Source organism: Clostridium sp. DFI.1.208 (genome assembly GCF_024463855.1).
In the GTDB taxonomy this organism is placed as follows: Bacteria; Bacillota_I; Bacilli_A; order Erysipelotrichales; family Erysipelotrichaceae; genus Clostridium_AQ.
The window spans coordinates 1-50,799 of record NZ_JANGCA010000036.1; the positions used below are offsets into that span (position 1 = coordinate 1).

At 45.2% G+C, this 50,799-nt stretch carries 45 protein-coding genes, 2 tRNA genes and 1 CRISPR repeat array; of the genes, 27 read left to right on the forward strand and 20 right to left on the reverse strand.

The genetic code is table 11. The annotated features are described in order from the left end of the window. The first annotated feature begins 521 nt into the window (after positions 1-521). From NE665_RS16425 to NE665_RS16450, 6 genes are all read left to right on the forward strand, one after another. Complete coding sequence (locus NE665_RS16425) at positions 522-2,222, forward strand: hypothetical protein (RefSeq protein WP_117442753.1); 1,701 nt, start codon at positions 522-524, stop codon at positions 2,220-2,222. Between the two features lie 302 nt (positions 2,223-2,524). Beyond that, complete coding sequence (ilvA, locus tag NE665_RS16430) at positions 2,525-3,724, forward strand: threonine ammonia-lyase (RefSeq protein WP_117442752.1); 1,200 nt, start codon at positions 2,525-2,527, stop codon at positions 3,722-3,724. After that, entirely contained in the window at positions 3,717-4,163 is a 447-nt protein-coding gene (locus NE665_RS16435; protein WP_117442751.1) for a DUF188 domain-containing protein, read from the forward strand. The genes ilvA and NE665_RS16435 overlap by 8 nt, the downstream gene beginning before the upstream one ends. Positions 4,164-4,609: 446 nt before the next feature. Then, positions 4,610-5,437 (forward strand): hypothetical protein, encoded by an 828-nt coding sequence (locus tag NE665_RS16440; protein WP_117442809.1) that lies wholly within the window; start codon positions 4,610-4,612, stop codon positions 5,435-5,437. Positions 5,438-5,460: 23 nt separating this feature from the next. Next, positions 5,461-6,213 (forward strand): N-acetylmuramoyl-L-alanine amidase, encoded by a 753-nt coding sequence (locus NE665_RS16445; RefSeq protein ID WP_117442750.1) that lies wholly within the window; start codon positions 5,461-5,463, stop codon positions 6,211-6,213. A gap of 76 nt (positions 6,214-6,289) precedes the next feature. Further along, on the forward strand, positions 6,290-6,991 hold the full coding sequence (locus tag NE665_RS16450; protein ID WP_117442749.1) for a Bax inhibitor-1/YccA family protein: 702 nt from the start codon (positions 6,290-6,292) through the stop codon (positions 6,989-6,991). A gap of 284 nt (positions 6,992-7,275) precedes the next feature. Here the strand turns inward: NE665_RS16450 and NE665_RS16455 are convergent, their stop codons facing one another. Further along, positions 7,276-8,136 carry a DUF4438 domain-containing protein gene (locus NE665_RS16455; RefSeq protein ID WP_117442748.1) on the reverse strand — a complete coding sequence of 287 codons (861 nt, stop codon included), beginning with the start codon at positions 8,134-8,136 and terminating at the stop codon, positions 7,276-7,278. A 292-nt stretch (positions 8,137-8,428) separates the two neighbouring features. On the opposite strand from NE665_RS16455, the gene NE665_RS16460 reads away from it, so the two are divergent. The 5 genes from NE665_RS16460 (at position 8,429) to NE665_RS16480 (ending at position 11,416) form a co-directional block, all read left to right on the forward strand. After that, on the forward strand, positions 8,429-9,394 hold the full coding sequence (locus NE665_RS16460) for a retropepsin-like aspartic protease (protein WP_117442747.1): 966 nt from the start codon (positions 8,429-8,431) through the stop codon (positions 9,392-9,394). Between the two features lie 165 nt (positions 9,395-9,559). Then, the gene (locus NE665_RS16465; protein WP_117442746.1) at positions 9,560-9,997 is read left to right on the forward strand and encodes a peptidylprolyl isomerase; all 438 of its coding nucleotides are present in this window, start codon (positions 9,560-9,562) and stop codon (positions 9,995-9,997) included. Between the two features lies 1 nt (position 9,998). Then, the gene (locus NE665_RS16470) at positions 9,999-10,343 is read left to right on the forward strand and encodes a hypothetical protein (protein WP_002608347.1); all 345 of its coding nucleotides are present in this window, start codon (positions 9,999-10,001) and stop codon (positions 10,341-10,343) included. Between the two features lie 9 nt (positions 10,344-10,352). Next, complete coding sequence (locus NE665_RS16475; RefSeq protein ID WP_117442745.1) at positions 10,353-10,679, forward strand: rhodanese-like domain-containing protein; 327 nt, start codon at positions 10,353-10,355, stop codon at positions 10,677-10,679. Then, positions 10,676-11,416, forward strand: a complete 741-nt coding sequence (locus tag NE665_RS16480) for a tyrosine-protein phosphatase (RefSeq protein ID WP_117442744.1) — start codon at positions 10,676-10,678, stop codon at positions 11,414-11,416. The genes NE665_RS16475 and NE665_RS16480 overlap by 4 nt, the downstream gene beginning before the upstream one ends. Before the next feature lie 168 nt (positions 11,417-11,584). Here NE665_RS16480 and NE665_RS16485 read toward each other — a convergent pair whose 3' ends face one another. After that, positions 11,585-12,316: an RNA methyltransferase gene (locus NE665_RS16485; protein ID WP_117442743.1), complete on the reverse strand. Its 732-nt coding sequence runs from the start codon at positions 12,314-12,316 to the stop codon at positions 11,585-11,587. A 122-nt stretch (positions 12,317-12,438) separates the two neighbouring features. Here NE665_RS16485 and nadE point away from each other — a divergent pair, with 122 nt between their 5' ends. The 3 genes from nadE (at position 12,439) to NE665_RS16500 (ending at position 15,936) form a co-directional block, all read left to right on the forward strand. Then, entirely contained in the window at positions 12,439-14,088 is a 1,650-nt protein-coding gene (gene nadE / locus NE665_RS16490) for an NAD(+) synthase (RefSeq protein ID WP_118654562.1), read from the forward strand. 69 nt (positions 14,089-14,157) lie between these two features. Continuing rightward, positions 14,158-15,360: an AI-2E family transporter gene (locus tag NE665_RS16495; RefSeq protein WP_117442741.1), complete on the forward strand. Its 1,203-nt coding sequence runs from the start codon at positions 14,158-14,160 to the stop codon at positions 15,358-15,360. A 57-nt stretch (positions 15,361-15,417) separates the two neighbouring features. Beyond that, entirely contained in the window at positions 15,418-15,936 is a 519-nt protein-coding gene (locus NE665_RS16500) for a GNAT family N-acetyltransferase (RefSeq protein ID WP_117442740.1), read from the forward strand. A gap of 187 nt (positions 15,937-16,123) precedes the next feature. On the opposite strand, the gene NE665_RS16505 is transcribed toward NE665_RS16500, so the two are convergent. The 4 genes from NE665_RS16505 to NE665_RS16520 form a co-directional block, all read right to left on the reverse strand. Further along, on the reverse strand, positions 16,124-17,026 hold the full coding sequence (locus tag NE665_RS16505) for an ARMT1-like domain-containing protein (RefSeq protein WP_117442739.1): 903 nt from the start codon (positions 17,024-17,026) through the stop codon (positions 16,124-16,126). 262 nt (positions 17,027-17,288) lie between these two features. Further along, positions 17,289-18,956: a Na/Pi cotransporter family protein gene (locus NE665_RS16510; RefSeq protein WP_117442738.1), complete on the reverse strand. Its 1,668-nt coding sequence runs from the start codon at positions 18,954-18,956 to the stop codon at positions 17,289-17,291. A gap of 681 nt (positions 18,957-19,637) precedes the next feature. Continuing rightward, the gene (locus NE665_RS16515) at positions 19,638-21,311 is read right to left on the reverse strand and encodes a Na/Pi cotransporter family protein (RefSeq protein WP_117442736.1); all 1,674 of its coding nucleotides are present in this window, start codon (positions 21,309-21,311) and stop codon (positions 19,638-19,640) included. Positions 21,312-21,535: 224 nt separating this feature from the next. After that, complete coding sequence (locus NE665_RS16520; protein WP_117442735.1) at positions 21,536-23,629, reverse strand: glutamine synthetase III; 2,094 nt, start codon at positions 23,627-23,629, stop codon at positions 21,536-21,538. A gap of 336 nt (positions 23,630-23,965) precedes the next feature. On the opposite strand from NE665_RS16520, the gene rbr reads away from it, so the two are divergent. The 4 genes from rbr (at position 23,966) to NE665_RS16540 (ending at position 27,634) form a co-directional block, all read left to right on the forward strand. After that, positions 23,966-24,502 (forward strand): rubrerythrin, encoded by a 537-nt coding sequence (gene rbr, locus NE665_RS16525; RefSeq protein WP_002608358.1) that lies wholly within the window; start codon positions 23,966-23,968, stop codon positions 24,500-24,502. Between the two features lie 245 nt (positions 24,503-24,747). Continuing rightward, positions 24,748-26,145, forward strand: a complete 1,398-nt coding sequence (locus NE665_RS16530) for a potassium transporter TrkG (RefSeq protein WP_117442733.1) — start codon at positions 24,748-24,750, stop codon at positions 26,143-26,145. Between the two features lie 13 nt (positions 26,146-26,158). After that, positions 26,159-26,836, forward strand: coding sequence for a TrkA family potassium uptake protein (locus tag NE665_RS16535; RefSeq protein WP_002608360.1), 678 nt, complete (start codon positions 26,159-26,161; stop codon positions 26,834-26,836). A gap of 114 nt (positions 26,837-26,950) precedes the next feature. After that, the gene (locus NE665_RS16540; RefSeq protein WP_117442732.1) at positions 26,951-27,634 is read left to right on the forward strand and encodes a sporulation protein YunB; all 684 of its coding nucleotides are present in this window, start codon (positions 26,951-26,953) and stop codon (positions 27,632-27,634) included. A gap of 21 nt (positions 27,635-27,655) precedes the next feature. Then, a CRISPR array of direct repeats spans positions 27,656-28,632; the repeat unit is 33 nt; unit sequence ATTTAGATCCACTAGTCTCAGGAGAGACTAGAC. Positions 28,633-28,885: 253 nt separating this feature from the next. On the opposite strand, the gene NE665_RS16545 is transcribed toward NE665_RS16540, so the two are convergent. Together NE665_RS16545 and NE665_RS24780 are read right to left on the reverse strand one after the other, a co-directional pair. Further along, positions 28,886-31,264, reverse strand: a complete 2,379-nt coding sequence (locus NE665_RS16545; protein ID WP_117442731.1) for a ribonucleoside triphosphate reductase — start codon at positions 31,262-31,264, stop codon at positions 28,886-28,888. Positions 31,265-31,286: 22 nt separating this feature from the next. After that, positions 31,287-32,423, reverse strand: coding sequence for an anaerobic ribonucleoside-triphosphate reductase activating protein (locus NE665_RS24780; protein WP_117442730.1), 1,137 nt, complete (start codon positions 32,421-32,423; stop codon positions 31,287-31,289). 235 nt (positions 32,424-32,658) lie between these two features. On the opposite strand from NE665_RS24780, the gene NE665_RS16560 reads away from it, so the two are divergent. Next, complete coding sequence (locus NE665_RS16560) at positions 32,659-33,735, forward strand: metallophosphoesterase (RefSeq protein WP_117442729.1); 1,077 nt, start codon at positions 32,659-32,661, stop codon at positions 33,733-33,735. A gap of 95 nt (positions 33,736-33,830) precedes the next feature. Here the strand turns inward: NE665_RS16560 and NE665_RS16565 are convergent, their stop codons facing one another. The 3 genes from NE665_RS16565 to NE665_RS16575 form a co-directional block, all read right to left on the reverse strand. Beyond that, positions 33,831-34,934, reverse strand: coding sequence for a DUF2974 domain-containing protein (locus NE665_RS16565; protein WP_117442728.1), 1,104 nt, complete (start codon positions 34,932-34,934; stop codon positions 33,831-33,833). A 317-nt stretch (positions 34,935-35,251) separates the two neighbouring features. Beyond that, a tRNA-Leu gene (locus NE665_RS16570) sits at positions 35,252-35,339 on the reverse strand. A gap of 8 nt (positions 35,340-35,347) precedes the next feature. Next, positions 35,348-35,421, reverse strand: a tRNA-Cys gene (locus tag NE665_RS16575). Between the two features lie 475 nt (positions 35,422-35,896). On the opposite strand from NE665_RS16575, the gene NE665_RS16580 reads away from it, so the two are divergent. Both NE665_RS16580 and NE665_RS16585 read left to right on the forward strand, forming a co-directional pair. Beyond that, positions 35,897-36,952 carry an aminotransferase class V-fold PLP-dependent enzyme gene (locus NE665_RS16580; protein WP_117442726.1) on the forward strand — a complete coding sequence of 352 codons (1,056 nt, stop codon included), beginning with the start codon at positions 35,897-35,899 and terminating at the stop codon, positions 36,950-36,952. Further along, a complete protein-coding gene (locus NE665_RS16585; protein ID WP_117442725.1) occupies positions 36,949-37,662 on the forward strand; it encodes a phosphocholine cytidylyltransferase family protein in 714 nt (237 codons plus the stop codon). Before NE665_RS16580 ends, NE665_RS16585 begins: the two co-directional genes overlap by 4 nt. A 158-nt stretch (positions 37,663-37,820) precedes the next feature. On the opposite strand, the gene NE665_RS16590 is transcribed toward NE665_RS16585, so the two are convergent. Further along, entirely contained in the window at positions 37,821-38,420 is a 600-nt protein-coding gene (locus NE665_RS16590; RefSeq protein ID WP_117442724.1) for a hypothetical protein, read from the reverse strand. A gap of 184 nt (positions 38,421-38,604) precedes the next feature. On the opposite strand from NE665_RS16590, the gene NE665_RS16595 reads away from it, so the two are divergent. The 5 genes from NE665_RS16595 (at position 38,605) to NE665_RS16615 (ending at position 43,429) form a co-directional block, all read left to right on the forward strand. Continuing rightward, positions 38,605-39,582, forward strand: coding sequence for an extracellular solute-binding protein (locus tag NE665_RS16595; RefSeq protein ID WP_009269436.1), 978 nt, complete (start codon positions 38,605-38,607; stop codon positions 39,580-39,582). Next, positions 39,570-40,355, forward strand: coding sequence for an ABC transporter ATP-binding protein (locus NE665_RS16600; protein WP_008819009.1), 786 nt, complete (start codon positions 39,570-39,572; stop codon positions 40,353-40,355). Before NE665_RS16595 ends, NE665_RS16600 begins: the two co-directional genes overlap by 13 nt. Continuing rightward, complete coding sequence (locus NE665_RS16605; protein ID WP_117442723.1) at positions 40,345-41,931, forward strand: ABC transporter permease subunit; 1,587 nt, start codon at positions 40,345-40,347, stop codon at positions 41,929-41,931. Before NE665_RS16600 ends, NE665_RS16605 begins: the two co-directional genes overlap by 11 nt. An 87-nt stretch (positions 41,932-42,018) precedes the next feature. Continuing rightward, complete coding sequence (locus NE665_RS16610) at positions 42,019-42,927, forward strand: phosphocholine cytidylyltransferase family protein (protein ID WP_117442722.1); 909 nt, start codon at positions 42,019-42,021, stop codon at positions 42,925-42,927. A 205-nt stretch (positions 42,928-43,132) separates the two neighbouring features. Further along, positions 43,133-43,429: a DUF1905 domain-containing protein gene (locus NE665_RS16615; RefSeq protein WP_347285931.1), complete on the forward strand. Its 297-nt coding sequence runs from the start codon at positions 43,133-43,135 to the stop codon at positions 43,427-43,429. Positions 43,430-43,683: 254 nt separating this feature from the next. Here NE665_RS16615 and NE665_RS16620 read toward each other — a convergent pair whose 3' ends face one another. From NE665_RS16620 to NE665_RS16635, 4 genes are all read right to left on the reverse strand, one after another. Further along, positions 43,684-44,385 (reverse strand): M23 family metallopeptidase, encoded by a 702-nt coding sequence (locus NE665_RS16620; protein WP_233104725.1) that lies wholly within the window; start codon positions 44,383-44,385, stop codon positions 43,684-43,686. Next, the gene (locus NE665_RS16625) at positions 44,369-45,028 is read right to left on the reverse strand and encodes a TetR/AcrR family transcriptional regulator (protein WP_117442721.1); all 660 of its coding nucleotides are present in this window, start codon (positions 45,026-45,028) and stop codon (positions 44,369-44,371) included. Before NE665_RS16625 ends, NE665_RS16620 begins: the two co-directional genes overlap by 17 nt. 183 nt (positions 45,029-45,211) lie before the next feature. Beyond that, positions 45,212-45,427, reverse strand: coding sequence for a helix-turn-helix transcriptional regulator (locus NE665_RS16630; RefSeq protein ID WP_178759871.1), 216 nt, complete (start codon positions 45,425-45,427; stop codon positions 45,212-45,214). Beyond that, positions 45,424-45,744, reverse strand: coding sequence for a DUF6442 family protein (locus NE665_RS16635; RefSeq protein WP_117442719.1), 321 nt, complete (start codon positions 45,742-45,744; stop codon positions 45,424-45,426). Before NE665_RS16635 ends, NE665_RS16630 begins: the two co-directional genes overlap by 4 nt. Positions 45,745-46,106: 362 nt before the next feature. Between NE665_RS16635 and NE665_RS16640 the strand changes: the two genes are divergently transcribed. Next, a complete protein-coding gene (locus NE665_RS16640) occupies positions 46,107-46,889 on the forward strand; it encodes a PHP domain-containing protein (RefSeq protein WP_117442718.1) in 783 nt (260 codons plus the stop codon). A 366-nt stretch (positions 46,890-47,255) separates the two neighbouring features. Here NE665_RS16640 and NE665_RS16645 read toward each other — a convergent pair whose 3' ends face one another. The 4 genes from NE665_RS16645 to trxA form a co-directional block, all read right to left on the reverse strand. Then, positions 47,256-47,750: a flavodoxin gene (locus NE665_RS16645; protein WP_117442717.1), complete on the reverse strand. Its 495-nt coding sequence runs from the start codon at positions 47,748-47,750 to the stop codon at positions 47,256-47,258. A gap of 385 nt (positions 47,751-48,135) precedes the next feature. After that, on the reverse strand, positions 48,136-49,821 hold the full coding sequence (locus NE665_RS16650) for an FAD-dependent oxidoreductase (RefSeq protein WP_117442716.1): 1,686 nt from the start codon (positions 49,819-49,821) through the stop codon (positions 48,136-48,138). A 2-nt stretch (positions 49,822-49,823) separates the two neighbouring features. Continuing rightward, positions 49,824-50,153, reverse strand: a complete 330-nt coding sequence (locus NE665_RS16655) for a rhodanese-like domain-containing protein (RefSeq protein WP_178759870.1) — start codon at positions 50,151-50,153, stop codon at positions 49,824-49,826. A 1-nt stretch (position 50,154) separates the two neighbouring features. Then, positions 50,155-50,463: a thioredoxin gene (gene trxA / locus NE665_RS16660; RefSeq protein WP_117442714.1), complete on the reverse strand. Its 309-nt coding sequence runs from the start codon at positions 50,461-50,463 to the stop codon at positions 50,155-50,157. Positions 50,464-50,799: the final 336 nt, after the last annotated feature.

A 50,799-nucleotide genomic window follows, 5' to 3' on the forward strand; every position in this document is an offset into this window, starting at 1 on the left:
TATATCATTTTTGGCATAATAAATGGCAGAAACGTCGACTATTTTTGGGTTTATGAAGTACGTTTCTGCCACAGATATTCTATCAGATTTTAAAAAGACTGTCGACAGTCACTTTGTCAACAGTCTGGCATATACAGAGTATATGTGAATAGCGTTGGAAAAGAGTAGCAGATTGGAATATCGGATAGCGTCTTGTAATGTGAAAGCAGTGCTGGATACCAGTGTGCAAAGCAAAGGACCGTTTGGATGCATATCCTTTGGATGAACAGATATTTTCGCAGTATTTGCAAAAAAGCGGTATCCTTTCTTTGATTGCTGCATATCATGTAATCGTTACCACTTTATGCTGTCGTCTATGCTGTACAGCCGTGAAACAGAAAATGAAATTGAAAATATTTTCATAAAATGAAAATATTACAAAAACTACTTTCTTATTTTTTCTTTTTATTGTATAATATAACCCGATAGGGTTATTTAACTTTATTTTCCAACTTCATTTTTGAATTTGAAAGGAGCAGATTATGAAAGAGACATTGTATTTAACAAAAGAACTTGCAATACTGAACTACAGCGCAGGCTATGCACATTCCGGTGACCAGCTGCTGAATTCTTCCACGTTCAGTAATTATGTTCATAACTACCTGGATTACTTAAAAGCTGATAACGAGGCTTTATACTTCTACGCATTGAACGGCAAAACGACCAGAGAGGCAACGTTTGAAATTCTGAAGCTGTTCCGTATGCTTCGTGTTTTCAAGGCAGAGGAGGTAGATTCTCCATACCTGAATGACAAGGCGAAGCTGCTGGAGTTTGTAGAGGAGATGTACAACTTCTGGAAAAAGCATCAGCGTTTCTCCGTGATGTCCATCGGGCAGGGAAATGCCTTGCAGGATTTGACCTTTGTAGGCGCGGATTCCAGCTTTACCAGTCTGATTCTTGGCCTGTATCGTAACATCGAGGAACAGATCATGGGTAGAAAAAACCGTGTATACCGTCAGCTGCAGGCAGGTACCAATGCCTCCATCGCAGTAAAAAATATTGATAATCCAAAGCTGAGTGCGAAATATGATGCATTGAAGGATATCGAATTCATTCAGTCCGTTATGCTGAGAACACCGATGATCCTCCATCCGAAATCCAATAAACGTACCGGTATGTTCACAGAGCGCGATACCAACCCGATTACGGAATTTACAGGAACACCGGATGAATGGTTCTGTTATCCATGCAAGGTCGGAAGTCTGCTTGCCTTCATTTACTTCCACCGTGACTTTATTTCCTCTGCTGTGTCACTGGCCAACCTGTTTGAGCTGGCAAACGAAGATGAGTGCCGCAAAAAGCCGGATCTGATCTGTCTGTTTGGTAATCAGGATGATAAGGAACAGACAACCTTCCACTATGATGCAGAGGATGATGTATGGATCGGCTGTGTAAGCTATCATGAACGCATCGAATATTTTGGTTATCTGAAGAAGATGACACTGACGCTGCACAACGTAAGAAAGATGCAGAAGGGCTGGCTGCCGATTCACGGTGCTTTCGTCAACATCACGTTAAAGAGTGGAAAGCGCAAGGGAATCATGCTGATGGGAGACTCCGGTGCCGGTAAGTCCGAATCCATTGAAGCATTGAAAATCGCTGGCGCAGATGTTATCAAGGATATTGAGGTTGTCTTTGATGATATGGGTACCATTCATCTGGAGGACGGAGTTCCTTATGGACAGGGTACGGAAATCGGTGCCTTCATTCGTCTGGATGATTTGGATCCGGGTACACCATACCGTGATATGGACCGTTCCATTTTCATGAATCCGGAATCCAGCAACAATGCCCGTGTTATCACACCGGCTGCACCATATGAAATTGTAGCTATGAATCATAGAATTGATTTATTTGCTTATGCGAATAACTACGATGATAAGCTGGGGCTGCATCGTTTTGATGAGCTTGAGGCGGCGAAGGCTACCTGCAAGGAAGGAAAACGTATGGCAAAGGGAACAACGCAGGAGGTTGGTATTTCCACGACCTACTTTGCGAACCCGTTTGGTCCTATGCAGCAGCAGGAGGTGTGTGAGCCTTTGATCGATCAGATGTTTGTCGCACTGCGCGACAGCGGCTGCTTCGTCGGAGAAATCTATACGCACCTGGGGCTTGATAAAGAAAACCGTGACGGTATCAATATCGCAGCCAAGGAGCTGCTGGACTTCATCGAAAAAGACTAAGTAGCAAATTGCTGTCCTCTACAATGGGGACAGCTTTTCTTATGTCTTCAACACGTTGACAGGATGGCTGTGCTGAAGACTCTGTGGGAATAACGAGAAAGATGGTGGGGAATACTAGAACGGATATGGCATACAGGATTCCACGATATGTGTACGATGGAATCAGCGTGTATATAGAATAAGAATATTTGTATCTGAATTGCGAACATTAAATATAATGTGTATGCAATTTGTAGAAAAAGACTCTTTCCGAAACTGTACATTCATAGTACAATACAGATAAGGATACAGGAGGAAAATGTATGGATATTTCAAATATTTATGATGCCAAGGAAGTATTGAAGGATGTCATATCCAAAACACCGCTGGTGCATGCGGATAAGCTGCATGAAAATCTGTGGATCAAGGCGGAGAATTTGCAGGGAACCGGTGCCTTTAAGCTGCGGGGAGCCTATCATAAGCTGCATGCTCTGACACCGCAGGAGCGTGAGAAGGGGGTAATTGCCGCAAGTGCCGGAAACCATGCACAGGGAGTGGCGTATTCCTGCATGAAAATGGGAATCAAGGGAACGATTGTTATGCCGAAAACCGCTCCGCTGTCTAAAATCGAGGCAACGCGAAGCTATGGTGTTGAGGTGGAGTTGCAGGGAGATACCTTCAATGATGCTTATGAGTATGCAAAGAATCTGCAGGAAATCACCGGGGCGGTATTCGTTGAGCCCTTTAATGATGAATATGTCATCGCCGGACAGGGAACGATCGGGTTGGAAATTCTGGATAAGCTGAGCGATGTGGATACCGTAATCGTACCGATTGGCGGTGGTGGTCTGATCAGTGGAATCGCTGTTGCGATTAAGGCGATGCGTCCAAGCTGCCGCATTATCGGTGTACAGTCCGAGCATGCGCCGAGCATGAAGCAGTCTTTGGAAAAGAAGGAGATTATTAAGCTGCAGGATGTGAGTACGATTGCGGATGGAATCGCCGTAAAGACTCCGGGAACACTGACCTATGAGCTATGCCGTCAGTATGTGGATGAGGTCGTGACCGTCAGTGAGGAAGAAATTGCGGCTGCCATATTGACACTGCTTGAGAAAATGAAGATGGTTGCTGAGGGGGCCGGAGCCACCAGTGTTGCGGCAGCGATGTTTGGGAAGGTGGATCTGGAGCATCACAAATGCGTTGCAGTTCTTTCCGGAGGAAATATCGATGTCAATCTGTTGTCTAAAATTATTGATCTTGGTCTGATGAAGACCGGACGCAAGGCGGTCATCAATATGAATGTAATGGATAAGCCGGGGAATCTGTCGCGGATGATTGAGCTGATATCCAGAACCGGAGCCAATATCATTTCTGTAAACCATAACCGTATTCAGAATGCGATGCTGTTCAATCAGTGCAGAGTTGGTGTCATCATTGAAACCAACGATGCAAAGCATATTGCGGATGTGCTTGCGATTTTGAAAAATAACGGCTATGATCCGCATCTGGTTGAGCATGTCTGATATATATGTTGATGCTGACGGCTGTCCGGTCATTGAGGAAACATTGCAGGCAGGGGAGGATTTCGGCTTTCCTGTAACGCTGGTATGCGACACATCTCATACGTTCCATTATGAAAACGTCGTTGTCCTCATGGCCGATCAGGGAAGGGACAGTACGGATTTCCTGTTGCTGTCACATGTGAAAAAGGGAGATATCGTCGTTACACAGGATTACGGTCTGGCTGCACTTGTTCTCAGCAAGGAGGGATATCCGATTTCCTGCAGCGGGATTCCCTATACAACGGAAAACATCAACCGCCTTCTGACAATGCGTCATGTCGGCAGTGTAGAGCGTAAGCATGGCAATTACGGCAGGCATGCGAAAAAGCGGACACAGCAGGACGATGATGCGTTTCTGGATGGTCTGTACGCATTGTGTGAACGGGCGCAAAGCAGATAAGCGCAGGAAAGTAAGGGATTCTCAGCAGTTTTTGGATGCTATTTCATAACAGAATACACAGAATCATTCCATCGTGGAAGCGATTCTGTTTTTTTGTTTCAATAGCTTTGGCAGCTTTCTTTTTTGTGATAGCATGATACCTATCAAAGAGTCTGTACAGTAGTCTATTTAAGGAAGCCATACACTGCATGCATAAAGCATCATCGGTAAACGGAAAAAACCTTTCCAAAAAAATACAATCTGCGCTATTTCAGGCTGTCGAAGGTATCCGTTAATTGAATCAAGGCCTTTCAAGAGCTGGCGGCGAGGACATGGGTTGCAAATTTGTAAAAAAAATGATATCGTTATGACTCGGGATTTGAAAATTTCAGAAGGAATGGGCGTCTGTGCTTCAAGCTGGCGCTGATTCCTGTGAAGCAGCAGGAGCGCGAAACGGAGTGAATCGAATGAAAGAGCTATATCTGCAAAAGGACAAGACGCAGGACATGGTGAACAAAATCAGAGGTATGCGCAGGGAAGAGATTGATATGCATCTTACCAAGCTTGGGTGTACGCTTACCTGTGAGGATATTCGTAAGCGTCTGCAGACTACCTATAACGATCTTGCGGTTGCGGATGCTATCTTTGAAACACAGACGATTGACGATACACATGCACTGTTCCCCAAAACCTTTATTGATGAAGCTGTACTGGAAATTGCAAGGAGAGAGGACTTTGACTTTACACATTACGGTCTGATATCCGATGCGATTCTGGATGTGATGGAGCAGGGGAGTGAGCAGGTTGCGGCAGATTTGCTGGAACAGCTTCGACTGCTGTTTAAAACGGCGAAAAAATTCAAAATCGACAGTCTGGAAGCCATGATGTATCAGGTCAATGACGGTCTGGATATGATTGGTGTGGTGACTCTTCTGCTCGATCTGTTGATGGAACAGGGACGCAGGGATAAGGAACAATACCGGGTGCTCATCGCATTTGTCGATAAGTTTCTGACCGTGTTTTCCAAAACGAGCGATTTCTTCCGTGTCGGAATGCAGTATGAGCAGGCACAGGCATATATTGCATTAAAATCCAAAAAGGGAGAACAGATGTTCCAAAAGCTTTTAGCTACACACAGCGATGTCACTGATGTGGTCTTGCATTATGCACTGGCATATCTGGATGATGATGAGAAACGAGCACGTAGGATTCTGGAGCGTTATGCCTCACGGCTGGATAAGGAAAGTCCGGCATATGAGGAGATTCAGGAGCTGAAAAAGGATTTATATAACTAATATAACTAACATGAGGTGATTTCATGCAAAAGAATTTTGTACAGCGACATGCTTTATTCTTTTCTGTCATTGTATTCTGTTTCGTAATCGTACCCTTTATACGAAATGCTTACGCACAGGAAAAAGAAGATAAAAAGCAACAGGCGGAAACGATGATTATCCGTACACAAAAGCAGGCAGAGGAAAAAAAGGTCACAAAGCGGCGGGTCGTTCTGGATGCCGGTCATGGCGGCTATGACGACGGCAGTGTTGCGGCGGATGGCACAAAGGAGAAGACGATCACTTTGCAGCTGACGAAAAAAATCGGGAAGCTGCTGGAGACGCAGGATGTGGAGGTTGTGTATACGCGTTTACAAGACAAGGTATCCTGGCCGGCAGATAATGAAAAGGATTTGCTGGAGCGTTCCCGGATCGCCAACACATCCAACGCCGATTATTTTGTATCTATTCATATGAACTTTGCGGATACAGCACAGGCCTCGGCAAGAGGTACGGAAATCTGGGTGAGAGAGCGTGATGCGAAAAGCAGAGCGCTGGCAAAGCAGGTAAATCAGCGGCTGGAGAATCTGCAGGGAATCAAAAGCAGAGGGTTAAAGGATGAGGCAGCTGCCCCGCTTTCCCTGATTGAATATACCGATATTCCTACGATCCTTGTGGAAGCCGGCTTTTTATCCAATGACAGTGACCTGTCCTATCTGAAATCAGAGAAGAAGCAGGATGCAATGGCGAAGGCGATTGCGGATGGAATTCTGCAGGCATTTGATAAAGAAACATAAAATCTTGCAAAATCTTTCTATTTTACTGTAAAAATGATACAATATGACTTATACTATAGGAAAAGGAGGAATGTTTATGTTTGAACGCAACGAAGATTATTTTGAGCCGCAATATGCAGCAACCAGCCTGCAGAAGCATGCTGTACGTACATTTGGATGGATGACATTGGGTCTTCTGGTTACTACGGCTACTGCATTTGCTGTATACTCCACAGATTTGATTTACTATATTTATAGAAGCAGCTTTACACCGCTGATTCTGATCGCCGCACAGTTCGGTGTGGTCATCGCTCTGGGAGCACGTCTGATGAAGATGTCCGCAACGAGTGCCAAGCTTTTATTCCTTGTGTACTCCATGCTGACCGGCGTTACCTTCTCAACACTCGCTCTTGTGTATCTGCCGGGCACACTGGTTATGGCGTTCCTGATGACAACGGTGTATTTCGGAAGTCTGGCTGTAATCGGGTATACGACAAAAATGAATCTGCTCCGTTTTGGACCGATTCTGTTTGGCAGTCTGCTTGCTTTGATTATCACTGAGGTTATCATGATGTTCATGGGTGCTGATACAAGCACAATGCTGATCAGTGCGATCGGTCTGTTGATTTTTACCGGATTGACTGCTTATGATGCACAGAAGATGAAGGCACTGTATGCAAGCTATGAAGGGGATGAGGAAATGCTGAAAAAGCTTTCCATCTACTCTGCCTTTGAGCTGTATCTGGACTTTATCAATATCTTCCTGTACATTCTGCGTTTTGTTGGAAACAGAGATTAGCTGTTGATATAAAAACTGTACTACAGAAAAAGTGCTGCTATGCCGTTGCTTGACGGTCACAGAAGCACTTTTTTTATTTGCATTGTGTTACTAGCATACAGCCGCTTTGCTGAGGGCAGGGATTTCAAGCAGACTGAACAAAGACAGCACTGCTTTTTTAGGCTAAGCCCTACGCCTAGAAATACCATACAGCTGTTCTGCTTCATAAACCGATTCCTTATAAACAAGCGCGACTGTATAAAACCAGCTGCCATGCACGAGCTCGGGATGGCAGCTGGTTTCTGTTATTTTATATGCAGATAGTTTGCGATATTTGCTTCAGAGTCCAGAATCGGCTCTATGCTTCCGCATCGGCTGCTCATGATGACAGCCAGTCCGGGACCGTGTCCGCTTGTATAGGAATCGGCATGTACGACGATTCCCACAGACACCGCTCCCTTGCGATAGTGTGGTCCATTGTGATTGTCATGATCCTGAATCAGGACCAGATCACCAAAGCGCAGCTTGTTGATACCGAATTCCTCATTCGCTTGCGCATCCTGCGTCATAATGTCATAATCTCCCAGCATGGTGGTCGCACTTCCCAAACCGCTTCCCATGAGGTAGGCCGGAACACAGGTCACGACCGGTATCCGGATTCTTTGCTCCTCTTCCTCGATGCCCAGCTTCTCAAGCAGTGCAGGATCGATGTTCATCAGCTGTATTTCTTCATGGTCCATCAGTTTAAGACCCTGTCCGCAGGCTTTGATCAGTACCTTATCCTCTGTAGTCATCAGCTCCAGCGTCTCTTCATCGAAATACACCATGACATGATCGATACCGCCATGCTTTCCAGTCACATAGCCCTCTCTCCCTTTTGCATCACCGCTGATGATTTTCGCCTTGTTTCCTATACAGGCAAAGGCCTGCAGGGCATTATTTTCCTTTTCCACAGGATTCTTCAGGCTTACACCCGGCTCGATGTGATCTCCGGCAATCCCCATACAGGAATCTCCAATTTTATAGTTGTAAATAATACCGCCTGTTGCCATTGGAATTCTCCCATAGCCATCATAGCCCACGCGATATCCGTTTCCGCTCATAACAGGATGATCCACCTTTCCCTGCACACTCATCACAGGTAATAAAGCTTTATTTGTCTGCATATCAACCACTCCTTTTCCTTGTTTTCACATGCTTCCATTTTACTATACAAGGGAATACTCTTCAACCTGAAAACATCTATCGACAGCGTTTCTTAAAAAAACTGACGGAAATTTCATAAAGGTGGTGCATTATTGAAGCTGTGTAGGAGAAGCGATGCACTTACGAAGATAAATGCTGACACTGTATAGCGGAAAAGCTTTAGAAAAAAATAAAAATCCATAGCATAAGGAAAGTAACCCATATTCATCACATATGCTTATGATATAATCGAACAGAAAAAGGGGTGATGGCATGCACAGCTGTAAGGTACAAAGTCATACTGCTGTAAGCGTGGAGAAGGCAGCGTACGAGGAACAAAGGAAAAAGGTATCTCTCGGTCTGTTTCCGAATGCATTATCAAAAGCACAGGAGCAGGTGATGGGCAAGGCGCATGCATGGGACATGCGATATTATCAGCGTGAATTTTCCATTCCGCTTTCCCGCAATATCTTCGGACTGTTTACAATTCCGGTGTATATCAACCATGTAAAAGCGGTGTTTGTGGTCGATACGGGAGCACAGATCAGTGGTGTCAAAAGCGATAAAATCGCACAGCTGAAGCTGAAAAAAACAGGGGGTTCTCTGCAGATTGGCAGTATCGGCGGAACACAGCGCGATATGCAGGGACTGGTGGCAGACTCTATGCAGCTGGGTGGTCTGGAGGTTTTAAACATGGCGATGATTGCACTGGATTCCTCAGACTTCTCCCTGCGCTTTGGAAATATTGATGTGTTTGGCTTTGATGGGATTCTGGGCTGGGATATCCTGCATCAGCTTGATTTTGAGCTGGATGATATCGCGAAGCAGTTTATCGTTTTAAAAAACAGATTTCGGATACCATACCCCAATATGCTGCAGGGCAGCTTCCCCTGCTTTCTGGTGAAGCGCCTGGATCAGAAGATTTCACTGTTTGGCTTTGACAGTGGCTCCCGTGTCAGCTGGATTGGAGAACATGCGATTCAAAAGCATGCTCTTACAGTTGTACATGAGGGGAGTGCTATGGGCTTTGGTGTACATGGCTTGGAACGGATGGATTTGAAAATTATCAGGGAGTGGACGCTCTTTCTGGATAAGGCGGAGATAACTTTGAAGGATACGATGACAGGTAGGGTCAGGCTGTTTGATGATTTTGTATTTGACGGTGTATTTGGAAACGAAATTTTCAGGAAGCGCAGAATACGCATGATCAACAGTGCCCAAATGGTACTGCTGGCCTAGCCTGCTTATTCTTCTGTATTGCGGCAGGCGGGTTTTCTTTTTGATGGGGATGTGCAGGTGCTAAGAGCACATTCCCTCATGCAAACCATCGCCGCCAGCTTTACTGGCGGTTGTTTTTTTTGTCGGATTATAGTATATTTATAGAATGAAATAGGAGGAATGAACATGATATACCATGGAACAATAACAATGGAAAACGGGGCTGAGCTCCCCTTTGAGCTGTATCCGGATGATGCTCCGGTAACGGTTGAGAATTTCGTCAAGCTGGTGAAGGAGGGCTATTACGATGGCAAAACCTTTCATCGTGTAATCAAAAACTTTGTATCTCAGGGTGGCTGTCCATATGGAACCGGTGCCGGAGATCTGGGCTATACGATTCCCTGCGAAACGGCAAACAATCCGCATAAGCATGAGGATGGAAGCCTGTCTATGGCGCATCGCGGCAAGGATACCGGCTGCTGTCAGTTCTTTATCTGCCACTGTCCGCAGCCGCATCTGGATGGCGTTCATACCGTATTCGGCAAGGTGACAGACAATCTGGGTGCTGTACGCAATATGCGCAACGGCGATGTTATGAAAAAAGTGGTCATCGAGGAAGAATAGCATGGATGATGTCAAACGACTGGGAACACCGCTGCTGATCATCGTACTTTCGGCATTTCTTACCAAGCTGGTGGAAACATGGCTGAAGGGCGGCTTTGTACATACGCTGCTGATCATCATCATGGTTGCTTCTCTGTTTATGTTCGGTGTTTCACTGAATCGTAAAAAGCGAAGCAATGCTGTATTTCGCAAGGTTGTCGCAATCGTTATCGTTTTACTGCTGCTCTTTATGCAGCTGGGCTATCTGGATCTGGCTATTGTGAATCGCTGGTTCGCATATCTTGGCATGGGATCCTTTTACATCAATATGCTATATATATTCTGCGGCTATCTGTTCGTGGATTAGGAGGCAGCTATGTTTGGATTTTCTTTTGATAAAACGATGGAGGAAGTAAAGCAGGAGCTGGATGCAGGAAAAGACATTCAGCTAATCGATGTGCGGGAGTTGGATGAGTATCAAGAGGGGCATATCCCCGGAGCGGATCATCTGGCACTGAGTGAGCTGGAAGAGAAGGCGGCAGCTGTAGTAGCGGCAGGAAAACCGCATTACCTGTATTGCCGCAGCGGACAGCGTTCAAGAACGGCATTGAAGCGTCTGAAGGCTCTGGGCTACAGCGAGCTGTATAACATCGGTGGTATCCTGCACTGGCCCTATGCACAGAAAGCGGGGAATCAGAAATGAGAAAGACCCGTCGTCTGCAACTGCAGGGAGCCAGTAATGTTCGAGACCTTGGCGGCTATCCGTGCGGGGAAACGATAACGGCATGGCACTGCTGCTATCGCAGTGATATGTTGAACAAGCTTACACAGGAGGACTGGAAAAAGCTGCAGGAAGCCGATATCCAGCTGATTCTGGATCTTCGCAGTAAAACAGAACAAACGCAGGCTCCCTATGACTGTGCACCATATGGAATCACGCGGGTATCGCTCCCCTTTATGAAGGAGGAGGTGTCGCTTGCGGATTCACAGGATGTGCAGGCGCAAAAGCAGTTTCTTGACAGTATGAAGCTGGATTATGTGGATATGATGACATCGGTACCGGAGGCGGTATGTGCGGCGCTTCGTCATATCAAAGCCACACGGCAGACAGGACATGCAGTCTTATTTCACTGTACGGCCGGCAAGGATCGTACCGGCATACTGGCAGCGCTCCTGCTGAAGCTATGTGGCGTATGCAACGAGGATATTCTTGCGGATTATCAGATTTCCGCAACCTATAATGCTGCGGGGGTGAATCGGATGCTGCCGGCGGATGTAATGGCGATTCCGGCAGTGCGTGCATTGTTTGAAAGTACACCGGACATGCTGCAGCCGCTGCTTTCATTGCTCGATCAGACAGGCTGCTTTTCCTATCTGAAATCCATCGGTATGCAACAGGCTGAGCTGGAAGAGCTCGCAGCGCTGCTGCAGGAACCGTAACGAGCCAGTGCGTACACGACGATGAGGCTTTCGTCTCTATATGAAGATGACTGCATATGCAGGATTGGGATGTCATTGTGATATTTCCCTGCACATGCAGTTTTTTTGTGTCAACTTCTGAAAAAGAAAAACCATACAGCAATGCGCTGTATGGCATGAGAGAGCTGGTTATTTTGCTGTTTTCTGACGAACAAGCTCAAAGGCGAATATGGCTGTAGAGGCTGCAGCTGTCATTGCATTGCGGAAATCCTGCCGATAGGGAATGAACAGGTTCTGATCACTGTGACTTTGCACATGCTTACTCAACCCGCGCATTTCACCGCCAATCGCCAGACACAGCTTCTGTGGAAAGGCATAGTCATACAAAGAGATTGCATCCTTGCGCTGTGCGCATATAAGCTGTATGTCTGCCTGCTTCATTTCCTGAAGCAAAGCCTCCATATCCGTTGCGACAATCAGATTCAGATATTCACTGGCACCTGCACTGGCTTTGGTGACGACTCCGGCTGCACTCGTCCAGTTTCGCGGAGGTATGATGACACCGTCACAGCCGGCTGCATACAGCGTACGCAATATATAACCGAAATTAAAGGGATCCTCTACACCCTCGATGAGTGCCAGAAAAACCGGTTCCCCTGAAACGACCTGCTTAAGTGTCTGGAAGCTTCGCTCCTTGCACAATGCCAGCAGCCCGCCATGCGTTTTTCCCTGTGCAAGCTCATCGATGGCTTCCCTGCTGCTGCGCTCCATCGGGATATTGCGCTTTGCTGCTTCACGGAGGATAAATGCAGTATCGCGATCCTTCTTCTTTTCATCAACAATAAGTTTTATGATTTCCCGCTTCTGTGCGAGTAAAACGGCTTTTACAGAGATATTCCCCTCTACGATATATTGTTCCATACAAATTCCTCACTTTTCCTGTTTCTATATTATATAGGAGATGTGTCAACTTTAAAAGGGAATTCTTCAATTCTCGCACGATTCATGATATGATACTCATGTTGAAGATGAGGAGGGATATCATGAAGGTTGCCGTTGTGACCATGCATGTCAAACAAGGGAAATGTGAGGAAAACGTTTCCTATATGAAACAGATGATTCAGAAAGCCAGAGAAAAACAGGCGGATATGATTGTATTTCCACAGAATGCAGTAAGTGGATATCTGCTGGGTGATCAGTGGCTGGATGATGACTGGTGCCGCTATGTGGACAGCTTCAATGAAGTACTGGTTGCAGAAAGTGAGGATATTGCCATCGTATGGGGAAATATCCGCTATCGCAATCGCAGGAGATTCAATGCGGCCTTTTTTGCGTATCGCAAACAGACGCATATGCGCGTAAAGCGAAATACGCCCTATACGGATGATGCACGCTATTTTGAGGAAAATCCGATCAACAGTGCCATTGAATTTAAGGAGCATGTCTTTGCTTTGAATTTTGGACGTGAAGTGCAGCTAACCGATATCAATATCAATCTGGATGCGGCAATGTATGAGCTGAATCAGGAATGCAGCTTGAAGGGCAATGTTATTTATGCCAATGCCCTCGGTATGCAGAACAGTGGCAAGGATGTTGTGGTCATGGCTGGAGGTAGCGGTGTCCGTATGCAGAAGAAAACCATCTATCAGGCAGCGTGGTTTCATGAGGAAATGCAGCTTGTGGATCTTGCGGAAACAAGGGAAGCGGAAGTCACACAGCCGCAGCTGCTGGATGCGCTGCTGCTGGGGATTCGGGATTTCGACGCACAGATATTCAATCGTGCAATTCCCTGGATCGTCGGTATGAGCGGCGGGCTGGACAGCAGTGTGACAGCCGCGCTGCTGGTTGCCGCCCTGGGACCAGAGCGTGTATATGGCTATAACATAGCGACCCGCCACAACAGTACGACCACCATTTCCAATGCAGCTGCGGAAGCGAAGGCTCTGGGCATTGCATATCAGGAAGGAAATATGGAATCACTCGTGCAGGCAAGCGTCGAGCTGTTTCATAAGGAATACGGCTATGCGGTAGAAACAATGCCGACACTGGTAATGGAAAATTTACAGGCGCGCTCCCGCGGATATCTGTTAAGCGGTTTTGCAGGTATTCTTGGCGGTGTTGTTGTGAATAATGGGAATAAGGTGGAAACCGCTCTGGGCTATTGTACCCTGTACGGTGACAGCATCGGAGCATTATCACTCATTGGGGATTTGACCAAGGTACAGCTGTTTGATTTGTCAAAAGCGCTGAATGCGCACTTTGGCAAAGAGGTGGTGCCACTGAATCTGCTGCCATGTGTGCATGAGCACGGGGTGGATTGGACAATGCCGCCGAGTGCAGAATTGAAGGATGCACAGTTTGATCCGATGAAATGGTTCTATCATGATTATCTCATTGAGCATCTGGGAACAGACCTCAGCCTTCGCACCTTTATGGAAAGCTATGCAGATGGCAGTATCTGGAAGCAGGACATTGCCCGCTGGATGAAATATTATCATCTTGACGATGCGAACACCTTTTTACAGGATTTGGATTGGCTGCTTTCCACCATGGCGAAAAACAGCTTCAAGCGTCTTCAGCTGCCGCCGCTGTTAAGCGTGCATAAACGAACATTGGCCAACACGAGGGAAGCACAGATGCGAGAGGATCGATACGTGTTTGAAGAGCTGAAGCAGAAGATTCTGAACGGCTAATACTTTCGAATTTGTAAGAAAAGAAACAGAATTTTCATGATAGAATAGATAGGGATGGAGGCGATTTATATGAAATTTAGGTTAACCGAGGACATGAGAAAGAAAATATGGCTGTATGTGATTGTAATCGCCATAGGAATCAGCATATATTTCGCTTTTGATAAAATTGATTTCATCATACGGGCACTCAGGCGCATCTGTTCCCTGACAACACCGTTTATTCTTGGCTTTGCGATTGCATTTCTGTTAAACAAACCCATGGAGCTGATGGAAACAAAGCTGCTTGGAAAGCTTCGCATGAAGCCGCAGCACAGGCGCAGTATTGCCGCTGTACTGGCAGTTCTGCTTGGTATTATCGTTGTATGCGCATTTCTGGCATTGCTGCTGCCACAGCTGTTTGACAGCATCTTCTCTTTGGTGAAGGCATTTCCGGGCTATGTGGAGGACTTCCAGAAATTTGCATTGGATTTTGTTGAAAAATATGCCATCGATACCCAGCAGGTTACCAATTACATTACGGATACCGATTTCTTTGAAAAGCTTACCGGCTTTGTGACGGATGCTTTGCCGCAGATGGCAAAGGCCACCTATGCATTTGGGAGCACGCTGCTGAACATTCTGCTGAGTATCATGGCAGGCCTGTATATGCTGATTGACAAGGAACGTTTGTCCGGCTATGCAAAAAAGATCAATTACGCACTGTTTCCAAAAGAGGTCAGCGAGTATCTGCACCGGATGGTGCTGGCAAGCGGTGATATTTTTAATAACTTCATCGTGGGAAAGGCGATTGATTCCCTGATTATCGGAATCCTCTGCTACATCGGCTCTCTGATTTTTCAGTTCCCATATGCCCTGCTGTTATCGGTAATCGTCGGGGTTACCAATATGATTCCGGTATTCGGACCGTTTATCGGTGCTGTACCGGGGATTGTAATTCTCTTCATCATACATCCGATTACCGCATTATACTTTGCACTTTTCGTCTTTGCCCTGCAGCAGTTTGATGGAAATATTCTGGGACCGCTGATTCTGGGAGATAAGCTGGGACTGCCGAGTATCGGTATTCTGTTCTCTGTCTGTGTCGGCGGAGGACTGTTTGGTATCATCGGTATGTTTATCGGTGTACCTTGCTTTGCTGTCATCTATATGGCAGTGAAGGAATTTGTAAATTATCGCCTGAAAAAGAAGGCGGTGGATCTGGAAGGCATATCCAGAGAAATGAAGAAGGAAGCGCTGGAGATTGAGGAGCGCATGGAGCATTTAGAGGAATAGCGTTTAGCGGGCCATCTGCATGCAAGCAGGGACCGCTTTTCTTTTTGAAAGGATCGTATGCTGAAAACAGATAGATGCAGTATATATGAAATAAAGGAATCAGATATGGAGGATGTACGAATCCTTTTCACGGATAAGGTAGTCCGTACATATCTGGGTGGTGCTTATGATACGGTCAATGCAGATAAAAAGCTCCGCAATATGATGATGGCAGAGATCGATTATCAGGGCTTTACCGTGCGCAGAACAAGTGATTCTGCCTTACTGGGACTGATAGAAATCGGACCTTATCACAATGGTATCGAGCAGGAGATTTCCTATCAGTTTGTACCAACAATTTGGGGACAGGGCTATGCGAAAGAGGCAATCCAGGCTGTGCTCGTTTTTCTTTCAGAACAGGGCGAACTGCAAAGCATCGTAGCAGAAACGCAAAGGAAAAACATTCGTTCATGCAGACTGCTGGAGGCTCTGGGCTTTAAAATGCGAGAATCTTTGATACGCTTTCACCAGCCGCAGATGGTATATGTGAAGCAGTTATGCAAACATATTAAGGCGTTAAATAAAAAGAATGAATAGAAGCAGGAAGCGAAGGATCGAATCAGATGGTGAATCTGGGAGCCTTCTGAATCGGATAAGAAAAAAGAGACTTCAAAACCATTGCATTACATGTCACAATCGGTTCAGAAGCCTCTTATCATGTGTTACGATGAGACGCTATGTAAAGAGTCTTTTTTGCTAATCCTGATTTAGCGGATACTGTTGGTTACATGTTGCACCTTACTTCTGCGTTGGATATCTCCAGCGTCTTTTCATAAGCGAAAATTCCTTCCAGATGCCGCATATGGAACCGTTCGCAGAAGTAGTCGCATTTGCATAAAAGCAGATAATAGATTGGCAGACCGCAGCCATACAGGGATTCAAAATTTGCCTGTCCCTTGGCGATAATCATATCGCTGGATGCAATAAGTGTACGCGCGTCCTTTCCAATGTGACGCAAATCGCAGCCGGCAAGCGGTACCTGCGTGTGCGTGCACGCACACACCTCATCCAGATGAATCTGCCTGACATCGCGCATCGTTGCATCATTGAGCACCTCACCGCCGCGTACCATCACCGTAATATGCAAATGCGGAAACTGCTTTTGCAGCTGCAGAATGAGCAGCTTGTCCAATACGATTTCACCGCAGTTATCACACAGATAGAGCAGACTGCTGCTGTGTGCTGCCTGTGATAGAAAGCGCTGGTAGACATCGGCATCCAGTGTTTCTTCCTTTACCTGCTTCAACAGGGAATGCAGAATATCCTCATCCACATGGTCCATAGCACCGAAATCGATATAATTCCCGCAGCGGGCAAGGCGCAGGGCATAGGACAGGGGATCGGGCGCCTGCTGTATAGCATGGTGCAGCATTGGCTCCATTTCCATCAGCACGGTGTTGAAATACGTTTTTATTTTCGCATAATCCGGAAGGCTTCTTGGAACAGGTGGCTTTAATAGACGAATTTGATCGGAAATCCATGGCATTGTATCCGCAGGGTCTGCATCCAGCATGATTCGCATAACATCCTTGAGATACTGTGCTTTCTGCTCTTCATCCAAACAGGCGCGTATACTTGCCTCCTCTTTCTTTAAAAGACACAGGATACAGCGGGAACTGATATTCATATCATCACCTCTGTCTTTTAGTATAGCATGGTCCACTCCAAAAAGACACCATGTATGCATTCATCCTGCATAAAGCTGTAAAGCTGCGATGCTGCATGAAATCACTTTCAGATCGATTTACCACAAGCCTTAAAATCACAGAGGTGCTTGTGCTATTCTGTGCTGGTGGTCGCGGCATTTGGCTGTATAGGAAAGAGCGCTGATCCCAACGGATACAACAAAACATAAGAACGTAGATGAAAAAAAGACACCATGTGGTGTCTTAGGCTGCGGATAAGGCAGGGTCGCTTTGCATAGCCTCATCACTCAGTGTAAAGTTACAGCGCTTGGCTTCCTGAATGATGTTCATGATATGGTCGGAAACACGCTCCACATCTGTCAGGATTTCTGAATAGATGACACAATCCAAGGCATTGACCTTTTTCTCCATCAGTCGCTCAATCTGTGCCTGTCGATAGCTTGCGGTCAGCTCGTCAATGCGATCCTCAATCCGTTCGATTTTTTCAAAGCATTCATCCTGAGAATCTAGGCTGTAGGTTGACAGCAGCGAGAAGCTCTTGGAAAGAAGAGAAGCCAGCTGATGCAATTCATCCTCTATGTATTTTGAGCTGGAAAGCTTATTGTCCTCATCGGTGGAATATTGAATGATATTGATGGCGTGATCGCCAATCCGTTCGATGTCAGAGAAGCATTTGTATAAGGCGTTGCAGGTTGTGGAATCGGATTCATTCATTTTCAGTGAGCTGACCAGCGTCATATAATTTGTGATTTCATAATTGATATAATCGATGCGTTTTTCACGCTTTCGGATTTTCTCCAAGTTGAAGGCATTCCCGCATAAGGCATCCATGGATTCCGCAAGATTTGTTTCTGCCAGCTGCAGCATTGCCATTGCTTCCTTACGCAGAGAAGAAATGGCAATCGGTACGGAACCGATATTGTCCTCATCTACAAAGGTAAGCGGTATGTTGTAGCCTGCATCCTCGATCTCCTCCTGCTTTACAGGTAGAATCACCTGCGCAAGCTTGGCAAGACGGGAACCGAACGGGATCAGCAGCAGTGTGGTAGCGATATTGAATATCGTATGTGTATTGGCAATCTGTGCCGCAGGATTGGAGGTAACACTTTCCATCCACGATACAAACGGAACAAGAGCTGCAAATGCCATGAAGACAATCGTACCGATAATGTTAAAGGACAGGTGAATGATGGTTGCCCGCTTGGCATTTCGATTGGCGCCAAGTGATGCCAGCACCGATGTGATGCAGGTACCGATATTCTGCCCGAAAATGATATAGATAGCGCTGCTTAACGGGATCAGACCGCTGACAGCCAGTGCCTGCAAGATACCGACGGAAGCAGAGGAGCTCTGAATCAAAGCAGTGAAGCCTGCGCCCAGCAGAATCGCCAGAACAGGGTTGGAAATTGTTGTCATGGCATGAATGAATGCCTCGCTTTGCTGTAATGGAACCATGGCATCCTTCATCATGTCCATACCGATGAACAGAATACCCAGACCGGCAAAGATTTCACCGAAGGCATTGACCTTCTTGCCTTTGAGAAACGTAACCAGAACAACACCGAAGATAGCCACAAGCGGTGCAATTTTGGATGCATCCAGGGCAATCAGCTGTCCGGTGATCGTCGTACCGATATTGGCACCCATGATGATCCAGACTGCCTGATTCAGTGTCATCAGCTGTGAATTCACAAAGCCGACAACCATAACCGTAGTGGCAGAGGAGCTCTGGATTACTGCTGTGATGGCTGCACCGACGATAATGCCCAGAAAACGGTTGCTGGTCAGTCTTTCCAGAATGGTTTTCATACGATCTCCCGCAGCTCCCTCCAGTCCGGAGCTCATCATATGCATACCATACAGGAACAGGGCAAGGCCCCCAAATAATTTCAGAATACTATCAAATGTCATGAATACATAACCTCCTGTTCGAGTATTGTTACGAACATAGTTTTAGTATATCGGGAAACAGATATTCATACAATATAGGTTTTGTTAAGACTCTGTTAATAATTAACACAAAATATTTATAAACGTCATTTGAAACCGTTTTCCAACAGAAAATGTAAAATCAAGGTTAAGGATTTATGTGAAATGGTATGCCACAGGGCGTAAAAAGGATGCCTCTGCAGCTGTAGGTTCTGATGTTTTCCGGCTGTAATAAGAAATATCAAGGGAAAGTAATAGATTTGCTGGAAATAAAAAACAGGCTGGGCGCTTTTTGGCAAGAGACGCTGCTCCTGTGATTGTGCTGTAGGCACTTGTTCATGAATGATCCATGAAAGATGCAGATCAAAAATCAGGAATGTAGGTAATGAAAGAATGGAAAACTGCATTCTATGGGGTGGTATTTCACATTATGATCACAGCGTATGCATAGCATAATCTTGGAAGGCTTTATTTAAAAAACAAAAAAACTGCACCCATTATCCGAGCATGCAGTTTCTTGGCTTCTGTTTGTTCATGTGACTGGGTGGTGCTGTGCAAAGGGGTAAAGGTATGGCTTTCGCCTATTCATTCATACAGGCAGTTGGTAAAAGCTGCGGATACCTTATGAGGGTGCTGTACAGCCTAACGGGCTATGAAAGAATTCTACACGGCACATTCCTGAATCAGCGGCATATCCTTTAATTCCTCGTCATTCAAGGTGAAGCTGCATCTGCGGCATTCTTCAATAATATTCATGATATGGTCACTGACACGCTCGATATCCGTCATGATTTCCGAATAAATCACACAATCTCTGGCATGAATCTGTTTATGCACCATTCGCTCGATTTGCCGATTTCTGAAATCTGCTGTTAATTCATCAATGCGGGCTTCTATGCGCTCTATTTTCAAAAGACTTTCATCCTGTGATTCTAAACGGTTGGTATACAATAGCTGAAAGCTTTTATCCAGCAGCTCCTCCAGCTGCATCAGCTCCTCACGGATCACACTGACATCCTGCAGACGCTCCTGTTCATTTTTGGTGTATTGCAGAATATTGATAGCATGATCGCCGATGCGTTCGATATCCGCATAGCATTTATACAGGGCATTGATCGTGTTGGAGGCAGTAGGATTCATAGGCAGGGTGGATACGGAGGTCATATAATCGGATATCTGATAATTGATGGAATCAATCCGCTTTTCACGCTTTTCAATATCCTGCACGGAGCATGCTTCTTGACATACACCATGCAATGCTTCAATCAGATTGGTCTGCGCCATCTTCAGCATAGCTAACGCTTCCTTACGCAGGGAGGAGATAGCAATCGGGACACTGCCAATATTATTGACATCGACAAAGGCAAGCGGAAGACTTGCTTCATCCCTTTGATATTCCTCCTTGCGAATCGGCATCAGCAGCTGTGCGAGATGTGCCAGCCGGTTTCCAAACGGCAATAGAATCAGTGTGGTTACGATATTGAAAATCGTGTGGGTATTGGCAATCTGGGCAGCCGGATTCGCTGTGATTTCACACATCCAGTCCACAAACGGGAACATGTGGATAAAGCAGAAGAAGAGCATGGTTCCGATAATATTAAAGGATAAGTGAATAATCGTCGTTCGCTTGGCATTGCGGTTCGCACTCAGGGATGCCAGCACCGCGGTGATGCAGGTACCGATATTCTGTCCGAAGATGATATAAATCGAGCTGGACAGCGGAATCAGACCGCTCAATGCCAGTGCCTGTAATATTCCCACAGATGCAGAGGAGCTTTGAATCAGTGCAGTAAAGCCGGCTCCCAGAGCAATCGCAAGCAGCGGATTGGATATGGAGGTCATCGCATTCAGGAATACGGGGGAATCCTGCAGCGGTGTCATGGAATTGGACATCATATCCATACCGATAAACAATATTCCCAGCCCTGCGAGAATGTCTCCTATGGAATTGATTCGCTTTCCTTTCAGAAAGGTCACCATGACGACGCCGATTATGGCTACCAGCGGGGCAATGCGGGAGGCATCCAGCGCAATCAGCTGTCCGGTAATCGTCGTACCGATATTGGCTCCCATAATAATCCAGACTGCCTGATTCAGGGTCATAAGCCCGCTGTTCACAAAGCCGACTACCATGACGGTCGTGGCAGAGGAGCTTTGGATAACGGCAGTGATACCGGCTCCTACGGCAACGCCGAGCAGGCGGTTGCTGGTCAGTTTTTCCAATATAGCTTTCATGCGGTCTCCAGCCGCCGTTTCCAGACCGACACTCATCATATGCATTCCATATAGGAACAGTGCCAGACCTCCCAACAGAGATAGTACATTTTGAATGGTCATACATCATCGCTTCCTTTCCTTATCAAGTCGGCTTTAGTATAAATAACGAAAGGAAAAGAAACAAGCAGGTTTTGTTAACATTTTGTTAAAACAAAGAAATATGCTTACGGAATCTTAACAATTTCCGTCATTTGTGAATTTGCTGTTTCAAAAGTATAAACAAACTATAAACGCATGCGAAAGGAAATAAAAAAGCCGCCTGTTCTAGGGCAGACGACTCGTTGCTACTGCATAGAGATAAACATATCATCATAGGTTGGAAACGGATAATTATCTGAGGATACCGCTTCTTCAATCTCGTCGATCACTGCACGCAGCTCTTCCATTTTCGGAACGATGACATGATTGAGATACTGTGCCTTTTCCATATTATCCGGATACTTTTGGCGCTCGATCATATGCTCCTTCAAATCATGATAGCGCTCATCAAAGGTATTTAAGAGCTCACACAAATGCTTGATTTTACGCTGGTAATAGCTGTTCTCCATCCCCAGGGAATTTTGTGCATCACTGTAAAACTTAATTTCACGAACAAGGGCAGGAAGGATATCCTTTTTACTGATATCCAGAAGGGTCAGTACCTCCGCTTTGACAGATTTGCGGTATTCCTCTGTCAGTATATCGACACGAGCCTCCAGCTCCAGCCGGTCATATACCTTGTTTCGCTCAAACATTTCCACCGCTTTATCATCAATCATGGAATGGATGCTGTCCACATAATGCTTGATGTTCGGCAATCCGCGTTCCTGTGCCTCCCGAATCCATTCCTCACTGTAGCCATCCTTGGAAAACAGAATACGGGAATGCTTGCGCAGAATATCGCGGCAGATATCCAGTGATTTCTTGCGGATATCATCAATGTATTTATACTGCTGCAGGGTGTCGGCAATACTGCGCAGTGAATCCGCAACAATGGAATTCAATATAATATTCGTCGTTGATGCACTGCGGCTGCTTCCTACCATACGGAATTCAAACTTATTACCGGTAAAGGCGAAAGGAGAGGTACGGTTTCGATCACTGGTATCCTTTGGTACATAGGATAGATTCGCAATCGCATAGGGCTGTGTTTCCACATCCGGCTTAATTTCATGCTCACCGTTACGCAGCTTATCCAAAATGATTTCCAGCTCATCACCCATACAGATGGAAATGACGGCAGGCGGTGCTTCATCGGCTCCCAGACGGTAATCATTACCATAGCAGCTGGCAGCCATACGCAGCAGCTCAGGATATTTATCCACAGCTTCGATGATTGCACAGACAAACAGCAGGAAGCGAATATTTTCATGCGGACGATCCCCCGGCTCCAGAAGATTCTGCCCATCATCGGTAACCAGTGACCAGTTGTTGTGCTTTCCACTTCCGTTCACGCCCTGAAACGGTTTCTCGTGAAGCAGGCATGCCATACCGTGCTTATCCGCCTTTTTCTTCAATACATCCATAATGATCAGGTTTTGATCCACTGCAACATTGGCATCGATAAACAACGGTGCGATTTCAAACTGACAAGGCGCCACCTCGTTGTGCTCGGTCTTTGCATAGATTCCAAGCTTCCACAGCTCCTCATCCACCTCTGTCATAAAGGCCTGTACACGGGATGGAATGCTTCCAAAGTAGTGACCGCGGATATCCATGCTCTTTGGCGGCATGGAGCCAAACAGCGTGCGTCCGGTATGCACCAGATCCTTACGCTCCAAATACATCTTTTTATCAATCAAAAAGTATTCCTGCTCCAGACCGACCATGGCATTGACATGCTTGATATCCTTGTCCTTAAACAGATTTACAATGCGGGTGGCCTGTTTGCTGATCGCTTCCGCTGATTTTAATAGAGGAGCCTTTTTATCCAGGGTTTCCCCGTTGTAAGAAACAAATATGGTAGGGATACAGAGAACGTTATCCCGAAGAAAGGCTGGAGAGGTACAATCCCAATACGTATATCCGCGCGCCTCAAAGGTTGCCCGTAAACCGCCGCTTGGAAAGGAGGAAGCATCCCCCTCGCCCTTGATCAGGGACTTCCCGCTGAACCTGGAAATCGGCTGATCGTGATCCCCTGGCTCTATAAAGCTGTCATGCTTTTCCGCTGTGGAGCCGGTCAGCGGCTGAAACCAGTGAGTAAAGTGCGTCGCTCCCTTGTCCATCGCCCATTTTTTCATCGCATGCGCAATCGCATCCGCCGTCGGCCGGTCCAATGCATCCTCCTTGCGGGTTGCGGTTTTCCATTTTGTATAAATCGGATGAGGAAGACATTCCTTCATCACGCTTTCACTGAAGAGATTGATTCCAAAATCATCAAAAGGGTGTTTTTCTGCCATGATAGATTCCTCCTATAGTGGAATTTTACTGCAAAATGAATTTTTTGTATATAAAAACATGAAAAAAATTGAAGATCTAAATAAAAAATTAAAAAAATATGGAGAAATATGAATAAAAAATCCGTTTCTATCATAAACTGTGAAAATTTTCTGTATTGTGGGAAATGATGGGTTCATAGAAAAAAGAATGAAATAAATGGAAAAGTAGAGTATAATATAAATATCGGTAAAGAGGCTGTCAACGCTTTCTATTTCATGCAGTTCAGCGGTTTAACGCATAAGAACAGCAAGATTTACATACAATGGGGCGAAGGCTGCTTAAAAGGAGGAAAAAAAATGAATTTAAAAGGAACAAAGACAGAAAAGAACCTGAATGAGGCATTTGCCGGAGAATCCATGGCAAGAAACAAGTATACGTATTATGCTTCCAAGGCGAAAAAGGACGGCTATGTTCAGATTTCCAATATTTTTGAACAAACAGCAAACAACGAAAAGGAGCATGCTAAATTATGGTTTAAGCTGCTGCATGACGGTATGCCGGATACGGTTACCAATCTGAAGGATGCTGCTGCCGGTGAAAACTTCGAGTGGACAGACATGTACGCACGTATGGCAAAGGAAGCTCGTGAGGAAGGCTTTGATGACATCGCTGATACGATGGAAGGCGTTCTGGCTATTGAAAAAACACACGAGCAGCGCTATGTTGCTCTGCTGAACAATATCGAGGATGGCACTGTGTTTGAAAAAGCAGAGGAAACCCTGTGGGAATGTCTGAACTGCGGACACCTGCACACTGGAAAAACTGCTCCAGAGGTTTGCCCGGTATGCAATCACCCACGTTCTTACTTTGAGGTACGCAAAGAAAATTACTAATTTATAACAGAAAAAAGGCTTTTTTCGTTAAGAAAGGAGCCTTTTTTTGCATCATTAGAAAAAGTATCGGGAAAGTTTATATGTTTTTTAGAAAAGCATATTGTAAAAAAATATAATATGTGTAGAATATATTTGATACATCTTTCAGCGGCCGCTGTCTGTTCTGTATAAATAAAAGGTGAAGACTGCATAAGGATATGTCAGTTTCCTGCGAACATTTAGAAAGAAAGTCTGGTTAAATTGATATGACAAATTTTATTCATTCCGTGCTGGGGTTCAGAAAACTGTCCCCTGCGCAGAAGATTGCATCGAGCTTCCTGCTTGTGATTCTCAGTGGGACACTGCTGCTGATGCTGCCGATTTCCAATAAGAATTTTCAGTTTCTGAACTGGCTGGATGCTCTGTTCACGGCAACCAGTGCCACCTGTGTAACCGGATTGAGTGTATTTACGGTTGCTGATCAGCTTAACTGGTTTGGTCAGCTGATTCTGCTTCTGCTGATTCAGGTCGGCGGTCTTGGACTGATGACATTTATGGCGGTCTTTATCCTGATTGTGAAAAATCGTCTCTCAATGAATGAGAAAATCGCTATGAAGGAAATGCTGAATCAGGACAGGGTCGTAAATATGCGGAAGTTTCTGCTGGATATCCTGTACTATACCCTGTTTTTTGAGGCTGTGGGTGCGATTCTGATATCGTTTCGCATGATCCCGCGCTTCGGACTTGTGGATGGCAGCTTTAAAGCGGTATTTCTGGCTGTTTCTGCTTTCTGTAACGCCGGCTTCGATACGCTCGGCTCAATAAGCCTTCAGGAATATGTTCACGACCCGCTGATGTGCCTTACCATTATGTCACTGATTGTACTGGGTGGTCTGGGATTTGCAGTCTGGTTTGATATCCGGGATAAGGTGGGGCCGCTGCTACATCGCCAGATTACATTTAAAAAGTTTAGACATTCTCTGTCTCTGCATACCAAAATCGTATTGAGCGTCAGTTTGTTTCTGATTGTTGTACCGGGCTTGCTGATTATGCTGGTGGAGTTCACAAATTCCAGAACACTGGGAGATTTCAATATTTTCGAGAAGCTGATGACTGCGATGTTTGAGTCGATTGCACTGCGTACGGCAGGCTTTACAACAATCAATTATGCAGGTCTGAAGCCTGCGACCGATCTGCTGATGATGGTTGTCATGTTTATCGGTGGTTCTCCGGGTGGTACTGCTGGTGGTATCAAAACAACGACCATCGCCGTGCTTGTTATCTATATTATTTCTTCTTTGAAGGGAAGAGAGCATACCGTTGTTCTTCACAGAAAAATTGGAAGGGGAATCATCATTCGTGCAATGGGAATCTTCTTCATCAATCTGGTTGTGTTGTTTACAGGGATTTTCTTGTTGAATATCGTCGAGCAAAAGCCGTTTTTAAGCCTTTCCTTTGAGGCAGTGAGCGCCATGGCAACGGTAGGTTCCAGCCTTGGAATTACCACCTCTCTGGGTGTGGGAGGCAAGCTGATTATCATCTTCCTCATGTATGTCGGGCGTATCGGTATTTCCACACTGATATTGTCATTGACACGAAATAAGCCAAATAGAAATTCAGCAAATAAGGTTTCATTCCCAAATGGAAATATTATCGTGGGATAAGGAGATAGAAAAAATGAAAAAGATTTCAAACAGACAGTATGTTGTCCTGGGATTAGGGATTTTCGGTTCAACAGTCGCAAAGACATTAAGCAGCTATAACTGCGAGGTGATTGCGTTGGATAATGATGAAAAATGCGTGGACCGCATGGCGGATATCGTCACACAGAGTATGATGTGTGATATTACGGATATCAATCAGCTGCGCGAGGCAGGTGTCCAGGATTGCGATATTGCGATCGTGAGTATGGGGAGCCACCTTGAGGAAAGTGTGATGGGCATTATCAATCTGAAGGAGCTAGGTGTTCCATATATCGTGGCAAAGGCAAAAAATAAGCGTTATATGCAGATTTTTACAGAGCTTGGAGCCAATAAAGTTGTGCGTCCGGAGAAGGAAATGGGAGAGCAGGTTGCTAAGGGCGTATTAGGGAAAAATATTATTGATGTTGTGGATTTGGATAAGGAGTACAGTATCGTGGAAATACCTACACCGCCGCAATGGGTAGGAAAATCTCTGATTGAACTTGATCTGCGCCGAAGATTCGGTATCAACGTTGTGGGCATACGTTCCTATTTGCAGGAGCATTTGAATGTTTGTCCGGATGCAGAATATAAAATACAGAAGGAGGATCATCTGGTTGTGATTGCGGATTGCAAGACACTGGATCGATTTGACGTACTGGATCAGCTGTAAGATGCGAAAACTGCATCTTTTTTTGTGCTTTATGAATACACATGTTTTTGGGTATGCTTTCATATACTGTTTTAATGGAGGATGCTTTTATTTGTAATAGAGGCAGGATGCTCGATGAGAAAAGTCAAAAGCAGGAAATATAAAAAGCAGAAGCTGATTCTTCTGCTGGTCGCGATTGTTCTTGGTTTCGGATGTATTGTCCGTTCGTTTAATATGTATATGGAGCCGCAGCTACAGGCGATTGCCAAACAGCATACAGGGTTTGCAATCAATAATATTGTGAAGGAAGTGCTAGCGGATATTGAATATGATACCGATGCTCTGTTTAAAATAAATCGTACAAAGAGCGGGGATATAAGTAGTATTGAGTATGATTCGTATAAATTGAATCAGCTGCTGTATTCGGCATTGAATACGATTGATAAATCACTGCTGGCTGCACAGGATGGTAAAAAGGACCCTACGACAAAGGATGTTTTCTATGAGGATGGGGTGTTGTACGAGGTTCCGGCAGGTTATCTGAGTCATATTTTCTTTTTATATGATAAGGGGCCGAAAATCAGAGTGCGTATGCGCATGCTGAATGATGTTACAGGGGAGATAAAAACAGAATCGAAGCCATATGGTATCAACAACACCATGATTAAAATATCACTTGTTGTCAAGGTGAATGCACAGGTTATAACTTTTTTGAGTACGTCAGAGCTGGAGACGAAAACGGAGATACCGTTGGTAGTGCAGATTGTGAATGGACAGGTTCCTGATTTTGCTCCGTATAGTAGTTCGTCTGGTAAGTGATGAAAAAGTATTACAGTAGCACTATTTAATTTATAGCCTCAGGAGAGACTAGACTGCAGCCTGTCAATATGAGTGCTGCTAATGCGGTATTCAGATCCACTAGTCTCAGGAGAGACTAGACCAGGCAATGATACATGTCGCTTAATGTTCGCTCGATTTAGATCCACTAGTCTCAGGAGAGACTAGACGAAGGAAATGAAACCGTGACAAATTGTCACAGTTTATTTAGATCCACTAGTCTCAGGAGAGACTAGACGACCCATTCTAAGCTATCTAAAGGCTTTAGACTTAATTTAGATCCACTAGTCTCAGGAGAGACTAGACATCTGGAGATTAGGAAAGAACCGCCTGCATGGGATTTAGATCCACTAGCCTCAGGAGAGACTAGACCTCTCAGGTTACTTCTTTCTCAGTTCCCTGATTAATTTAGATCCACTAGCCTCAGGAGAGACTAGACGGTAACGAGCAGCTTCACACTATATGCAAAGTGGATTTAGATCCACTAGACTCAGGAGAGACTAGACTTTTGTTTACCATTTGTTTTTCCTCCGTGCCCACTTAGGATTTAGATCCACTAGCCTCAGGAGAGACTAGACATAGTACAAACAAATTTTAATAAGGTACTCGGCTAATTTAGATCCACTAGCCTCAGGAGAGACTAGACGGAAACGGCTGAACAGATATCAAAAGCCTATTGATTTAGATCCACTCGCCTCAGGAGAGACTAGACTAATAATCTCAATAACATGGAGATAGGTGGAAGATTTAGATCCACTAGCCTCAGGAGAGACTAGACTTCCTTCAAAACTTCTGTCTGTTTTGATTCTTCAGATTTAGATCCACTAGTCTCAGGAGAGACTAGACAGCATCTTATGCGCCTAAATAAGATAGGCTCAATATTTAGATCCACTAGTCTCAGGAGAGACTAGACTGGGATTTTGGTGGATTAGACAACTTTTATAAGAATTTAGATCCACTAGTCTCAGGAGAGACTAGACCGTGAAAAATCTTATGAGCACCCCTAAATGAAACAAATTTACATAAATATAAAGTCTGAACTAATGAAAATCATATTAAATCTGTTACAAAAAATTTAAACAAAATGATGCGCGAACCTCCCAGGGAATTCATGTGAGCTTATGGTACGCGCTGGATAAATTAGCGGGGCAATCATCTCTTATTATTATAACAGAAAAAAATCCAAATACATAAAAAGGATACATTTCTGCATGAAATATATCCTCTTATTGCTTATGCCTTCTGCATCATATCAATGTACTTACGAATGTTGGATGCATTGCTGTATGTTTCACAGCTTCCATCTCTGCAGACGACCAACGTCGGTGCCTGCATAATTGAGAATTTTTTTGTTAACTCAGCCTGTTCCTCAGCATCCACTTTTTCATAGGAGATACCAGCACTTTTCAGCCAGCTATCAGCTATTTTACAATTCGGACAGGTCTTAGTTGTAAATAGGAAAACACCTTCTTCATTTACAGCCTGAACGGTATCAGCTTCCTTTTCAACATGTGGTAGGGCATCCTTACCTTTTAAGACAGAATGTCCGATATCATAAACTTTACGCTCTTTGAATTCCTGACTCTTCCCTTCATTCCAATTCTGTACAGGTCGATAGTATCCCGTAATTCGACTCCATACCTCAGTTGTACCACCGCATTGCGGGCATGTATAATGCTCCCCGTTGATATATCCATGATTTCGACAGATGGAATAGGTTGGGGAAAGGGTGTAATATGGCAGGCGGTAGTTCTCAGCTATTTTTCTTACCAGAGCTGCTGCTGCTTTCCAATCCGGAAGCTTTTCCCCCAAGAACGCATGGAACACTGTTCCGGAAGTATATAATGTTTGGAGCTCATCCTGTACATCCAGTGCTTCAAAGATGTCCTCTGTATAGCCAACAGGTAAGTGAGAGCTATTTGTGTAATACGGTGTATTTCCTTCTTCTGTTGCAGTAATGATATCCGGGTAACGTTCCTTGTCATGCTTTGCTAGACGATATGTTGTTGACTCTGCAGGGGTAGCCTCCAGATTATATAAATCCCCATATTTCTCCTGATAAATGACCAAACGCTCACGCATATGATTCAGAACCTCTTTTGTGAAAGCTTGCGCTTCCTTTTGTGTCAGATCCATACCAAGCCATTTGGCATTTAAGGCCACTTCATTCATTCCAATCAGCCCCAATGTGGAGAAGTGGTTCGCAAAGGTTCCAAGATACCGTTTGGTATATGGATATAAGCCTTCCTCCAGCAGCTTGGAAATGACTGTGCGCTTTACCTTCAAGGAGCGTGCAGCGATATCCATCAGATGATCGAGTCGCTTATAGAAATCCTCTTTATTTGTAGAAAGATATGCGATACGCGGCATATTGATTGTGACTACACCAACAGAGCCAGTGCTTTCGCCGCTTCCAAAGTATCCACCGCTTTTTTTACGCAGCTCACGAAGATCCAGCCGCAGACGGCAGCACATGCTTCGCACATCGCTTGGCTCCATATCGGAGTTAACATAATTAGAGAAATAAGGTGTTCCGTACTTTGCGGTCATTTCAAATAGCAGCTTGTTGTTTTCTGTTTCCGACCAGTCAAAGTCACGGGTAATGGAATAGGTGGGAATCGGATACTGGAAACCGCGTCCATTGGCATCTCCCTCAATCATAATCTCAATGAATGCCTTGTTTACCATATCCATTTCTTTTTTACAGTCCTTATATTTGAAATCTACTTCTTTTCCTCCAATAATGCAATTTAGCTCAGCAAGGTCGGCAGGAACTGTCCAATCCAAGGTGATGTTGGAGAACGGTGCCTGTGTACCCCAGCGGCTAGGTGTGTTTACACCATAAATAAAGGATTCCACACATTTTTTAACCTGATCATAGTCCAGATTATCTGCTTTAACGAAGGGTGCCAGATACGTATCAAAGGAAGAGAAGGCCTGTGCACCTGCCCACTCATTCTGCATAATACCGAGAAAGTTTACCATCTGATTGCAGAGTGTCGCAAGATGACTGGCCGGTTTGGATGTGATTTTTCCTCCGACACCGCCCAGACCTTCCTGAATCAGCTGCTTCAGACTCCAGCCGGCACAATAACCTGTCAGCATACTCAAATCATGAATATGCATATCACCAGACTTATGTGCATTTCCAATTTCCTCATCATAGATTTCACTCAGCCAGTAATTGGCAGTGATTGCTCCGGAGTTATTCAATATCAGTCCACCTACGGAATAGGTGACGGTTGAATTTTCTTTTACGCGCCAGTCGGTGGCTTTCACATAGCTGTCGACTAGCTCCTTGTAATCCAGAATGGTGGATTTCATATTCCGGATTTTTTCCCTCTGCTTTCGATAGAGAATATAACATTTCGCTACATCGCCGTACCCGGATTGAATCAGAATGGATTCCACACTGTCCTGAATATCCTCCACCTGAATGCGTTCATGCTTTATTTTTGGCTCAAAATCGGATGTGACACGCAAAGCAAGCATGTCGATAATGCTTGGGTGGTACTGGCGTTCTACCGCATCAAATGCCTTCTGAATGGCATTGCTGATTTTGGCAATGTCAAACTCTGAAATCTTTCCATCTCTTTTAATAACCTGATACATATCGTTCTTCCTTTCCTTCTCTCTATATACCACGAAGCTCTGTATTTGGAACCTTCGCTTTCGCCAATTTCTGAAACTGCTGCAGGGTTTCTTTATCCCATGCATGCAATCCCTTCCTAATGACATGGTCACTGTCTTCAAAATTTTGCAGATACCAGGCGGCTGCACCATGAAGCCATTCTGCCATATCCTGAATATCCTGAGCCGTATGCAGCTCCTTTACAACCGTTGTACGAAATTCATATGGAATATGTCCTTCCTTTAGATAGGTGATGCTCTCCTGTATACCGCTGAGATCAAGATTACGGATACCGGCTGTTTCTCCATATTTTTGTGGAGCGTTTTTGATATCCATAGCGACGTAATTCACAAGCCCTTCTTCAACAAGCAGCTTTAGCTGATCCGGACTACTGCCATTTGTGTCCAGCTTGATTGCATAGCCCATAGCCTTGATTTTTCGTAGAAATTCTGCGAGCTCCGGATTCAACAGCGGTTCACCTCCGCTGATACAGACACCATCCAGAATTCCTTTTCGTTTTTCCAGAAAGCTGAGCACATCAGCTTCCTGCAGCTCCGGCATGTTTTCTGGCAGAAAGACGAGATCGCTGTTTTGACAGAAGGGGCAGCGGAAATTGCAGCCACCTGTAAAAATCGTACTTGCCATTTTTTGCGGATAATCCAGCAGAGTCAGCTTTTGAATGCCAAACAGCTTAATGCCTGCTTCTTCCTGCTGTTCATATTTCCGGGCATTCTCGCTTAGCTTACTGAGCGTTGCTTCAAACTGCTGCAGCTCCTGCGTACCGATATCCTTGGATAAAAGCTCCCACCACTGCTGACGGATCATGTAGATATCACGGATGATATCCTTAGTCTTGTCGGTGGTATATAACAGTCGAATGCGTTTATCCTCCGGACTGTTTTGTGTTGTTACATAGCCAAGCTCCTCCAGACGGGAGATGCTCTTGGTAATGGTTCCTTTATCAAAGCAGCCCTTTTGTGCAAGCTGCTGCATGTTCAGACCCTCCTGTTCATAGATGAGAATCAAAAACAGAATCTGTGCTGCATTGATGTCGTGTCCGCATAACTTTTTATCATAATATTTCTGTCCGCAGCGGTACAGAATTGAGGTGTTTAAATATAAATAGTTGCTGTTATCCATGTCTTCCCTCCGATGGTTGGCCTTTCAACTATAAGAATGATAGCACACAAAAGTTGAACATTCAACCTTTGTAAAGAATGTAACAAATGAAAAGCAAAGTCATCACAAAAATTTATAAATGTATAAATTGGAAAGGTAATCCTTTCTGGACAAAGAGAAGATTTTTTCATAAAATATTGAATCGATGTAGAGCGCATTCCTGATTTGTGCTAGGATAATAGGGAAGGTGAAGTACATGAGAATGCTGTTGTTTTTACTCCTATGTCTGCTGATTCTTCTCCTTGTGCAGCTGTTCTTCTGGCATACGGTGAAGAAGCTGTATAAGAAAAAGCAGACCCGTTATGTACTATTGACAGTATCCCTGCTTGGCAGCGGTTTTCTGATTTATCGTTTTACTCCGTTCTTTGTGATGTATAAGGATGCGATGTGGAGGCGCGGCGCCCTGGTTATGATACTGAATAGCATATATCTGCCGCAGATGGCAGGCTTTTGTCTGCTTGCTCTGGTGCAAAAGCTGTACTGTAGAAAGCATCACAGGGAATTTCATACAAAGCTCTTTGCTCTTGCATCTGTGATCATGCTTTTGTTTTCCGTATATGGAATCGGGTGTGCCTCCCGTGTTACGGTGCGTTATGAAAGCGTTGAATTGAAGGGAGTGCAACAGAAACAAAAGCTTTTGTATATCAGTGACCTGCATGCAGGAACAACGCTTTCGTCTCCTTATGGAACCATAGAGCGTCTCGCTAAAGATTGCGATATTGTGCTGCTTGGCGGAGATTTGTTTGATGAAGCGACATCACATAAGGATATGGAGGCTTTGTGCAGGATGCTTTTCGACCTGCATAAGGATATTTACTACGCAGGCGGTAATCATGAGCTGTTGCAGAAACAGCGTGGGGAATATGAGGCGATGCTGCGTTCAGCAGGTGTACATATTCTGCAGGATGAATCGGCAGTGGTCAACGGTATCCGGATCATCGGACGAAAGGATAGAGGGGAGGACAGACGCTCGTGGTCTTCACTTATAAAGGGACAACGTGAAGATGTGCCTGTGATCTTGCTGGAGCATCGTCCGAAGGCTGTGACTGATGCCGGTGATGCAGGTTTGCTGCAGCTATCCGGACATACGCATAACGGTCAGATATTTCCCAATACGGTGCTGACAAGGATACCATATCCGAAAGCATATGGCAGCTATGATGTTGGGTATCGTATGCTGGTTTCATCGGGAACGGGTACATGGGGATTTCCGATGCGGGTCGCATCACATAATGAAATACTGTTCATTACAATACAACCAAAGAATACATGAGAATAGCAAAAAAGGAGAAGTCAATTTCAGGATATGATTACTGAAATCTGGATTCTCCTCTTCCTCATTCATATTGAGCACTGCAGCGTGCATAATCAATTCGTCTGTTTTTCATTTACAAGATTTGCTTCAATCGCGTTTTTTGCGCTGGCCATCAGCTTTAGCGTAATATCAGAGAGCATCCTCTTTGTCTGCTTGTCTGTACGGTTCAATGCCTTTAAGATCAGAGCAGTGCTGCGCATTCGATTTTCATTCATCTCTTTAAAGGAAGCGGCATTGGTATTGCTTAAAATCTGAAACACGGCATCTGTGAAGGCTTCTCTCTGGGAGCGGTCAAGCTCACCAATCCAGTGCTTGATTGTACTGTCCAGGATGATGCTTTGCCGATCCACATTATTCAGACGTACAAAATCAGGACCGAGTACCTCCCAGGAATAGGGATCATGCTGCCACAGAGAAATCTGTGTGCTGGAAATGACAGTATAATGCTCCTCATGCTCCATAAGCATACCGACTATACTGGATTGTGGAACAAAGGTTTCTATGCGCTGTGCGATGGAACGATAGCCTGCTGTTTTTAATGTTTCTGCGGAAAATCCAGGCCCATCGTGATTGTAAACCTGCAGGATTCTTCTTTGTACGGCAGTGGTACAGAAGGCACCAGCATAGACTGCAAGATTGCCGCCCTTTGAATGTCCGCATAGGATAATGCGCCGCTTTGGGTAGGCAGCTGCCATAGCTTCCAAATACTGTACCGCTTCCTTCTGTGAAGGAATGGCATCCAGAAAGGTCATATTGAAATCTTCTTTCCAGCCTACAAGTGTATTATCCGTACCGCGATAGGTAATCAGCATAACATCATCCTCCAGCAGACAGGTGAGGGCAGAGAACTGTTTTTCCATAGAGGGATTCAGATGATCGATGTAGCCGCAGAGGATTACCTTGCCATAACGGTTTCCTTCTGCCATTTTATACAGCAGCTGCAGGTCTTCGTTCACGCGATAATGGATATCCTCCGGCCTTGTTTGCTTGAATATTTCAGAGGCGGTCTGGACACATAGCATATTTTGTGCGGCAAATGCCGGCTGCAGACGCAGATAGGATAGACAGCTGCATATGAGAGTATCCACTGCACAGCAGGGAACTGCAGAAAACGTTAAATCATTTCTCCATGTAAGATAATCAAATACATTGCTCATAATATTATTCTCCTGTCGTTTTTTTGGTAGGCTGTCGCTGCTTTCCAAGCATTGCTGAAATCTGATGTGGTCGTTTGCTATCCTGCTTATGTTGAAAGGGAATACCCGTGCACAGAATGGTAGTAAAGTGCAAGGTGCTTATTTTCCACATTTTATGATGGATGAGCGGCAGGGGGAATATGATTCGCATATGACAAGTGCTATAGAAAAGACAGGCATCTTGCTGAATCGTCCCCCGTTCCTTGCAAATAAGGCTCGCAGTGCATTTTCTGATAACTGTATAAAAAAAGTCCTTTTTCAAGGACTGTTTTTCTCAATGGTGGGAACGGTGGGACTTGAACCCACACGGGATTAACTCCCAACGGATTTTAAGTCCGTTGCGTCTGCCTATTTCGCCACGATCCCAACAAAAATGGAGGTTCCGATCGGATTTGAACCGATGATCACAGAGTTGCAGTCTATTGCCTTACCACTTGGCTACGGAACCATTTGAGCTATTCTTTTTGAAACATGTTGCTTTAATATTATACAATAATTTTTAGAAATTGCAATAGGCATTTTGCCTTTTTATAGCTTTTTTTGAGAGATTTTTCAATTATGAATAAAACAGGCATGTTCAGGTGCCATACTTACCGAAATCTATTGCATACTTGTAACCGTTATACTGTGAACAAAAATTTCACAAGCTGTTATGCTTATGCGCATATGAAATGTATACCAATGTTAGCGGAAGAATCAATATCGCATTATACACCATATGCACTGAAATTCTTACCAGCTGTATATTCAGGTGAATTAAAAAACAACGAAAATTAAATTAGGCTACGTCTACGAATTCTCTAATTGTTTCAAAATAGAACGAAATACCATTTATATGAACAAAAAAGATTGAAAATTAAGTTGTATTTTTCCTATTTGCATACTATAATCTAAAATATGAACAAATAACTGGAGATGATACTATGAAACTGTTCACAGTAGGGCCTGTTGAAATGTACCCTGAAACATTACAGGTTAGCGGTACACAGCTGCCGTATTTTCGCAATGATGAATTCTCATCCATAATGAAGGAAAACGAACAACAGCTCCTGTCTTTATGTGGCTGCGGAAAAGGAAGAGCGCTGTTTCTGAGCGGCAGCGGCAGTGCAGCAATGGAGGCGGTAGTTGCCTGCAGCTTTCGCCGACGGGACAAGGTACTGATACTTCGCGGAGGGAGCTTTGGCGAACGCTTTGCACAGCTGTGCAGAATATACGGGATACCCTATGATGAGCTGTGTCTGCAGGAACTGGAGGCATTGCGAAAGGAACACCTGGACGCTTTTTCTCAAAATGAATATTGTGCACTGCTTGTCAATCTGCATGAAACGAGCACCGGACAGCTTTATGATATGCAGCTGCTTTCTGCGTTTACGAAAGCAAAGAATATGTATCTGATTGTGGATGCCATCAGCAGCTTTCTCGCGGACCCGCTGGATATGGACCAAATGGGAATCGATGCCTTGATTCTTTCCTCTCAGAAAGCACTGGCATTATCTTGCGGATTGTCCATGGTTGTTTTGCAGGAATCCTTCTATCGGAATATGATCGAACCAAAAGATGATATCTGCCTGTATTTGAGCTTAAAGGAGCATGCACGCAATATGGAGCGGGGACAGACTCCCAACACACCGGCAGTCGGTATCCTTATGGAGCTTCATGAGCGACTGCAGCATTTACAGGGGGAGGGCTTTGTCCATGAACAGCAGCGAATTGCAAAGCGTGCTGCCTACTTTCGCCGCAGGGTTCAAAGGCTGGGGATACAGCTCCCAAGCTTCCCTCTCAGCAATGCCCTGACGCCACTGCTGTTTAACGGTGATGCGCAAAAGGTTTATCAGTTTCTGATAAAGAACTATGCCATCACATTAACGCCAAGCGCTGGAGCGTTGAGGGACCGTATGCTGCGTGTGGGGCATTTGGGAAATCTGAAGCTGGATGATTATGATGCCCTGTGTGACGGGCTGAAGGAGTATGAAAAATGAAAGCAATCCTAATGGCAGCCGGGATGGGTACCCGTATCGCCACGAAAACAAATGAGCCAAAGTGCTTACTGAATATCGGCAACGGACCTTTGATTCGCCATACGGTGGAGCTGCTGCTGAACAATCAGATCGAGGTATACATCTGTCTGGGCTTTAAGGGGCATTTGATCAGGGAGGCACTCTGTGGGTATCCGATCACATTTTATGAAAATCCGTTCTATAAGGTAACCAACAGCATCGCATCCCTCTGGTTTTCCAGAGAACAGCTGGATGAAACACAGGATCTTCTGCTTGCGAATGCAGATGTTTTCTGGCAGCAGGATATTCTTGATCTTCTGCTCGCAGATGATCACAAAATCCTTTTACTGGCGGACAGCTCGCGCAGATTGAGCGGAGATTATTTCTTCCATTGTGAAAACGGAATCCTGACAGATTATGGAAAGGATATGCCGGAGGCTGAGCGTACCAGCGAGTACGTCGGCATCGCCCGGATACAGAAGCAGGAGATTGCCTGCTTTCGCAAGCAGATGGAGCAGCTCGTCCATGCGGGTGATTACCAGCTTTGGTGGGAAAATACACTATATTCCATGATTGGACAGAAACAGATTCCGGTACGGGATATTGCAGGGCATTACTGGTCGGAAATCGATGTACTTCAGGATTATGAAAATATTCTGGACTATGTGCGTCGCCATCCACAATGTCGGTAACGCCCTCAGCAAATGCAAAGATAGGCGCATATAAATAAAATAAGACTTATCACAGCCAGGTATGAGGTCTGGTCTTGATAAGTCTTTTTTGTGCTGCATACTGACAGCATAATCTGAATAGCACACGCATGCCGGATCGGCATCCTTCGATTGCATGCTTATTTCTTCCGTATATGAAGCTGATTGTCCATAGGAATCGATGCATCCTCCATATCCATATAGTTCATATATGCGTAGGTGATGTTCAGCTTTTTCCCATGCAGCCTGCGATAGTATCGGATATAATCCATCGCGGAAAGATCACTGGTGATATAATTCTTATAATGAAACAGCATGGATACCTCTAGCCGATCACTTGCCTTATGCATGAAATCCACCAGCTCCCCGCTTGTTTTCAAGCCGGTATCCGGCAGTGTCAGCCCCACATCCCTGCTGAAGGTCTTCATATGCAGATAGATGCTGTGATCATAATCGACATGCAGGAAATTACCGACACTCTCTGTGATACATTCCCGATTTGTCTCCATTTTTACATGGGACAGTGGTGCAGCATAGCCTTGTGCACAGGCAATCGGGACAAGCAGATTCGCAGGCAGAAAGCCGATTTGCAGACTGTCATTCTCTTTGATGCGTACATCAATCAGCCACGCCAGATCATCACTCATCAATAGCAGCCGTTCTTCCTTTTCGGTAGCCTGTACGCCGCTTAGCTGCAGCAGCATGCAGAATACCAGCAGAATCGGCAGTTTATGCTTCATAGAACTCCTCCTTTCCTTTTTCTAGTATACGTCAGGTGAAAAAGGGTTATACAAAACTTGCGATATGTTCAAATAGCATCGGAATTGTTGCAAAATTGTAATGATGAAATGCGAAAATAAGATTGAAATGTTTTCTTAATGTGATAAAATGGGTACTACATGAACAAAGATAGGGTTGAGGTGTATGAAAAAGCTGATTCTTGCCATGGTTGTGATCACCATGGCTTTACTCGTGAGCATATCCAATGAGCAGAATACGATTATCGTCTACTCCTCCATGGAGCAATTTCGTGGAGAGGAGCTGCAGCAGCAGCTGAATGAAAAATTTCCGGATTTGCATGTCATGGTCATGTATGTATCCACCGCCAAGGCTGCGGCAAAAATATCTGTGGAGCAGGAGCAAAGCGACGCGGATATCGTCGTTGGTCTGGAAACCTCCTACATGGAGAAGATTAAGGATCAGCTGGCAGATATCAAGGGAAAGAGCCGTCTGCAGTATTTGGATGGTCTGGCACCTAAGGATCACGGCAATGCGTATGTGACCTGGGAACGACAGGCAGGTGCCTTTATCATCAATACGGATGTATTGAAAAAGCATAAGCTTAGTGAACCGAAAACCTATGAGGATCTGCTGGATCGCAAATATTATAATCTGATTGCCATGCCAGACCCGAAATCGAGCGGCACCGGCTATTTCTTCTACAAGAATCTGGTGAATACCATGGGAGAAGCAAAGGCTCTGGCATATATCGATCAGCTGGAATTCAATGTCAAGCAGTTTACGGAATCTGGCAGCGGTCCGATCAAGCTGCTCATTCAGGGCGAGGTCGGCATCGGCTTGGGACTGACTTTTCAGGCGGTCAATCAGATCAACACCGGCTCTCCCTTTAAAATCATCTATCCCAAGGAAGGCTCGCCCTATTCTCTGACGGGCACCGGTCTGATGAAGCGTCATGCGGATGATCCCGATGTACAAAGGGTGTTTGATTTCATCATCAACGATTTCCTGTTGTATGATAAGGAGCACTTCTCACCGGAGGCTATCCTGAAGGATCAAAAGAATACGATACAAAATTATCCGACACACATTCCGTATGCCGATATGAACGGCATCGAGGACATACATGAAAAAGAAAGGCTGCTGGACTTATGGAAGTATTAGAAAAAGAAAAGCTGATCGTTCGCGATCTGTATAAAAATTTTGATGGCAAGGATGTACTGAAAACGATATCCTTCACTGTGCATGAAGGGGAATTTCTAAGTGTGCTGGGGCCCAGCGGCTGCGGCAAGACAACGCTTCTGCGAATCCTGATCGGACTGGAACAGCAAACCAAAGGGCAAATCCTGATGGATGGGGAGGATATCTCCCACTTGAAGCCGAGTGAGCGAAATATGGGAATCATATTCCAAAACTATGCACTGTTCCCCAATATGACCGTACTGGAAAACGTGGAATATGCATTGAAGCTGCGTTCGGATAAAAAAGCGGAAAGCCGAAAAATCGCCTTACAGACACTGGAAGCGATCGGTATGAGCGATCAGATCAAAAAACGCCCCTCCCAGCTATCCGGCGGACAGCAGCAGCGTGTGGCAATCGCCAGAACACTGGCGCTGAATCCGAAAATCATTTTGCTGGATGAGCCGATCAGTGCACTGGATGTCAGCATGCGCGAGGTCATGAAAAAGGAGCTGAAGGACATTCAGAAGCGCTTTAATTCCACCATGATCTTTATCACCCATGAACAGGAGGAGGCATTTTATCTGTCCGATCGCATCATGGTTATGAGTGAGGGAAACATCGAGCAGATTGATACACCGCAGAATATTTATCACCATCCGGCAAACCAGTATATCATCGACTTCGTCAATGCGCATCTGGATGGCAAGCTGGAAAGTCTGTGTAAATGTACGGGGAAACAGGTCTATGAACAATAAACGCTATCAGGCTTCCCGTGTCCTCGTTGCCCTTTTTCTGTTTTTCTTTGTCATCTGTCCGCTGATTGCCCTGCTGGTAAACATCGATGCCAAGGATATTCAGAAGGTACTCACATCCCCGCAGTTTCAGCCAATGGTGATCAACTCGCTGTGCACCACCATTCTGGCAACCCTGTTATCCGTATCCCTGGCCTTTGCACTTGCCTGGTTTATGAACCGTTCCCATATCCGGCATCGCTCTGTTTACACCATGCTGTTCACACTGCCGATGCTTATCCCCTCCATCTCCCATGGGATGGGGCTGGTACTGCTGTTCGGTGATAACGGCATCATATCCAATCTGCTGCATATGAAATTTTTCCTGTACGGGTATGTCGGTATCATTCTTGGCTCCATTCTGTATTCCTTTCCGGTTGCCTTTTTGATGCTGAACGATACCTTTCAATATGAGGATTACACGACCTATGAGGCTGCCAGTGTGCTTGGCTTATCCAAGCGCCAGCAGTTCTTCACCATCACGCTGCCCAATATCAAGGGGCCTTTGATCAGTGTTGTTTTCTCAGTCTTTACGATGATTTTTACCGATTACGGCGTACCGCTTGTCGTCGGCGGGAAATCCATCACCCTTCCGGTATATATGTATCGTGAGGTCATTGGACTTCTGGATTTTTCAAAGGGAGCCATTATCGGAATCCTGCTATTGATTCCTGCCGTTATCGCTTTTGTCCTTGATTTGAAAAATGAAAATAAGGGCAGCAGCTCCACGGTAACGCGTTCCTATCAGATTGCGCCGAATGCGAAGCGTGATCGTATTGCCCATATCGTTTGTATCGCCACGGTTGTCTTTCTCTCTTTGCCGCTGATCACCTTTGCCGTGCTTTCCTTTGTCAATCACTATCCAACCGATCTTTCTTTGACACTGGACAATATTATACAGGCGATGGATCTCGGCGTTCGTATGTATTTGAAAAATTCGCTGGCGATTGCAATGCTGACATCCATGGTCGGCGTCTGTCTGACCTATTTAACAGCCTTTATGACAGCCCGTAATGCATCGCAGCTATCCAGCCGCGTTTTGCATCTGGTGTCCATGATATCGCTAGCCATACCCGGTGTCGTCCTCGGTCTGAGCTATGTGCTCTTTTACAAGGGAAGCTTTCTGTATGGCGGTATTGCGATTCTGGTGCTTGTCAACATTACGCATTTCTTTGCCAATCCTTATCTGATGGCATACAATTCGCTTCAGCAGTTTCACAGCAATCTGGAGGATATCTCCGCAGCAATGGGGATTTCCCGCTTCCGTATGCTGAAGGATGTCTATATTCCCTGTACGAAGGGAACCATTGTAGAGATGTTCAGCTATCTGTTTGTCAATTCCATGGTGACGATATCCGCAGTATCCTTTCTGGCGAATTTCCGCAATATGCCGCTGTCGCTGCTCATACCGCAGTTTGATTCGCAGTCACTGATTGAGGCGACCGCCTTTATCTCTGTTGTGATTTTGCTTGTCAATCTGATTGTGAAGCTGCTTGTATATGTGGTGAAAAGGAAGCTGATCAAGGATCATGAGGCTTAGCAGGAGGCTTCCTCCTATGTATTTCGATATTTGCAAAACCGCTGTACTCTGCTATAATGATAAAAGCGCTGTAAAGGAGATACGTATATGAACCTTACATTAAATCAGTTTGAAACCCTGGTGTATATCGAACGCCATCAAAACGACAAATGCACCCAGAGAAGACTGGCAAAGCAGCTGGATCTTTCTCTCGGTGTCATCAATAAAACCCTGACGGAGCTGCAGGACAGCGAAGTGATCAAAACCAGAGGAAGCTCTATGTATGATGTTACCCTCAAGGGCTATGAGGTACTGGAGCCCTATCGAGTGAAGAAGGCAATCTTTCTTGCGGCCGGCTTTGGCTCCCGCATGGTACCGATCACCCTGAATACACCCAAGCCCCTTGTTCTGGTACATGGAAAGCGCATCATAGAAACCCTGCTGGATGCTGTCGTGGCTGCGGGTATTGAGGATATTACGATTGTGCGTGGCTATCTGGGGGAACAGTTTGACGTACTGCTGCACAAATATCCGAAAATCAAATTCATTGAGAATCCGCTGTTTAACGAAACCAATAATATTTCCAGTGCCTATCTGATTAAGGATATGATGTGCAATGCCTATGTGCTGGAAAGTGATCTGTTGCTGTACAATCCGGAAATTATTCGCAAATATGAATATACCACCAATTATTGCGGTATCAAAATGGATGTTACCGATGACTGGTGCTTCTATACCCGAAAGGGCTACATCAGCAGACTTGCAGTAGGTGGCAAGGACTGTCATCAGATGGTGGGAATCTCCTTCTGGAATAAGGAAGACGGAGAGAAAATGGCGAAGGATATCGAAGAGGTGTTTAAAATGCCGGGTGGTAAGGAAAAGTATTGGGATGAGGTGGCGTTGCGTGAAAAGCTGTCCAATCACAAGGTAATCGTAAAGCCTGTCCGCCAAGAGGATATCGTGGAAATCGATACGTTCAAGGAATTGAAGCAGATTGATCCCATCTATAATGTTTAACGAAGAGGAATTTCACTAGGAAAAAAGCGTTCATTACGATAAAGGATGCAGGAGGCTATTCCATGCATTGCATGCCTCTGGAATAAGAGGAAGCCAGCACTGTCTCCTGCGTGAAGAATGCCTTACCAAAGGAACTTCCTTTTTCTCTGCTTCGGAAATGAACAAATCATATCCAATGCATAAGCGCTGTATAGCTGAACAGGATATGAACGGAAAGGTTGTGTTGGAAATGAATCCTAAAGTCTATGAATTTGATGCTGTGCTGCAGAAAGTTGATGGTATAGATGGTGCCTATATCGAGTTTCCATGGGATGTAAGGGAAGAATTTCAAAAGGGAAGGGTCTACGTGCATGCGACATTTGACAATGTAGCATATGATGGCTCCCTTGTCCGCATGAAGACAATACGCCATATTTTGGGTGTGCGTAAGGATATCCGTGCACAAATCGGCAAGCAGCCGGGGGATAGCATCCATGTTACCATACAGGAAAGAAGCCGCTGAGGAAGTAGACTCCATAGCGGCTTTTTGTGTACGTAACGCAGGAAGAAAAACAACCCGCTTCATATGCAGTTGAATATCCCATAGGAAATAGAAAGCAGGATTTTCATGGGAAGAGGAATCAAGTATCCATGTGATGTTTATAACAGGAGGCCAGGGGAATGATACTTCCTGGCTTTATCTTTTAAGGATACAATCAGAATGGAGTCGACTAGAAGGAATGACGTGTGCTTCTATACCCCTTTGCGTTACCTGATCTATTTGCTTTCATCTGAGGGCATATATCGTATGCGCTGCTGTGCCGTGGGGATGCCCTCGCATACCGTATGCCATTGTTCGTTTTCAAACACCTCATATTGGATAAAGGCGCAGGGAAGACCATTCGCATGCAGAAAATCAGCACTGTCCATGAGCTGGAAATGAAGATGGGGAAACATGGAATTACCGCTGTGTCCAATGCTGCCGATGCGGTCGTTTGTCTGTATATGTTGTCCCTCAGAGACCGCAATCGAATTTGGCTGCAGGTGACAGAAGGCGGCATAGACCGTATCTGTATACTGAATTATGACTGCATTGCCGGCTATGTCACTTATTTTTTGATTTTGCTTGAGACGGCTATTTTTAAACGCTCGCAAAGCATCTGTGAATAGGCGGGCACGCGGTCTTTCTTTGCAGCCATCCATCACATATACAACCGTTCCATCACACGGAGAATATACAGGCTTTCCATAGCAATAGCACGCAGAGATTGGGACGCCGAACAACAGGTACTGAAGCACATGGGAGCGATAGCAGGGATGAGTGCTTCTATTCCAATCCAGCTGCAGAAAATCATAGGCATATCTGGTAGCAAACGCATTCGTTCCATGACTGGGTATGCGGCTTCCCGGTGTATTGGGCGTATTCCATTCACCTGTTAAAGGAAAATGCATAAGAACTGGCTTATTCATCGTCTGCATGGGGAGCCTCAATTCCATTGTCCTTATACATGAGCCTGCGCAATCCCATGAAAAATATGTCCAAATCTTTTTCAAGGGAGGAAATGCAAAGCTTTGCAGGCTGCATGGTCCTGATTTTATCCAGCATTAAGTCCTGAAATCCCTTGCAGGAGCAATATAGGATTTGTATACATGTTGCATCTTCCTGCGGCAGTAGAAACAGGCTGCGATCGTATTGTTCAAATAGATTAGGGCAGTCCTCCGTCTTCCGCTTTATCAGCTTTTGCTGGATATCTTCATCAAATAGCTGGATATCCATTCCTGCACTCATTTTGAAAAAATCAAATACCCATGGGTATGCATACAGCAGCCGCAGCTGGATCAGATATGCGCCATGAAGCCGTTTGATCAAGTCGGGCTCTGTACGATCCAGCTGTCTGTAATACTCCTTGTTCAGCAGATCTGAAAAATACTCATAGACGAAGAGAAATAGCTGTTGTTTGTTACCGACGTAGTGAAACATAAGCGGCTTGGAAATTCCGGCGTCCCTTGCAATTCTGTTTGTAGAAGCCTGCTCATAGCCAACCTCTGCGAACTCTTTTAATGCAGCGTTTAACAGCGCTTCTTTTCGCTGTTTCTGAAGCTGTGGTGCGTTTGCGGGCATCGATAGTCCTCCTTACATGGATTTATCTAATAGGTCAATACCATCACAGCATCATTTACCTGTAAGGTCAACACTTTGCTGCGTTATCCCGCAAAGCCTATAATAAAAAAGAAAAGGAAGCAGTTTCGACACAGCGCGCTGTGGAAAAGCCTCCTTTGCATACGTAATAAATTGTGGAGGATATCAAGCTTCCTCAAAATAGAACAGGTCTTCAAATTTCCAATCAAGAGCAATACACAGAATGAGGGCAAGCTTGGCGGTCGGATTAAATTGCCCTGTTTCAATCGAGCTGATGGTGTTGCGTGAAACACCGACAAGCTCCGCCAGCTGTGTCTGGGATAAGTGCATGGCACAACGGGCCTGCTTCAGCCGGTTGCGTAGAATCAGCTCTTCCTTCAGCATAACAGTTTCAACAGAAATAGAATCAGGAACAGGAGGAACAGCATTGTGTAAAAAATGGAAAGCAGCAGCTCATGCCGTTTTTTCATGAGGCGATATTTCATAAAAAACAGTGTGCATAATATGCCGAAATAGATCAGCCAGCTTCCCAAACTGAGCTGTCCAGTTACTGCGACCTCCATAACTGCGACAAAACAGCACAGCAGCATACCGACCTTTGCTGCTACTTTGCTTGCTTTTTCAAGACTTTGCAGCTCCATGATATCCATTCCCTTGTTTTCATTTCTGCTCTTTGCGAGTATCTCTTCTTTATTCATCGGGTATTCCACCTTTCCTGCCAAGCATACTTGGTATAACAAGTATATCATACCAAGTTTACTTGTCAATAGAGATGACAAGTTTTCTTTGCATTTATGTAGGGCTACTTTGCTTGGAGTAAGACATGAAATGAAGCAGCAGGACAGCCACTATGCATCGCACGCTCAGAAATACCGCAAGTGCTGTACTTGGACAATGGTGAGCATGTCTTTTTTGCTGACCTTTGATACGTTGCAAGAGGAGAAGGCCGATAGTTCCTTCCTGCATTGTTTTTTCATTGAAATTCTGCTAGAATGCAGATAGCGTTACCTGATGATTCCATGACTGTGGAGTCATCCTATATATGCATAAGGAGGCCCCTATGAAATATTACGATCAGCACGTACATTCCAATTTTTCCTTTGATTCCGGTACAGAGCTTTCGGACTATCTGAAGTATGCCAAAGGACATTTAGTGACAACAGAGCATGTGGATTTGGAAAATTCCGCCAACGGCTTTCAGGACAGCTGGATGGATTATGAACGCTATAGCACCTATCTTAAGACATTGCAGAAACAAACGGATATCCGGCTGTTACGGGGTGTTGAAATTGGCTGGCTTCCCAGACATCATGCGCAGCTGATGGCCTGGCTGCAGAATAAGCAATTTGATATCATCCTGCTCAGCATCCATCAAAACGGTTCCTTTGATTATATGGATGAGGAGGCCAGACAGCATGAAATTTCCTATATACTGCATTCCTATTTCCAACAGATGCTAGCGGCTGTGCAAAGTGATCTTCCTGCGAATGTTCTCAGTCATTTTGACTATGTAAGCCGGATACAGGATGTTGATACGGACACGTTTCTTGCAATCGCTCATCCGTATATGGAGCAAATATTTCCGGAAATGATCAAACGCAGCATCGCTTTGGAGCTGAATACCCGCAGTATGTTTCAGTATGGGCAGCTGCCTTTATATGAAACCGTGGTTGACTGGTATAAGCAGTTGGGAGGGGCAATGTTTACGATGAGCTCAGATGCGCATAAAGCAGAAGCCTATGCCTTTCATTTTCATGAGGGAAGGGAATTTCTGCGACGGCATGATATTTCAAAGCTGACGGTTTTTCAAGAAGGTAAGCCTTATATGATAAACTGGGAATAGACCTTGTGAGGCTAGTGGATCTAAATAAAAATATAATAAGTCTTGTTTACATCCAATAAGGTCTAATCTCTTCTGAGACTAGTGGATCTAAATCTGCATGGGAGATTTTTCCGGGCACACCAGAGCAGTCTAGTCTTAGTGAATCTAAATAAGACTGCCGCAATCTCTACCTCTTTACAGTCATTGCCCATCCTGCTTTCAAGTAGCTTCATCAGCTCATGAAGAAAAGGATAGCTGGACTGCTAACCTGTGCTGTCCTGAGCCAAACAAAACGAGATTTCGCATACTCAGAAATTCTGAGGGTTGAAATCTCGTTTTCTTATTCTAACCGATATGGATATAATGCTAAGCCTCTATGTTTCTCTACTATATAGAAGCAGGCCTTTCGCTTATGGTTTTGATCCAGGCGGAAAGCTCTTTCTCTGAAGCGCCTGCACGAAGCAGCTGTCCGTCCTTCACGTCTGCTCCCTTTGCGAGTGCGGCTATATGACGGGCGGAATCACCGAGTCCGCTGCCGCCAGAGGTGGCAAAAGGAACGATGGTCTTGCCATGGAAATCATAGGTCTCCACAAAGGTATCGATAATCGATGGCTCCCGATACCACCAGATAGGAAAGCCAATCAGGATCAGGTCATACTGCGCCATATGTTCAACCCTCGTCTGGATCGCAGGGCGAGAGCTTTGATCACTCATTTCCACTGAGCTTCTGCTTTGGTTATTCTCCCAATCCAAATCTGCAGCTGTATACGGCAGCTCTGGCTGAATTTCAAACACATCAGCCTTCATAAGCCCTGCGAGCCTTTCTGCCACCTTTTTTGTTGTACCGCTTGCACTGAAGTATGCTACTAAAATTTTCTGCATCATGTTGCCTCCTTTATGAGCTGTGCTGTCATCATCACATCCCTACTATACAACCTGGAGTTCACTATAGGTCAAGTAGAAATAGGAAAAAAGCTGCTTTATTATGGAAAAAGCTATGACCTACAGCCATACGAGCCGATAAAGCTCTTTGATCGAAAGCATAGACGGATACAGAATAGTAGGCTGTTGCCATAACGAGCTGTTGGAGCATTGCTGTTTTTATTCGTGCTTTCATGCTGTATTTCGCAGGGAAAAGAAAAATCGCATGGGAATCTCACATGCGATGAAATTCTAGGCTTCTCCTCGATAGCTGAAGAAAGGATACAGGACGCATATCGTGAATCCTTTGAATCGAAGGGAAGCGGGCGATACAATTCGAGACGACCTATGACAGCTTTGCCCCGCAGATGCCATGCAGGGAGGAATCCACAGGCTGCTCCTTCATCATGACTGCATACAGACGATACCCTCCGGCAAGATGTGTCGCTGAGAAGCCATGCTGGGTCAGCATTCTTGCGGCCAGATAGCTTCGCAGACCGCTTTGGCAAACCAGATAAACCTCCTGCCCCTTATCAAGCTCATGCAGCCGCTCCCGCAGCTCATCTATCGGAATATGGCGGCTTTTGTCAAGGTGTCCGGCCGCATACTCATCCTCCGTGCGTACATCGATGATCTGTGCATGTGCATCCAGTCTGGCAAAATCCTGAACATGCAGCTGCTTAACCAAACCGGCCTGTATATTCTCCGCGAGAAAGCCTGCAATATTGACAGGATCCTTGGCTGAAGAAAACGGGGGAGCATAGCTTAATTCCAGCTGGGCAAGATCTGCAATCTGCATATGTCCGTGAATCGCTGTCGCAAGTACGTCAATGCGCTTATCCACTCCCTCAAAGCCGACAATCTGTGCGCCCAGCACCTCTTTGGTATCCGGCTGAAACAGCAGCTTGATGCATAGATTTTTCGCATCAGGATAATAGGCAGCATGATGGGGAGCATAGGCGAAGACCTTTTCATAGGGGATATTGGCCGCCTGTGCAGCTGCTTCATTCAGACCGGTCATGGCGATGCTCATATCAAACAGCTTAAGAATACTGGAGCCCATTGTTCCATTATAGGCGATGGGCTTTCCGCAGATATGATCAGCAACCAGCCGTCCCTGGCGATTGGCCGGTCCGGCTAATGCGATATAGTCTTCTTTGCGGGAAACATAATGTTGTATGGCGATGGCATCACCGATGGCATAAATATCCTCATCGTTTGTCTGCATCTGTTCATTAACAAGAATTGCCCCGCGCGCATTCACGGAAAGTCCGCATTCCCTTGCCAGTGCGCTATCCGGTGCTACACCAACTGCCAGTATCACCATATCATAGCACTCTTTATGTTTTGTAAACTGCACATCAATTCCATCCTCATGATCGAAGAAGCCCTGTGCTGCGGTATGCAGACACAACCGGATTCCATGATCCTTCAAATACTGATGGACCTCTGCCGCCATATCTGTATCCAGTTGTGCAATCACATGCTCCGCCATGTCCGCAATCGTTACCTGACAGCCGGCATGAACAAAATTTTCTGCCAGCTCCACTCCGATATAGCCGCCCCCGACAATCAGGATGCGTTTCGGGGTATGCATTTGCAGATAGTCCTTTATTGCAAAGGTATCCGGTATATTGCGCAGGGTGAAAATACGCGGACTATCAATTCCCGGCAGCTTTGGTCGTATCGGCTTTGCCCCGGGAGAAAGAATCAGCTTGTCATAGCTTTCCCAATAACAGCTGCCATCCTTTTGTTTGATTTCTATCTGTTTGGTATCACGCAGAATACGGACTGCCTCACTGTTTATTCGTACATCGATGCGAAGTCGTTTATAAAAGCTCTCAGGTGTCTGCAATGTGAGCTTTTCTGCAGCCTGAATCACATCACCGATATAATAGGGAAGCCCGCAATTTGCATAAGAGATATGCGGTCCCTTTTCCAGCAGAATGATCTGTGCATGTTCATCTAATCTGCGCAGGCGTGCTGCAGCACTTGCACCTCCGGCAACGCCGCCTACAATTACAATTTTCATATCTACCTCACCATCTTTCCATTCCAGTGCATGATACCACCCAGGTCTGTAACCTGCTCATAGCCATATTTTTTCAGGGCGATCACTGCACGCCGGCTTCGGGAGCCGCTTTGGCAATATACCAAAATCCGTGTTTGCAAATCCGGTATTATCGCATGAACGGTTTCCATCTGCTGCAGAGGCAGGTTGATGCTTTCCGGCAGATGTTTCGATGCGTATTCCTTCGGCGTTCTGACATCCAACAGACAAATGGACGGCTCTTTCTTTTTCAGCAATAAACCTTCCTCGATCGACATTGCCATAGCCTGCTGCCGTTGCTTGAAAAACAGCATACTATTCTCCGATCCAGGACTTGATCTGTCCCAGACTGTGATAGCCGCTGACACTTCCCTGTATGGACCCATCCCGCATGTATACGAGTGTTGGAATGCTCATAACCTGAAACATGCCTGCCAGCTGCGGCTCCTCATCAATATTGATTTTCACAATCTTCGTATGCTCCGCCTCTTCGCTCATCTGTTCAATGATTGGCTTCAGCATCTGACAGGGACCACACCAGTCCGCATAAAAATCAATGAGCACTGGCTCTCTGCTGTCCAGTACTTCCTCTTCATAATTACTGCTTGTTACATGTATTGTCATTATCATGACCTCCTTGCTTTATCTTACGTACAAAGCATACCGCTGGCGAACAAATACTTCCGTGACTTTATCACACACAAGAAAAAGCGCATATACTTGTTTACGATCTGTGCCAGCAAAGGAAGGAAGCTAGAAAAGGAAACAGCGATGTCTTGTGCAGAACCAGAACGATTTACGCCTTATCTTTTTCCTATAGCAAAAAAGAAAAGGCTGAAGTGAAAAGTTAAATTCCACTTTCAAAAGGCGAATAAAAAATGTGGAACTTTCTTCTACAGAAGTCTATACAGAGCATAAATATAGCGTTAGAAAGGGTTTCAAATAGGTAGAAGTAAGTAA

What these genes read in the sequence shown, in the direction of transcription:
- NE665_RS16425 (WP_117442753.1), top strand. Translation starts at nt 522, where the DNA reads ATGAAAGAGACATTGTATTTAACAAAAGAACTTGCAATACTGAACTAC.
- ilvA (WP_117442752.1), top strand. Translation starts at nt 2,525, where the DNA reads ATGGATATTTCAAATATTTATGATGCCAAGGAAGTATTGAAGGATGTC.
- NE665_RS16435 (WP_117442751.1), top strand. Translation starts at nt 3,717, where the DNA reads ATGTCTGATATATATGTTGATGCTGACGGCTGTCCGGTCATTGAGGAA.
- NE665_RS16440 (WP_117442809.1), top strand. Translation starts at nt 4,610, where the DNA reads ATGAAAGAGCTATATCTGCAAAAGGACAAGACGCAGGACATGGTGAAC.
- NE665_RS16445 (WP_117442750.1), top strand. Translation starts at nt 5,461, where the DNA reads ATGCAAAAGAATTTTGTACAGCGACATGCTTTATTCTTTTCTGTCATT.
- NE665_RS16450 (WP_117442749.1), top strand. Translation starts at nt 6,290, where the DNA reads ATGTTTGAACGCAACGAAGATTATTTTGAGCCGCAATATGCAGCAACC.
- NE665_RS16455 (WP_117442748.1), bottom strand. Translation starts at nt 8,136, where the DNA reads ATGCAGACAAATAAAGCTTTATTACCTGTGATGAGTGTGCAGGGAAAG.
- NE665_RS16460 (WP_117442747.1), top strand. Translation starts at nt 8,429, where the DNA reads ATGCACAGCTGTAAGGTACAAAGTCATACTGCTGTAAGCGTGGAGAAG.
- NE665_RS16465 (WP_117442746.1), top strand. Translation starts at nt 9,560, where the DNA reads ATGATATACCATGGAACAATAACAATGGAAAACGGGGCTGAGCTCCCC.
- NE665_RS16470 (WP_002608347.1), top strand. Translation starts at nt 9,999, where the DNA reads ATGGATGATGTCAAACGACTGGGAACACCGCTGCTGATCATCGTACTT.
- NE665_RS16475 (WP_117442745.1), top strand. Translation starts at nt 10,353, where the DNA reads ATGTTTGGATTTTCTTTTGATAAAACGATGGAGGAAGTAAAGCAGGAG.
- NE665_RS16480 (WP_117442744.1), top strand. Translation starts at nt 10,676, where the DNA reads ATGAGAAAGACCCGTCGTCTGCAACTGCAGGGAGCCAGTAATGTTCGA.
- NE665_RS16485 (WP_117442743.1), bottom strand. Translation starts at nt 12,316, where the DNA reads ATGGAACAATATATCGTAGAGGGGAATATCTCTGTAAAAGCCGTTTTA.
- nadE (WP_118654562.1), top strand. Translation starts at nt 12,439, where the DNA reads ATGAAGGTTGCCGTTGTGACCATGCATGTCAAACAAGGGAAATGTGAG.
- NE665_RS16495 (WP_117442741.1), top strand. Translation starts at nt 14,158, where the DNA reads ATGAAATTTAGGTTAACCGAGGACATGAGAAAGAAAATATGGCTGTAT.
- NE665_RS16500 (WP_117442740.1), top strand. Translation starts at nt 15,418, where the DNA reads ATGCTGAAAACAGATAGATGCAGTATATATGAAATAAAGGAATCAGAT.
- NE665_RS16505 (WP_117442739.1), bottom strand. Translation starts at nt 17,026, where the DNA reads ATGAATATCAGTTCCCGCTGTATCCTGTGTCTTTTAAAGAAAGAGGAG.
- NE665_RS16510 (WP_117442738.1), bottom strand. Translation starts at nt 18,956, where the DNA reads ATGACATTTGATAGTATTCTGAAATTATTTGGGGGCCTTGCCCTGTTC.
- NE665_RS16515 (WP_117442736.1), bottom strand. Translation starts at nt 21,311, where the DNA reads ATGACCATTCAAAATGTACTATCTCTGTTGGGAGGTCTGGCACTGTTC.
- NE665_RS16520 (WP_117442735.1), bottom strand. Translation starts at nt 23,629, where the DNA reads ATGGCAGAAAAACACCCTTTTGATGATTTTGGAATCAATCTCTTCAGT.
- rbr (WP_002608358.1), top strand. Translation starts at nt 23,966, where the DNA reads ATGAATTTAAAAGGAACAAAGACAGAAAAGAACCTGAATGAGGCATTT.
- NE665_RS16530 (WP_117442733.1), top strand. Translation starts at nt 24,748, where the DNA reads ATGACAAATTTTATTCATTCCGTGCTGGGGTTCAGAAAACTGTCCCCT.
- NE665_RS16535 (WP_002608360.1), top strand. Translation starts at nt 26,159, where the DNA reads ATGAAAAAGATTTCAAACAGACAGTATGTTGTCCTGGGATTAGGGATT.
- NE665_RS16540 (WP_117442732.1), top strand. Translation starts at nt 26,951, where the DNA reads ATGAGAAAAGTCAAAAGCAGGAAATATAAAAAGCAGAAGCTGATTCTT.
- NE665_RS16545 (WP_117442731.1), bottom strand. Translation starts at nt 31,264, where the DNA reads ATGTATCAGGTTATTAAAAGAGATGGAAAGATTTCAGAGTTTGACATT.
- NE665_RS24780 (WP_117442730.1), bottom strand. Translation starts at nt 32,423, where the DNA reads ATGGATAACAGCAACTATTTATATTTAAACACCTCAATTCTGTACCGC.
- NE665_RS16560 (WP_117442729.1), top strand. Translation starts at nt 32,659, where the DNA reads ATGAGAATGCTGTTGTTTTTACTCCTATGTCTGCTGATTCTTCTCCTT.
- NE665_RS16565 (WP_117442728.1), bottom strand. Translation starts at nt 34,934, where the DNA reads ATGAGCAATGTATTTGATTATCTTACATGGAGAAATGATTTAACGTTT.
- NE665_RS16580 (WP_117442726.1), top strand. Translation starts at nt 35,897, where the DNA reads ATGAAACTGTTCACAGTAGGGCCTGTTGAAATGTACCCTGAAACATTA.
- NE665_RS16585 (WP_117442725.1), top strand. Translation starts at nt 36,949, where the DNA reads ATGAAAGCAATCCTAATGGCAGCCGGGATGGGTACCCGTATCGCCACG.
- NE665_RS16590 (WP_117442724.1), bottom strand. Translation starts at nt 38,420, where the DNA reads ATGAAGCATAAACTGCCGATTCTGCTGGTATTCTGCATGCTGCTGCAG.
- NE665_RS16595 (WP_009269436.1), top strand. Translation starts at nt 38,605, where the DNA reads ATGAAAAAGCTGATTCTTGCCATGGTTGTGATCACCATGGCTTTACTC.
- NE665_RS16600 (WP_008819009.1), top strand. Translation starts at nt 39,570, where the DNA reads ATGGAAGTATTAGAAAAAGAAAAGCTGATCGTTCGCGATCTGTATAAA.
- NE665_RS16605 (WP_117442723.1), top strand. Translation starts at nt 40,345, where the DNA reads ATGAACAATAAACGCTATCAGGCTTCCCGTGTCCTCGTTGCCCTTTTT.
- NE665_RS16610 (WP_117442722.1), top strand. Translation starts at nt 42,019, where the DNA reads ATGAACCTTACATTAAATCAGTTTGAAACCCTGGTGTATATCGAACGC.
- NE665_RS16615 (WP_347285931.1), top strand. Translation starts at nt 43,133, where the DNA reads ATGAACGGAAAGGTTGTGTTGGAAATGAATCCTAAAGTCTATGAATTT.
- NE665_RS16620 (WP_233104725.1), bottom strand. Translation starts at nt 44,385, where the DNA reads ATGCAGACGATGAATAAGCCAGTTCTTATGCATTTTCCTTTAACAGGT.
- NE665_RS16625 (WP_117442721.1), bottom strand. Translation starts at nt 45,028, where the DNA reads ATGCCCGCAAACGCACCACAGCTTCAGAAACAGCGAAAAGAAGCGCTG.
- NE665_RS16635 (WP_117442719.1), bottom strand. Translation starts at nt 45,744, where the DNA reads ATGAATAAAGAAGAGATACTCGCAAAGAGCAGAAATGAAAACAAGGGA.
- NE665_RS16640 (WP_117442718.1), top strand. Translation starts at nt 46,107, where the DNA reads ATGAAATATTACGATCAGCACGTACATTCCAATTTTTCCTTTGATTCC.
- NE665_RS16645 (WP_117442717.1), bottom strand. Translation starts at nt 47,750, where the DNA reads ATGCAGAAAATTTTAGTAGCATACTTCAGTGCAAGCGGTACAACAAAA.
- NE665_RS16650 (WP_117442716.1), bottom strand. Translation starts at nt 49,821, where the DNA reads ATGAAAATTGTAATTGTAGGCGGCGTTGCCGGAGGTGCAAGTGCTGCA.
- NE665_RS16655 (WP_178759870.1), bottom strand. Translation starts at nt 50,153, where the DNA reads ATGCTGTTTTTCAAGCAACGGCAGCAGGCTATGGCAATGTCGATCGAG.
- trxA (WP_117442714.1), bottom strand. Translation starts at nt 50,463, where the DNA reads ATGACAATACATGTAACAAGCAGTAATTATGAAGAGGAAGTACTGGAC.